The following is a 48,342-nucleotide window of genomic DNA, read 5'->3' as shown; positions in this document are numbered from 1 at the left end:
GCCAGACCGTCGTCATGGTCACCCACGACCCCGTCGCCGCCGCCTACGCCGACCGCGTCGTCTTCCTCGCCGACGGCCGCATCGTCGACGAACTCCACCAGCCCACCGCCGACACCGTCCTGGACCGCATGCGCCGCTTCGACGCCAAGGGCCGCACCAGCTGACGACCCGCCAGCCGACCGCCCCCCTCCCAGACCCAGGACACCCGGGACACCCCATGTATCGCACCGCACTGCGCAACGTGCTGGCCCACAAGGGCCGACTCCTGATGACGGCGCTCGCCGTCATGCTCGGCACGGCCTTCGTCGCCGGCACCATGGTCTTCTCCGACACCTTCGGCAAGGCCATGCGGGACAGCAACTCCAAGAGCTACTCGGACGTGTCGGTCCAGGTCGTCGACAACTCCGCCGGTGCCACCGCCAGCGCCCGGGAGAAGAGCGAGAAGAGCCCGGCCACCCTGACCGACACGACGGTCCAGCAGCTCACCGCGCTGCCCGGCACCGCCTCCGCCCGCGGCGTGGTCAGCGGCTTCACCGGCGTCGCCGACAAGGACGGCACCCTGATCGGCCAGGCCTGGTCGGCGAAGGGCGCCAACTTCGCGCCCGGCCCGGACGGCAAGGACGCCCGCTACCCGATGGTCGAGGGCCAGGGCCCGAAGACGGCCAAGGAGGTCGCCCTCGACCGGAAGACCGCCGACAAGGCCGGCTACAAGGTCGGCGACACCGTCCGGGTCGGCTCCAACGGCCCGGTCGTCGAGGCGAAGCTCACCGGCGTCTTCACCACCGACGACCCGGTGGTGAACACCGGCGGCACGCTCACCCTGTTCGACCGCGCCACCGCCCAGCAGCTCCTGCTGGAGCCCGGCCGGTACAGCAGCATCGTGCTCACCGCCAAGCCCGGCACCGCGCAGGACGCCCTGCTCTCCCAGGTCGACCAGCAGCTCAAGCCCGGACAGCAGATCGAGGTCCGCACCGGCGAGCAGCTCAAGGCCGAGGAGGAGCGGATGATCACCAGCGGCACCGAGAGCATGCGCACCATGCTGCTCGCGTTCGCCGCGATCTCGCTCTTCGTCGGCATCTTCATCATCGCCAACACCTTCACCATGCTGGTCGCCCAGCGCACCAAGGAACTGGCCCTGCTCCGTGCGATCGGCGCCAGCCGCAAGCAGGTCACCCGGTCCGTCCTGATCGAGGCCCTGGCGATCGGCACCGTGTCCGCGGTGGCCGGCCTGGTCGCCGGTGTCGGCATCGGCGCCGGCCTGCAGTCCCTGGTCGCCTCGCTGGGCGACGGCATGCCGACCGGTCCGCTGGTCGTCAAGCCGCTGACCGTGGCGGTCACCGTGGTCGTCGGCGTCCTGGTGACGGTGCTCTCCGCGCTCATGCCCGCCATGCGCGCCTCCCGGATCGCCCCGGTGGCCGCGATGAGCAGCGGCGACCAGCCCGCCACCCAGAAGTCGCTGATGGTCCGGAACGTGATCGGCTCGCTGCTGGCCGCCGCCGGCATCGCACTGGTCGCCTTCGGCGCGGCCAAGGGCAACTCCGACGGCCGGATGCCGGTCGCGGCCGGCGCCCTGCTCGCCGTCCTCGGCATCTTCATCCTGCTGCCGCTGCTCTCGCGCCCGGTGATCGCGCTGGTCGGCCCGGCCATCGGGAAGCTGTTCGGCATGCCCGGCAAGCTGGCCCGGCAGAACGCCGTGCGCAACCCGCGCCGCACCGCCGCCACCGCCGCCGCGCTGACCATCGGCCTGACCCTGGTCACCGGCCTGACGGTGATCGGCGCCTCGGTCTCCGACACGCTCGACAAGGCCGTCACCAGCTCGATGAAGGCCGACTTCCTGGTCTCGGCCGCCAACGGCATGAGCCTGTCCGACAAGGTCCCGGGCGAGATCGCCAAGGCCCCCGGGGTGACCGCGTCCTCGCCGCTGACCACCGTCTACTGGGAGCTCAACGGCACCACCAAGGCCATCACCGGTCTGAACGCGGACAGCTTCGACAAGCTGGTGTCGGTCGAGCTGAAGAGCGGCTCCGTCGCCGCCGTGGCCAAGGGCCAGCTGCTGGTCGACGAGGACGTGGCGAAGAAGTTCGGCGTCACCGCCGGGTCGACGCTGAACGTCACCTTCCCCGACGAGACCACCGGCGCCCTGACCGTCGGCGGCGTCTACACCAAGGGCGGCCTGCTCGGCCCGGTCATGCTGGCCAACAGCGAGATCGTCAAGCACGAGCCGCAGCCGTACCTCAACAACGTCCTGGTCAAGGGCGCCGACGGGGAGAGCGACGCGCTCAAGCAGGCGCTCAAGAGCGCCACCGGCGCCAACCCGGTGATCGAGGTCAAGTCCAAGCAGGACGTCCGCGACGACTTCAGCCAGACCATCACCTTCGCGCTGAACATGATGTACGGCCTGCTGGCGATGTCCGTGGTCGTCGCGATCCTCGGGGTGATCAACACCCTGGCGATGTCGGTCTTCGAGCGGAAGCGCGAGATCGGCATGCTGCGGGCGATCGGCCTGGACCGCGGCGGCATCAAGCGGATGGTCCGGCTGGAGTCCGTGGTGATCTCGGTCTTCGGCGCCGGCGTCGGCGTCCTGCTCGGCACCTTCATGGCCTGGGCGATCAACGGCACCCTGAAGTCCAGCCTGCAGGGCCTGACCACGGTCGTCCCGTTCGGCCAGCTGCTGCTCTTCCTGGTGCTGGCCGGCCTGGTCGGCCTGGTCGCCGCCTTCTGGCCCGCCCGCCGGGCGTCCAAGCTGGACATCCTGGACAGCATCAAGACCGACTGACCCGGGAGCGGGCACGGTCCCGACACGGAAAGGCCCCCGCCGGAGGGTTCGGCGGGGGCCTTCTCGTACTTCTCGTACTCCGCCCGACTCGCACAGCCGGCTGAGCACCACGGAGGTCGTGGTCCGGCAACGCTGCCGGGCGGAGGGCCTCCGACTCATACCCCGGTGCTCCCACACCGGGGTCCGTAGTCGCTTACTTGCTGCTGGCGAGCTCCTTGTCGGCGGCCGGGGCGGCAGCCGGCTTGGCGGCCTCGACCGGCTTCGGCGCGGGGGCCGCCGCCTCCTGGAACGCCTCGTACGGCTTCTCCATCTGCGACAGGCCGACGGCCTCGCGCTTCAGGAAGACGGCCAGGGTCCAGTCGGTGAAGACGCGCACCTTGCGGTTCATGGTGGGGACCATGGCGCCGTGGTACAGGCGGTGGAACCACCAGGCCGGACGGCCCTTCAGCTTGTACTTGCCGAAGAGGATCGCCACGCCCTTGTGCAGGCCGAGACCGGCGACCGCACCCAGGTTCTTGTGCTTGTACTCCTGCTGCGGGAAGCCACGCATGCCGGAGATGACGTTGTCACCGAGGACGGCGGCCTGACGCACGGCGTGCTGCGCGTTCGGCGGGCACCAGGCGCCCTCGCCGGCGGCGAGGTCCGGCACCTGGGCGTTGTCGCCGGCGGCCCAGACGTAGTCGAAGCCCTGGACCTGCAGGGTCGGCGCGGTGTCGACGTGACCACGGGGGCCCAGCGGCAGACCGAACTCCGACAGCACCGGGTTCGGCTTCACGCCGGCGGTCCACACGATGGTGGAGGCGTCCGCCTCGACACCGTTCTTCAGCACGACGTGCTGGTCGACGCAGGAGTCCATCGAGGTCTCGATGTAGATCTCGATCTGGCGCTCTTCGAGCTTCTCCTTGGTCCACAGACCGAGGTCCGGGCCCATCTCCGGGAGGATGCGGTTGGCCGCCTCCACCAGGATGAAGCGCATGTCGTCGCGGCTGACCGTCTTGTAGATCTTGGCGGCGTCGCGCGCCATGTCCTCGATCTCGGCGATCGTCTCGACGCCGGCGAAGCCGCCGCCGACGACGACGAAGGTCAGCGCCTTGCGGCGGATCGCCTCGTCCGTGGTGGACTCGGCCTTGTCCAGCTGCGCCATGACGTGGTTGCGGAGGCTGATGGCCTCCTCAACGGTCTTCATGCCGATGCCGTGCTCCGCGAGACCCGGGATCGGGAAGGTGCGGGAGACCGAGCCGGTCGCGACGACCAGGTACTCGAAGGGCAGCTCGTACGAGTCGCCGGCCGCGGGCTGGATGGTGGCGACCTTGCGGGCGTGGTCCACACCGGTGACAGCACCGGTGAGCACCTCCGCCTTCTTGAGGGCGCTGCGCAGCGGCGCGACGAGGTTTCGGGGCGCGACGTTGCCGCCGGCCGCCTCGGGGAGGAAAGGCAGGTACGTCATGTACGACCGCGGGTCGACGACCGTGACGGTCGCTTCGCCGTAACGCATCTTCTTGAGGATGCGCATCGCGGCATACAGGCCGACGTAACCACCGCCGACAATGAGGATGCGAGGACGCTCCGTGGTGCTCATATCCGAAAGTATCCAGCACCGTTCGGAGCAGCCTTCGTGAGCCCGCTCACAAGCTCCTGGACACCCCGTGCTACACTTCGCGCCCCCAAAACGACCCCCGGGTCGGCTCCTCACGGTCCGCCGGACCCCCCGGTGAGCACGGCCGTTCGAACGGCCCCGCTGAGCAGCAACGATCCGCGTGGGGCCCGGGTTCCCCTGCGGGATTTCGATTTTCAAACCTCCGGCCGGGCGGAACCTGCGATCCAGCGGTCACCACGCCCGGCAGGCCTTCGGTCCCACATATCGGACGGACCGGACCGCTCGACGCGGCGAAAGGGCGGATCCCCATGTGAAGAAATTCACGAACTTTTCCGCACGGCCCCGGGCGCGCCCCGGCCCCGGAGCCCGCGAGGGGGCTCCGGGGCCGGGGAAGCGGCAGGCCGCGGGCGGCGCGCGGTCAGGAGGCGATGCTCCAGGCGATGCCGTCCAGGATGTCGTGCTCGCTGACGACCACCTCGGCGGCGCCGGTCCGCTCCATGATCTCCAGCAGCTCCAGCGCGCCCGCCGCGATCACGTCCACCCGGCCCGGGTGCATCGACGGGATCGCCGCCCGCTCCGCGTGGGTGGCGTGCAGCAGCCGGTCCGCGATCGCGGCCACCTCCGCGCGGCTCATCCGCGAGTGGTGGATCGCCTCGGAGTCGTACCGGGGCAGGTCCTGGGCGATCGCCGAGATGGTGGTGACCGTCCCGGCCAGGCCCACCAGGGTGGCCGCGCCGGTCAGCGGCACGGCCTCCTCGGCCCGGTCGAGCTCCGCCCGGACGTGGGCCCGCGCCTGGGCGATCTGCTCGTCCGAGGGCAGCTCGGCACCGCCGAAGTGGCGCTCGGTCAGCCGGACGCAGCCGATGTCCACCGAACGCGCGGCCCGGACGTCCTCGTCACCGAGCACGAACTCGGTCGATCCGCCGCCCAGGTCGAAGACCAGGTACGGCGCGGGGAACTGACCGCCGGTGAACTCCTTGGTGGCCCCGACGAAGGAGAGGTGCGCCTCCTCCTCGCCGCTGACCACCTCGGGCTCGACGCCCAGGATGCCGCGCACGCCCTCGATGTACTCGGCGCTGTTCTCGGCGTCCCGGGAGGCGCTGGTGGCCACGAAGCGGATCCGCTCGGGGCCGACCCCGAAGCCGGAGACGACCTCCGCGTACTCCCGGCAGGCCGCGAAGGTCCGGGCCAGCGCGTCCGGGTGCAGCCGGCCGGTCCGGTCCACGCCCTGGCCGAGCCGGTTGATGACCATCCGCCGGTCGAGGTCGGTGATCTCCCCGGTCTCCGGGTCGAGGTCGGCGACCAGCAGCCGGATCGAGTTGGTGCCGCAGTCGATCGCGGCGACCCTGGTGACGGTCATTCCCCGGCCTCCCCGGCCTCCTGGGCGGCCCGCTTGGCGGCGCGCTCGGCGGCCTTCTGCTCCTTGGCCGCGATCACGGCCTCGTGGTCCTGCTCCTTGGCCCGGTTGCGGCTCACCCGCGCACCGGCCTCGGCGACCTCGGCGGCGGAGACGCAGGGGCCCTTGGCCCACCAGTCCTCCAGCATGCCGATCGCCTCGTCGCCGAGCGGGTTGACGCCCTCGCCGGCCGCCAGCGAGTGGCCGACCAGCACGTGCAGGCACTTGACCCGGTCCGGCATGCCGCCGGCGCTCGGGAAGCCCTCCAGCACCTCGATGGCGTCGCGGCGGGCGATGTAGTCCTCGTGCGCCTTCTGGTACGCGGCGGCCAGCTCCGGGTCCTCGGCCAGCCGGGCCGTCTGGTCCTTCATCACGCCGTCCGCCTCCAGGGTGCCGATCAGCGAGGCGGCCTTGGGGCAGGTCAGGTAGTACAGGGTCGGGAACGGCGTGCCGTCCGGCAGCCGGGGAGCCGTCTCGACGACGTCCGGGTTGCCGCAGGGGCAGCGGTGGGCCACGCCGCGCAGACCGCGCGGGACCCGGCCGAGCTGCGCGGCGATGGCCGCGACGTCCTCGTCGGAGACGGTGGGGTGGTTCTCAGTGGTCATGGGAGGAGCTGTCTCCAGCGGGGGCGGGGGCGGGTGGTGAGGGAGGGGCGGAGCCGGCGGCCCGGGCGGTGGCCGGGCCCTGGGCGGGGGCTGCTGCGACGGGGGCCGCGGCGGCGTCCACCGAGTCCCAGACGCTGGCGTACCAGGGCCTGGCGGCCTTGACCTGCCCGGCGGCCGGGCCCTGCGCGGGCGGCGGCGCGCCGAGCGACGACCTGGTCGCGTCCTGGGCGGCCGGGTCCACCGCGATGTACGGGGTCTCCCCCGGCATCGCGTAGTGCAGCCGGGCGCGGGCCTGCGCCTTGACGTACTCCGGGTCCTGCCAGCGGGCCTTCTCCCGGCGGAGCTGCTCGACCTGCTGCCGGGCGTGCTCGGCCTTGGCCCGCTGTGCGGAGATCTCGGAGCGCTGGGAGATGAACTGCCGCGTCGGGTACGCCAGGATCGCCACCAGCGAGCAGAGCACCAGGACGAGGACGGTCGCCCGGCTCGTGAACCGAGGCCGGGCCGCCAAGCCCGGGATCCTCCAGCCTGCCATCTCCGGTGTCCCCTCCTGGTCGCGACGGTGCCCCGCCGTCCACCCTACGGGGTGAACAGGCGGGGCACCGGCGGGAGCTGTGTGTGTCAGCCCTCGTACTTGAACCGCGGGAAGGCGCCGCGGCCGGCGTACTCGGCGGCGTCGTCGAGGATCTCCTCGATGCGCAGCAGCTGGTTGTACTTGGCGACGCGCTCGGAGCGGGCCGGGGCACCGGTCTTGATCTGGCCGCAGTTGGTCGCGACGGCCAGGTCGGCGATGGTGACGTCCTCGGTCTCGCCGGAGCGGTGCGACATCATGCAGCGGTAGCCGTTGCGCTGGGCCAGCTCGACGGCGTCCAGGGTCTCGGTCAGCGAGCCGATCTGGTTCACCTTCACCAGCAGCGCGTTGGCGGTGCCGGTCTCGATGCCGCGGGCCAGGCGGGACGGGTTGGTGACGAACAGGTCGTCGCCGACGATCTGGACCTTGTCGCCCAGCTTGTCGGTCATGGCCTTCCAGCCGTCCCAGTCGGACTCGTCCAGCGGGTCCTCGATGGAGACCAGCGGGTAGGCGGCGACCAGGCCGGCGTAGTACTCGATGAGCTCGGCGGAGGTGAGCGCCTTGCCCTCGAACTGGTAGGCGCCGTCCTCGTAGAACTCGGAGGAGGCGACGTCCAGCGCCAGGGCGACGTCCTTGCCCGGCACGTAGCCGGCCTTCTGGATGGCCTCGACGATGAGGTCCAGGGCCTCGCGGTTGGAGTCCAGGTTCGGGGCGAAGCCGCCCTCGTCGCCCAGGCCGGTGGAGAGGCCGCGCTCCTTCAGCACACCCTTGAGGGTGTGGTACACCTCGACGCCCCAGCGGACGGCCTCGGAGAAGGACTCCGCGCCGATCGGGGCGATCATGAACTCCTGGATGTCGACGTTGGAGTCCGCGTGCGAGCCGCCGTTGAGGATGTTCATCATCGGGACCGGCAGGACGTGCGCGTTCGGGCCGCCCAGGTAGCGGAACAGCGGCAGGTCGCTGGCCTCGGAGGCGGCGTGCGCGACGGCCAGCGAGACGCCCAGGATGGCGTTGGCGCCGAGCGAGGACTTGTCCGGGGTGGCGTCCAGGTCCAGCATGGCCTGGTCGATCAGGCGCTGCTCGGTGGCGTCGTAGCCCACCAGCTCCGGGCCGATCTGCTCGATGACGGCCAGGACGGCCTTCTCCACGCCCTTGCCGAAGTAGCGGTTCTTGTCGCCGTCGCGGAGCTCCAGCGCCTCGAAGGCACCGGTGGAGGCACCCGACGGGACAGCGGCACGGCCGGTGCTGCCGTCGTCGAGGCCGACCTCGACCTCGACCGTGGGGTTGCCACGCGAGTCGAGGATCTCACGGGCTACGACGACATCGATGGACGGCACGAGGCATCTCCTAGCGGAAGCAGGTTCGGCTGACGGTGGGTGCTGTCGGCCGGACGATTGCGGAGTCGTTACGACCAGAGCCTAACCGCACGGGCTCTCGGGGCCACGTCGGCCTCGGTCCCGTCTCAGCGTGTGGCACGGCTACCCACCGGTAGTTCACCTGGTTGCCCCACGGGAGGGGCCCGGATCCGGACGAAGGGGGACGAGCCCGGCCGGCCCCGCCCCCTCCGCCGGTCCGCCGGCCGAACCGGCGTCAGCCGAGGGTCAGCACCTGGCCGGGGACGATCAGGTCCGGGTCGGCGCCGACGGTGCCGCGGTTGCCGTCGTACAGCGCCTGCCAGCCACCGGAGACACCCTGGCCGGCGGCGATACCGGCGAGCGTGTCGCCGGCCTGGACGGTGTAGCCGTGGGCGGCGCGCTGCGGGGCGGCCGGGGCGCTCTGGGCGGCGGCCGGGCGGGCGTCCTGACCCGCGGCCTGGCCGGCGTACTGCTGGTAGACGCTCTGGTGGCTGGTCCAGTACCAGCCACCGTTGTTCTGGTACCAGAACACCTTCGCGTCGGCGTCCCAGCCGGACTTGCCGGAGAACGACGGGGCCTGGGCCTGCTGCTGCACCTGCGGCTGGGCCTGCTCGGCGGCGCGCTGCTGCACGTACTGCTGCGCCTGCTGCTTCGGCGCCTGCTGCTGCGGCTGGGCCTGCGGCTTCGGCGCGGCGTGCTTCGGGGCCTGCTGCGGCTGCTGGGCCGGCTTCGGCGTCTCGGGCTGCGGCGAGGCGTGCTTCGGCGCCGTCGGCTGCTGGGCCGCCGGCTTGGCGTCCGTCGAGGTGTCGACCGCCGCCGGGGCACCGCCCTTGCTCAGGCCCGCCTTCTTGGAGCAGACGGGCCAGGCGCCCGGGCCCTGCGAGGCGAGGACCTTCTCCGCCACCGAGATCTGCTGCGCCTTGGAGGCCTGGTTGGCCTGCGGCGCGTACGCGGTGCCGCCGAACGCCTTCCAGGTGCTGGAGGTGAACTGCAGGCCGCCGTAGAAGCCGTTGCCCGTGTTGATGCTCCAGTTGCCGCCGGCCTCGCACTGGGCGACCGCGTCCCAGGTGGAGACCGGGGCGGCGGAGGCGCCGGTGGCGCTCAGGATAGGCATCGCCAGGCCGACGCCGGCGACACCGGCAACGGCGATGGCCTTCTCGGTCTGGGTGCGACGACGGTGACGGCCGTTTCCAACGAACAGCATGAAGGGGTCCCTCTCCGCACGCCTGCGAGGTGAGCTGTCGGGTTCGGACCGGGAGGTGGCCCGGCCGCACGAGGCGGCTTCACCCCAAGCCGTGGGGACGGCAACAAACCTGGTTCCCCCGCCCCTGCCCAGGGTTCTGGTCGGTTTCCCGTAGCACGGCGGGCAGGACTCGGCGTTCCGTGCTCGGGGCTCGCAGCTGCGAACTCCAGGGAGAGTAGACAGATCTGCCGAGCAATCACAAGCTCATATCTTCGATATCACACGGAAATCACGCCGGGTGATCGATTGCCCACCAACGGAAGCGCTATGTCCGGGTTGATGGCGGTTCAGACCCCCGGCCGAGGCGGGTCGGAGGCCCTCCGTCAGCGTGTCGCGGTCCGCCTCAGCCACCGGAAGGGGCGTCGGCGGAAGGTCCGGAAGGGGCCTCCGTGGGCGCTTTCTCCGGAGTGAATTCCACCGGAAGTTCACGAAGTCCACGCATGATCAGACCACCTCGCCACCGCAGGTCCTCCGGGCCCGCGGCGAGCCGCAGATCGGGCAGCCGGGTGAGCAGGGTGGTCAGCGCGGCCCTCCCCTCCAGCCGCGCGAGCGGGGCGCCGATGCAGTAGTGGATGCCGTGCCCGAAGCCCAGGTGCGGATTGTCCGCACGGGCCAGGTCGAGGGTGTTCTCGTCGGCGAACCGCGCCGGATCCCGGTCCGCCGCCGCGAGCACCACCAGCACCGGGTCACCGACCGGGATCTCCACCCCGCCGATGGTCAGCGGGCTGGTCGCGAACCGCCAGGTCGCCAGCTCCACCGGCCCGTCGTAGCGGAGGAGCTCCTCGATCCCGGTCTCCAGCAGACCGCTCTCGCCCCGCGCGATCGACTCCTGGAGCAGGGCGCGCTGACCGGGGTTGCGCAGCAGGGCGTAGGTGCCGTTGCCGATCAGGTTGACCGTCGTCTCGAATCCGGCGAAGAGCAGGATGAAGGCCATCGCCGCGGCCTCGTTCTCGGTGAGGTGCTCGCCGTGGTCACTGGCCCGGATCAGCCCCGAGATCAGGTCGTCGCCGAGGTCCGCCCGCTTGCGGTGGATCAGCTCCGCGAGGTAGGCGCGCATCCTCTTCACCGCACGCCCCACGCCGCCGCGCTGGCCGCCGCCGTGCCGGATCATCATCCCGGCCCAGTCCCGGAAGTCGTCCTGGTCCTCGGCGGGCACCCCGAGCAGGTCGCAGATCGCATAGATGGGGAGCGGGAACGCGAACTCGTGGATCAGGTCGGCGCTCCCGCGCGCCGCGAAACCGTCGATCAGCCGGTCGGTCAGCTGCTGCACGCGCGGCTCGAACGCCGCCACCCGGCGCGGCGTGAACGCCTTCGACACCAGGCGGCGCAGCCGGGTGTGGTCCGGCGGGTCGATGTTCAGCAGGTGCGTCATCAGGTCGGCCTGGCGCTCGCCCGGGATGCCGACCCGGCCGGTGCGGTGCGCCTGCTCGCTGTGGTGCACCGGGTTCTTGGAGAGCCGGCCGTCCGCCAGCGCCTGCCGGGCGTCCGCGTACCGCGTCACCAGCCACGCCTCCACCCCGCTCGGCAGGGTGGTGCGGTGCACCGGCTCGTGCTCCCGCAGCCACGCGTACGCCGGGTACGGGTCTGCGGCGAACTCCCAGGTGAAGAGCGGAGGGCGGGCGGAGGCGGGCTGAACTGGCATGGGACGACGGTATCCCGGGCGTACGCCGGGCACGGCAGGCGTGAGTCTGGTCACCTGAGGGGTAATCCCTGTTGCGGAGGGTCAGGACGTGCCTACGATCCTCCGCAAGATGTCCGTGGGCGCCGGTGCGGAGCCGCCCACAGGGAGGAGCAACACCATGCGGGTCACCGGTTCGGTCGTCGTGATCGCAGTACTCAACGGCGGGTCGGGGGCCGACCTCGCCCGCAGGTTCACCGCCGCCGGAGCCGCCGGGGTCCTCATCGCCGACCAGCAGGTCGGCATCGCCGAGGACCTCGCCACCGAGCTCGACCGACCGGGCTGCCCGGTCGTCGGCGTCTGCGGCGACATCCGCCGCCCCAGCGACGTCGCCGCCCTCGTCGACACCGCCGAGAAGCACCTCGGCCCGATCGACCTGTTCTGCGTGGCCGGCCCGGACGGCGAGCGGATCGTCTCGCTCGCCGACCTGCCCGACCACCTCGACCTGGAGCGGCTCGCCGAACTGGTCGCGCTGGTCGGCGAGGCGATCGGCGAGGTCGTCATCCCGGCGCAGCGACGGCCGGTGGAGGACGTCGCTCGGGTCTGACCGCCCCTGGTGCCGACTGACGGCGCCCGGGTCGGACGGCGCCGGACGCGGGTCGGCGCCGTCCCGCGTCCGCGTCCGGTCGGTCGGTCGGTGCGCGGGCTGCACCGGTTGCAGCGACTGCACGGGCCGGGCGGGCTCCTCGGCGGGCAGGCTGCTCGGCGGGCAGTACTCGGCGGGCGGGCTACTCGGGCTGCTCGGGCTTGAGGCCCTCGGCCGCGCGGACGGCGTCCCGGTAGCCGCGCGCCGCCGCCCGCAGCGCGGCGTCCACGTCCACCCCCGCGTCGTGCGCGCGCTGGGCCACCGCGAGCAGCAGCCCGCCCGCCGACTCCGGCGTGAGCTCGACGGGCAGCTCGTACGGCTCGTCCGGCACCCCCGCGAACCCGGACCGGCGCACCCGCGACACCAGCTTCGCCGCGTACGCCAGCGACGGCAGCCCGGCCGGCACACCGTCCAGCACCGACTCGCGGTCCGACTTCTCGGCGGCCTTCAGCGTCTCCCAGTTCGCCTCCACCTCGGCCGAACCCGCCGCCTCGGTGTCCCCGAACACGTGCGGGTGCCGGTACATCAGCTTCTCGACGATGTCGCCCGCGACGTCGTCCACCGAGAAGGGGTCCGTGGGGTGCTCCTCGGCGATCCGGGAGTGGAAGAAGACCTGGAGCAGGACGTCGCCCAGCTCCTCGCGCAGCGTGTCGCGGTCGCCCTCCTCGATCGCCTCGACCAGCTCGTAGGCCTCCTCGACCAGGTACTTCACCAGGCTGGCGTGGGTCTGTTCGGCGTCCCACGGGCAGCCGCCCGGCGAGCGGAGGCGGTCCATCACGGAGACCAGGTCCAGCAGACGAGCGCCCGGCAGGTCGTACGAGCCGGGCAGCACCTCGATCTCCGGCACCTCACCCGCGTGCTCCACCGCGAGGCGCGCCAGTGCGTCGGTCAGCCCGGGGTCGCCGTCCGGGCCGCCCAGCCAGACCGTCGGCCCCGACTCGGCCGACTGCCCGGTCAGCAGCCTGGCCAGCGCCGGCGCGGAGCCCGGCGCCACGATCTCCACCTCGACGCCGGCCTGCCGCACGGCCGCGAGCTGCGGGTGCCCCGCGTCCCCCGCGAGCACCCGACCCGCCGACCGCAGTGCCTCCCAGGCGGGCCAGGACAGCAGGCCGGGGGCCACCCGGTGGGTGGTGGTGAGGAGGATCAGCTTCGCGCCCGGAGGATTCGTCGTCACCCCTCGAACCTACCCGGCGCCGCTGCCTCCCCGCTCCCGGGTTTCCTCCCCCTGGGCCCGGCCTCCCCGCACAGGAGGTCGGTCCCGCCGACTTCCCACGCCCCGCACCACGTGCCGAGCGGCCCCACCCGCTCCCGCCCACACACCACCGCTCCCCCCGCACGGGAAAACCGGTCCCGCCGACCACCCACACCCCGCACCGCGTGCCGAGCAGCCCCACCCCACCCACGCACCACCCCGCCCGCTCCCCCGCACGGGAAACCGGTCCCGCCGACTTCCCACGCCCCGCATCGACGGCCTCGGGCGTGGTGGTCAGTGTGTGAGCCAGGGGTGGGTGGTGGGGGCGAGGGTGACGTGCTCCGGGTCCCAGGTGCCGTAGCGGGGGTTGACCCTCAGGTGGAGGGAGACGGCGGCAGCGGCCAGCGCCCGGCGGACCACCCGGTCGCCCGCCGGAGTACCGGCGTCCTGGCCGGCCGCGGCGGCGAGCCGGCGGATGCCCAGCCGGCGGCGGACGTAGTCGTCGATCGCCCCGCCGGGCACGCCCAGCGCGGCCAGCGCCCCGGCCAGCGGCTTCGCGCCGCCGTACCGCTCCTCCTCCGCCGCACGGGCCGCCGCCACCTCGGCGGAGCCGACCGCCGGACCTCGTTCGGCCACCGCCCGGGCCACGACCGCGTCGAGCACCAGGTCGGTGACGGCCCGCCGGACCAGCCCGTCCGGCTCCTGCCGCGCGTCGGCCGAGGCGCCACCGGACCCGTGCCGGAGTTCGGCCACACGGGCCTCCACCGCCCCGACCGGGATCCGCCGGCCGTCCAGCACCGCCGCCGTGCCCGCCGTCAGCCCGGGGCTCCCGCACGCGGTCAGCCCCGTGGCGGCCAGCAGGACGCCGACGGCGACGGCGGTCCGACGACGGTGCATGGCGGGTCTCCGGTGGATTCCGGTGGATTCCGGGGGGCTTCCGGGCTGGCAGGGCGCAGCGGTACGACGGGGAAGGGCACGGATGGCGCGGCGTTGCCCCGAGCCTAGGCCGAGCCGGGAGGCCCTGCGCGGACCACGGCCCGAACGGGTCGCCCGCACGGAGCAGTGCGGGCGTCAACCCCGACGATCGTCAAGGTCGCCGCCTGCCTTTCGGGTCGGGTCGGGGCCCACCTGCTGCTCCTACCGTCCCGGTCATGGCGAAAACGGTCAGGGGTACCAGGCACACCAGGGACAACGGACACACCAGGGGCGACAGGGGTGACAGGGATGACGGGGACGGCACGGTCGGGAGCAGGCGGACGACGGGCGGGCGGGTGGCCCTCGCGGTCGCGCTGCCCTCGGCGGGGGTCGGCCTGGTCGGCTGGCTGGCGCCCGCGCGCGGTGGCGGGGACGAGCCGGTCCGGGTGGTCGCCGGCGCGTCCGCCACCGGCTACCGGCGGGTGGCGGAGGCCGTCGCCGACGCACCGCACCGGCTGGCCGGGCTGCTGGAGCCCGCGACCGAAGCGGGGCTGCTGGTGCTGGGCCTGCTGCTGGCGCTCTGCTGGTGGACGGCACGGCGGCGGCGGGACGCCCGGACGGTCGCGGGCGTGGCGCTCGCCGGCCTCGGCACGGTGCTCGCGTACGGGGCGAGCGAGGTGCTCAAGGTCGTGATCGACGAAGAACGGCCCTGCCGGGCGCTGTCCGGCCTGCCGGCCACCGCCCTCGCCGAGTGCCCGCCGCCCGGTGACTGGTCCTTCCCCAGCAACCACGCGACCCTGGCCGTGGCGCTGGCCACCGCTCTGGTGCTGCTGCGCCCGCGCTGGGCGTGGCTGGTCGTTCCGGTCGGCCTCGCGACGGCGGCGCTGCGGGTCGCGGCCGGCGTGCACTACCCGCACGACGTGGTCGCCGGTGCCGCCCTGGGCGGGACGGTCACGGCGGCGGTGGTCGTCGCCCTGCTGCCGTCGGCGACGGCGGCGGTCCGCTCACTGGGCGGCGTCCGGCTGCTCGGGCCGCTGCTGCAGGCCCCGGCCCCGGCGTCAGCCGCCGGGGCGCGCGGTCAGGCCGGCCTCGTGGGCGAGTACGGCGGCGGCCGCCCGGTTGGCCACCCCCAGCCTCGCCAGGACGGAGCTCACATGGGCCTTCACCGTGCCCTCCACCACACCGATCCGGCGGGCGATCTGGCCGTTGGACAACCCGGCCGCGACCAGCGCCAGCACGTCCCGTTCCCGGGTGGTGAGCCCGGCCACCTGTTCGCGGGCGGCGGTGCGCCGGTCGGCCGGCCCGCCGGCCCCGGCGGCGGCGAGGTGGGCCACCACCCGGGCGGCCACCCGGGGTGAGAGGTACGCTGCGCCGTCCGCCACCGCCCGTACGCCGGCGATCAGCTCCTCCGGCTCGCCCGACTTGATCAGGAACCCGTTGGCGCCGCCGCCCAGGGCCCGCAGGATGTAGTCGTCCTCGCCGAAGGTCGTCAGCATGACGATCCCGGTGGCGGCCCCGGTCCGGGTGGTGGCAGCCGTCCGGCGGATCTCGGCGGCAGCGGCGATGCCGTCCGTGCCGGGCATCCGGATGTCCAGCACGACGACGTCCGGGCGGTGCCGCCGCACCAGCTCGACCGCGTCCCGGCCGTCCCCGGTCTCGGCGACGATCTCGATCCCCGGGTCGGTCGTCAGCACGGCCCGGACACCGGCGCGCACCATCGGCTCGTCGTCCGCGATCACCACCCGGATCGGCACACCGGTGGTGGCCGGCCCCGGCGCCCCCGGCCGGTCGTCGGCGCTCATCCGGCGCTCACGAGACGAGGGCGTCCAGGGAGATCAGCACGTCCCCCTGGAAACAGAGCCGGTACGCGTCCCCGGAGCGGTCGTTGTTGAACGGCTCGGCCGTGATCGCGTAGTACTCGCACGTCACTCCTTCTCCCCGGGGCGGCGGATCGCCCACGGACGGATGGTACGGAAACTGACGCTCCGGCAGAAACCGCTGGACCGTCGCCCGGTCCTGGCCGACCCGCAGTGAGGCGTAGTCCGCCGGATCCAGCACGGCGCGGCCGGTGGAGTAGATCGTCCACCCCCGCAGGGCGGCGGTCAGCACCAGCGCGGTGGCCAGCGGTGCCAGGACGACCGCCGCCATCATCCGGCCCACCCGGCGACGCGCGTGCCTCAGTTCCCGGGCCGGCGACACGACGGCCGGACCGGGTGCGGGAGCCGCCGCTGCACCGGACCGAGGCAGGTACGCGGACACCTCGAACCCCCCGCCGGAGGCGCGCGGCCCGTGCTCGAAGGTGCCGCCCGCCAGCCGGACCCGCTCGGCCAGGCCGATCAGGCCCCGGCCGCCGCTGCCCGGTGCGGTCGCCGGGCCCGTCGGCGCCGCGCCGGGCGCCGCCGGGCCGTTGGCCACCAGGACGCGGGCACCGTCCGGCGAGTACGTCACCCGCACCGTGACCGGCGCCCCCGGTGCGTGCTTGGCCGCGTTGGTCAGCGCCTCCTGGACCACCCGGTACGCGGCGTGCTCGGCCGCGCGCGGCAGGCCGTCCGGTTCACCCGTGGCAGTGAACCAGACGTCCAGACCGGCGGCCGCCGCCTCGGCGACCAGCTGGGGGACGCCCGCGTCGGCGGGGCCCCTGACGGTGTGCTCGTCCGTCTCGTCCCGCAGGATCCCGATCACCTCGCCCAGGCGCTCGACGGCGGCCGCCGCACCCGCCCTGATGTCCTGGGCCGCCTCGCGGTGCGGGCCGGCCAGGTCGGGCGCCAGCTTCAACGCGCCGGCCCGCAGCGCGATCAGGCTCAGGTCGTGGCCGAGGGCGTCGTGCATGTCCTGGGCGATCCGGGCCCGCTCGCGCATCCGGGCCTGCTCGGCCACCAGCTGCTGCTCGCGCTCCAGCCGCTCCGCCCGTTCCCAGCCGGCCCGCACCAGTTCCTGCGACTGCCGCCAGAACCGGCCCACCATCCAGGGGGCCATCCCGGCGCAGACCAGCAGGGACACGAACGACGTCCCCTCCACCATCCACGCCGGTACCGCCACCGCCGCCAGCACCCCGCCGGTGACCAGGACGGTCAGCACCACCACCGCCGGACGCACCCGGTCCATCCGCAGGCCGGCCAGGAACGCCGCCCCGATCGCCGGCACCACCCACCAGATGGTCACCGGGCTCAGCCCGATCGCCGCCGCGGCCACCGCCAGCAGCCCCCGGTCCACCCACCGCGCACTCGTCCACATCCGCACGACCCTACGGAACACCTGCGGGCCGCGGATCTGTCGAAAGTCATACCGTGCAGACCGGAGCTGAGCCCCGCCGACTTCCCGCTCCGCCGGCCGCGGGCGCAGAGACGTGCACGGAGCCCGAAGGGCCCCGCGAGGGCCAGAGGCCGGGAGCCGGGGGGAGCAGCGGGCACACCCGGGGAAAGCCGGAATCCGAGGGAGGCCGCCCCCGCACAGGAAGTCGGTCCCGCCGACTTCCCGCTCCTCCTCGGCACGGCGGGTGTGGGCGCTGCCGCCAGTGGAAGCAGGCGCGGTGAGGCGCGGTGAGGTGCGGTCAGGTGCGGTGGGACGGCGGCCAGGGCGTGGCGCGGGGGTCGGGGGTGCCGGTGGCGCGGGCGGGCCGCAGGGAGTCGAGCGTCTGGCGGAGCCGCCGGACGGCCGGGTGGTGCGGGCCCTCCCGGCGCTCACGGTCGAAGAGCAGCTGGAGCAGCCACGACCACGCCGCCTCCGTCTCACCGAGCGCCGCGAGCAGCCCGCCGATCCGCTCGCGAAGATCCAGCACCCGCTCCTGGTCGGCGTCCGGCCAACCGGCGAGCAGGGCCCGGTACTCGGCGAGCGCCTCGGCACCCTGGCCGAGCTGCTCCAGGCATTCGGCGGCCCGGTACCGGTGTTCCAGGGCCGCCCGGCCGTGCGGCCCGCCCTCCGCGGTGGCGGCGAGCAGCCGGTACTCCGGCAGCGCCTCGTGGTGGCGCCGCTCCTGCAGGAGGGTGCGGGCGTAGATCGCCCGGACGGTGCGGGCCAGCCCCGCGCCGTCACCGAGCTCGGCCCGGACGCGGGGCAGCAGCCGGGCGGCGAGGTCGAGCACCTCGGCCCGCCGACCGGCGTCGACCAGGTCGGAGAGCCGGGCGCAGGCCGCCGCCAGGTCGCCCTCCGCCGGGGCGCCCTGGTACGGGACGGGACTCGGGGCCGGGGCCTGCACCGGAACCTGCGCAGACACCGGGACCGGGGCCGGGGCCGGGGCCGGGACCGGGGCCTGCGGCGTCGGCACGCCGGCCATCAGGAACGGCGGCGGCTCGGCGCGCGGCGGCCCGGGCGGCGCCTGCGGCCCGGCCGGCACCGGCTGCGCCGGACCCGCCGACGACGCGGGCTCCACCGGGCGGGGCTGCGGCTGGAGCGGGTGCCGGTAGGGCCGCACCGGGTCGGGCAGCGGTCCGTACCGGGGCTGCGGCACCGGCAGGGCGGCGGGCAGCAGGGGGAGCAGCCGCCCGTACACCTCCTGCGCGTCGGCCGGGCGGTCCTCGGGCCGCTTGGCGAGCAGGTCGAGGACCAGCCGCTCCAGCAGCGCCGGCACCTCGGGGCGCAGCTCGCGCAACGGCACCGGCGGGTCGTCGACGTGCCGCCGCAGCAGGCCCAGCGCGGTGGGCGCGCGGAACGGTCCCTCGCCGGCGAGCATCTCGTGCAGCAGGCAGCCGAGCGCGTACAGGTCGCTGCGCGGGTCGACGGTGGCGGCCAGCGCCTGTTCGGGCGCCATGTAGGACGGGCTGCCGATCGGGGCGCCGGTCAGGGTGAGGCGGGTGGCCTCGGGGTCGAGCGCGGTGGCGATGCCGAGGTCCAGCAGGACCGTCCGGCCGTCCTCACGGACCATCACGTTGCTGGGCTTCAGGTCGCGGTGGACGACCGGCACCGCGTGGACGGCGGCCAGCGCCGTGCAGAGCTGGGCGGCCACGGCGACCGCGCGCTCGACCGGGAACGGCGCGTCCTCGGCGATCAGGTCGGCCAGGCTGACGCCGGTGACGCGCTGCATGACGAGGTACAGCTCGCCGCCGTCCTCCCCGGCGTCGAAGACGGTGACCAGGCCGGGGTGGTCGAGGGCGGCGGTGGTCCGGCACTCGCGGAGGAAGCGGCGGCGCAGGTCGTCACCGGGGCGGCGGTGGTCGGCGGCGGTCCCGGCGGGGTCCGCCGCGGTGGCGAGGAGGCGGTCGGTGCGGAGCAGTTTGACGGCGACCGGGCGGGAGAGCCGGTCGTCGTGGCCCGCCCAGACCTGGCCCATGCCGCCGTGGCCGATCTTCTCGGTGAGGTGGTAGCGGCCGCCGATCACCCGGGCGACGGTCACGGTCGGCCCTCGCGGGCCTGACGGCGCAGCAGTTCGCCCAGCTCCCGCAGCTCGTCGGAGGTCGCGGGCCCGGACGGGCCCGGCCCGGGCGAGGCGGGCGGCGGGTAGGTCGCGGCGGCGTAGGGCTGGGCGGGGGTGCCGTAGGGCTGGCCCGGGGTGACGTACGGCTGGGCCGGGGTGCCGTAGGGCTCGACGGGCGTCCCGTACGGCTGGGCGGCGGCGGGGAACGGCTGGGACGGGGTGCCGTACGGCTGGCCGACGGGCGCCGGGTAGCCGTACGCCGGCTGGGCCGGGTGAGCCGGGTGGGGAGCGGTGGCGGCGGCCGGGGCGTAGTGGCCGGCCGGGGCCGGCGCCTGCGGGCGGCCCGCCGCCCAGACGGCGCCGCGGTCCATCACCAGGAAGTGCACCGGCGGGACGAACCACATCAGCACCATCGTCACCATGCCGACGGTGTCGGCGGTGGGGGCGCTGCCCTTGGGAGCGTCGCCGGCGACACCGATGCTGACGATGTAGGCGAGGAAGAGTCCGGCGAAGACGACCGCGCCGACGATGTCGTACGCCCGGCGCCGGCGGACCGCCAGCAGCAGGGACGGCACCATGCCGAGCAGGCCGATCGAGAGCAGCGGGGCGAGGACCACCAGCACCCGGCCGAGCACGCCGTACGGACCCGGGGGCCGGGCCTGCGCCGGCGCCGGGCCGGCCCAGGTCGGCGGTGCGGGGTACGGCGCGGCGCCCGGTGTGCCGCCGGCGGGCGCACCGCCCGGGAAGCCGCCGCCGGGCGGCGGGCCGAACTGCCCGGGGTACTGCCCTGACATGCGCGCTCCTGAGCGGGTGAGTTCGACAGCCGTCCGGGTCACGGAGCGACCCCGCACACCGTACCGCTACCACCCGACGCGCCGGGATCCCTTTCCACCGCCGCGGTCGCCGGGGCGCCGGCCGTCCCGCCTGCCCCGGTGCGCCGCGGGCGGGGCCGCCGGACGGCTCGTCAGGGGGTGTGCCGTCAGGGGGTGCGCGGCGGCTCCGCGGTACCGGTGGCGAGGGCGTCGGTGAGGGCCTGGGTGAGGGCGCGGCCGAGCGAGGCGGCCTGCTGGAGGGTGGAGTCGAACGCGGCGAGGCGGGCGAAGGCCTCGCCGAGGCGGCGCTGTTCGGCGATCGGGAGGCGGGGCAGCTCGACGCGGCGGATGTCGAGACGGGTCGTGGTGGAGGCGTGGCTGGCGGCCCGCCGGGTGGCCGCGGTGGACCGCAGGTGACCGGCCAGGAAGTGCGGGTCGAGGGCGGCCGGGTCGGGCCGGAGCAGGTGGAGCTGACGGCCCAGGGCGGCGCCGGGCGGCGGTCCGGCCGGGCCGACGACCCGGGCGACGCCGCCGCCGAGGGCCGGGACGACGACGTCGCCGGTCCTGGTCAGCGGCTCGCCGTGGGCGGTCGCGGCCGACCGGTCGAGGACGGCGCCGGGCCGGGTGCCGGTGGCGAGGTCCTGGTCGGTCAGCACGGGCGTGCCGGTCCGGTCGGCGCCGGCCGGGTCGGTGCCGGCCGGCAGGCTGGGTGCGCCGGCCCCGGAGGAGTGCACCTCCAGGACTCCGGCCCGGACCAGCTCCCCCAGTGTGACGACCGCTCCGGCCCCCGTACCCGCGCCGACACCCGCACCCGCCGTACCGGTGCCGGTGCCGGTGCCGGTGCCGGTGCCGGTGCCGAAGCCCGCGCCGGTCGGTTCGGGGAGCAGTGCGCCGGGAGCGCCCAGGCCGTCGAGCAGTTCGGTCAGCTGGCCGCTGAGGTGGGACAGTTCGGCCGCGCCGCCGAGCGGGGCGGCGGGCGGGACGTGGCGGGTGGGCGAGAGGTCGGTCTCGTCGTCGAGCAGGTCGATGGCCGCCATGGTCCGGTACTCGCCGGGGCGGTCCGGGGGCAGCTGCAGGCCCTCGCGGGCGGCGAGGTCGAAGGCGCGCCAGGTGTCCAGGACGGTCCGGTGCAGCTCGGGCCAGCGGACCTTGTCGCGGCCGCCTTCCGCGACCTCGGCCGAGGAGGGCGAGGCGGACGCCGCGTCCAGCAGCAGCACCTGGCGGAAGTCGTCCCCGGGGAGGGGCGCGCGCAGTACCCAGAGGTGCAGCGGCACGCCGTACGGGGGCGCGGCGCCGGCCGGGAGTGCGACGACGGCGCGCAGGGCGCCGGTGCGCAGCAGTTCGGCCCGGACCCGGCGGCCGGCCCGCCGGGTGGCGACGGTCGGCGGGAGGAGGAGGGCGGCGAGGCCGCCGGGGCGGGTGTGGGCGAGGCAGTGCAGCACCCAGGCGAGTTCGGACTCCCCGCGCGGCGGGAAGAGGCCGCCGGGCCACCGCTGGTCGAACTGCAGCTCGTCGTGCCCCCAGTCCCGCTCGTTGTAGGGGGGCTGGCAGAGCACCGCGTCGAAGGTGCGGCCGGGGTGGGCGTCGGAGCGCAGGGCGTCGCCGGCGCGAAGGTCCAGCGGGAGCGGTCCGGGGTCGGCGGCCGGCGCGTGCAGGGCGAGCCGGAGCCGGGCGAGCGCGGTGGTGACCGGGTCGGCGTCCTGGCCGTACCGGCCGGTGGTCGGTGGGAGGGCCAGCAGCAGGGCGCCGAGGCCGGTGGCCGGGTCGAGCACGGTGGCGGGGACCCCGGAGACGGCGGCGAGCAGGCCGGCGGCCTCCGGCGGGGTGGGGCTGAGCTGCCGGGTGTTGGCCTCGGCGTACCGGGTGAGCAACTGCTCGAAGGCGCCGGACGGGCCGGCGGCACCGGCGAGTTCGGCGAGGAGGCGGGCGAGGTCCAGCTGGGTGGAGCCGAGCAGCCCGGGCAGTCGGAGGCTCGCGGAGCCGTCGGGGCCGAGGGCGGTGCCGGCGGTGTCGGCCACCGCGCGGGGCAGGGCGAGGGCGAGCCGGGTCTCGGGCTGTCCGGCGAGGGCGGCCCAGCGGTCGGGTTCGCGGTGGTGCAGCAGGAGGACGGCGCCGGCCTGGACCAGCGGGGCGGCGGGGTGGCCCGCCGGGTCGCGGAGGGTCTCCACCAGCCGCCAGACGCGTTCGAGCAGCGGCAGTTCGGCGATCTTCCCCTGGGCGCGGAGCCAGGCCTCGACCTCGGCCAGCGCGAAGGCCGGGCTGCTGTCGGTGCCGCCCACCGGGCGCGGGAAGTCGGGGTGGCGGCGGCGCCAGTTGCTGACGGCGGCGCGCCCCACTCCGGCCAGCCGGGCGATCTCGACGGCGGTCACCTCGGGACGGTCCGGCATGGGGGCTCCTTCGGCGAGGACGACAGGTGCGGCTGCGGCTGCGACTGCGGCTGTGGCTGCGGCGCCGGGGGCTGCGACGCGAGGCCCGGCGAGCTGGTGTGACCACACAGCATAGCCAGCACCGATCGCCAGGACGTTCACACGTGAACGGAGACGTTTCATCAATCGCCGTTGACATCGTTCACAGCAGATGATGTGATCTCTCCTGTCGACGCCGCACCAGGCGGCACACCGGAAGACCAGGAGAGCCCCATGTCCAGCACCCGTCGCACCGCCGCCCTGCTGCTCGGCGCCGCGCTCGTCACCCTCACCGCGACCGCCTGCAACTCGACCGGCGGCCCCTCGGTCTCCACCGAGGCCAAGCAGACCGCCGCGGCGACGCCGGCCGCCGCCGACGGCAGCGCCGCCCCGGCCAAGCCGGCCGAGAGCAAGCCCGCCGAGACCAAGGCGGCCGACGCACCCAAGGCACCCGCCAAGATCGGCGACACCATCGGTCTCAAGGGCAGCCTGGACAAGGGCAACACCGCCGACGTCACCGCGGTGAAGGTGGTCGACCCGGCCGAGAGCACCAACGAGTACCTCAAGGCGGAGGACGGAAAGCACTACGTCGCCGTGCAGTTCCAGATCAAGCCGACCGGCTCGAAGGCCTACAGCGAAGCGCCGTGGAGCAGCGCCAAGGTGGTCGACGCCCAGGGCCAGGCGTACGGCCCGACGCTCGCCGACACCAAGGCCGGCCCGTCCTTCCAGACCTCGACCAACATCGCCGGCGGCGAGACGGGCAAGGGCTTCGTCGTCTTCGAGGTCCCGAACGGCACCAAGCTGGACAAGGTCCAGTTCTCCCTCGACAACGGCTTCGCCGAGCAGGTCGGCCAGTGGAAGATCGGCTGACGGCCCTGTTCACAGCCTCCTCCTCCCACTCCTCCCGCCCCTCCTCCGACAGCCCCGCCCCGGACCGCCCGGCGGTCACGGCGGTCACGGCGGTCACGGCGGCCGGAACGCAAACGGCGGCCTCGGGCGTCACCGCCCGAGACCGCCGCCCACCGGAGGACCCGGCTACTGCTTCTTCGCCCCCGCCAGGTCGTCGAACATGGCCGACAGGAACTCCCGGCACCACGCCAGCAGCTCCCGCCCGACCAGCGGCTTGCCGCCGATCCGGCCGGTGGTCGGCCGCGGCACCAGCAGCAGCTGGGTGGCCGCCTTCACCTGGCTGCGCGGGTAGAGCCGGTTCAGCCGCAGCTGCTGGGACTCCCGCAGCTCCACCGGACCGAACCGCACGTTGGAGCCCTGCAGCGTGATGTCCGAGATGCCGCAACGCCGCGCGTACAGCCGCAGCGCCGCCACCAGCAGCAGGTTCTCCACCGCCTCGGGCAGCTTGCCGTACCGGTCGACCAGCTCGTCCCGGACCTGCTTGATGTCCTCCTCCGAGTTGACCGCCGCGATCGAGCGGTACGCCTGGAGCCGCAGCCGCTCGCCGGGCGCGTAGTCGTGCGGCACGTGGGCGTCGACCGGCAGCTCGATCTTCACCTCCAGCGGCTCCTCCTCCGGCTCGCCGCCGTTGGCCAGCGACTCCCGGAACTCGGCCACCGCCTCGCCGACCATCCGCATGTAGAGGTCGAAGCCGACCCCCGCGATGTGCCCGGACTGCTCACCGCCGAGCAGGTTGCCCGCCCCGCGGATCTCCAGGTCCTTCATCGCGACGTACATGCCGGCGCCCATCTCGGTGTGCTGGGCGATGGTCGCCAGCCGCTCGTGGGCGGTCTCGGTCAGCGGCTTCTCCGGCGGGTACAGCATGTACGCGTACCCGCGCTCCCGTCCCCGGCCCACCCGGCCGCGCAGCTGGTGCAGCTGGGAGAGGCCGAAGGTGTCGCCGCGCTCGACGATCAGGGTGTTGGCGTTGGAGATGTCGATGCCCGACTCCACGATCGTGGTCGACACCAGGACGTCGAACTCCTTCTCCCAGAAGTCGACGACCACCTTCTCCAGCTGGGTCTCCCCCATCTGCCCGTGCGCGGTGGCGACCCGTGCCTCGGGGACGAGGTCCTTCAGCCGGGCCGCCGCCTTGTCGATCGACTCCACCCGGTTGTGGATGTAGAACACCTGGCCCTCGCGCAGGAGTTCACGCCGGATCGCGGCCGAGATCTGCTTCTCGTCGTACGGGCCGACGAAGGTCAGCACCGGGTGCCGCTCCTCCGGCGGGGTGGTGATGGTGGACATCTCGCGGATCCCGGTGACGGCCATCTCCAGGGTGCGCGGGATCGGGGTGGCGGACATGGTCAGCACGTCCACGTTGGCCCGCAGCTTCTTCAGCTGCTCCTTGTGCTCGACGCCGAACCGCTGCTCCTCGTCGACGATGACCAGCCCGAGGTCCTTGAAGCGGGTCTCCGAGGAGAACAGCCGGTGGGTGCCGATGACCACGTCCACCGAGCCCTCGAACAGCCCTTCCAGCACGGCCTTGGCCTCACTGTCGCTCTGGAACCGCGACAGCGCCTTCACCGTGACCGGGAAGTTGGCGTACCGCTCGGCGAAGGTCGAGAAGTGCTGCTGCACCAGCAGTGTGGTCGGCACCAGCACCGCCACCTGCTTGCCGTCCTGCACCGCCTTGAAGGCCGCCCGGACGGCGATCTCGGTCTTGCCGTAGCCGACGTCGCCGCAGATCAGCCGGTCCATCGGGACGGACTTCTCCATGTCCGCCTTGACCTCCGCGATGGTGGTCAGCTGGTCGGGCGTCTCCGCGTACGGGAAGGCGTCCTCCAGCTCGCGCTGCCACGGGGTGTCCGGCCCGAAGGTGTGGCCGGGCGCGGCCATCCGGGCCGAGTAGAGCTTGATCAGGTCGGCGGCGATCTCCTTGACCGCCTTCTTGGCGCGCTGCTTGGTCTTCGCCCAGTCCGCGCCGCCGAGCCGGTGCAGCGTCGGGGCCTCGCCGCCGACGTACTTGGTGACCTGGTCCAGCTGGTCGGTCGGCACGAAGAGCCGGTCGCCGGGGTGGCCCCGCTTGGCCGGCGCGTACTCCAGCACCAGGTACTCGCGGGTGGCGCCCTGGACGGTGCGCTGCACCATCTCGACGTACCGGCCGACGCCGTGCGCCTCGTGGACGACGTAGTCGCCGGCCGCCAGCGCCAGCGGGTCGATCGCGTTCCGGCGCCGGGACGGCATCCGCCGCATGTCCTTGGTGGAGGACTTCTGGCCGGACAGGTCGGTCTCGGTGATGACGGTCAGCTTGAGCGCCTCGTCGACGAAGCCGTGCTCGATCGAACCGCAGGAGACGTAGACGACGTCCCGGGTCGGCGCCTCGGCGAGGTCGGCGACCAGCCGGGCCGGGATGCCCTCGTTGCCGAGCACCTCGGCGAGGCGGCTCGCCGGCCCGTGCCCTTCCGTCACCATGACGACCCGCCAGTCGGCGGCCAGCCGCTCCTTGGCGTCGGCGATCGCCCGCGCGGTGTCGCCCCGGTACGCCTCGACCGCGTGCATGCCCAGCGTCAGGGTGTTGGCGTCGAACTCCAGCACCTCGTGCACCGAGGACTCGCTGGTGGCGAACGGGCTGACCGACCACCAGGGCAGGCCGATCTCGGCGGCGTGCTCGCGCACCTCGGCGAGCGAGCGCAGCGAGGCGGCCGAGACGTCGATCGCCTCCAGGTCGATCGGCCGGTCCCCGCCGGAGGCGGCCGCCACCCAGGAGGCGTGCAGGAACTCCTGACTGGTCGCCACCAGGTCGGCGGCCCGGGTGCGGACCCGCTCGGGGTCGCAGACCACGGCGACCGAGCCGAGCGGCAGCACGTCCACCAGCAGCTCCATGTCGTCCACCAGGACGGGTGCCAGCGACTCCATGCCCTCGACCGCGATGCCCTCGGCGATCTTGTCCAGGATCTCGGCCAGCCCCGGGTGGCCGGCCGCCAGCTCGGCGGCCCGGGCCCGCACCTCGTCGGTCAGCAGCAGCTCGCGGCAGGGCGGCGCCCAGAGGCCGTGCTCGGCGATCTCCAGCGACCGCTGGTCGGCCACCTTGAAGTAGCGGATCTCCTCGACGTCGTCGCCCCAGAACTCCACCCGCAGCGGGTGCTCCTCGGTCGGCGGGAAGACGTCCAGGATTCCGCCGCGCACCGCGAACTCGCCGCGCTTCTCGACCAGTTCGACCCGGGCGTAAGCGGCTGCGGCGAGCTTCCGGGCCACCTCCTCCAAGTCGTGCGACTCACCCCGCTGGACGGCCACCGGCTCCAGCTCGGCCAGCCCCTTCACCTGCGGCTGGAGCACCGAGCGGACCGGCGCCACGATCACCTGCACCGGGCCGGCCGCGGGGTCGACCGCGTGCGGGTGGACGATCCGGCGGAGCACCGCCAGCCGGCGGCCCACCGTGTCCGAACGCGGCGAGAGCCGCTCGTGCGGCAGCGTCTCCCAGGCCGGGTACTCGGCGACCGCGTCCGGCGGCAGCAGCGAGCGCAGCGAGGCGGCGAGGTCCTCGGCCTCCCGACCGGTGGCGGTGACGGCCAGCACGGGGCGGCCGCGCTCCCCCGCCGCCTGGCCGGCGAGCGCGCGGGCCAGCGCGGCGATCGCGAACGGCCGGGCGGCGGGCGGCCCGACCAGGTCGAGATGGCGGCGGCCGCCGGCCGCGGCACCGGTGGCGGTCGCGGCCTCGATCGCCTCGGCGAGCGCCGCGTCCCGCGCGACGACATCGAGCAGTCCGGTCAGGCTCATCTGGAGTCTCTTCTTCGTCCCGTGGCTGGTGCTGCCCCGGGGCCCCGAAGGCCCGCCCGGGCAACGCGAACGGCCCGGCACGCCGAGCGGCCGGGGGTCTCCAGCCTACGCCGCGGGGCTGACGCGCACGCGGCGCACGGCCGGGGGTCGGGGACGGCCCCGCACCGGGCCGTGTCGGGCCGGGAGCCGGACCGCGAGCCGCGGTGCGCGCCGGGCGAGGAGGGGGTGTGCTCGCGGTGCGGACGGGGCGAGGACCGACCGGGCGTCCGGACGGCGGCCCGGCCCCGGCCGGGCGCGGACGAACCACCGGCCGCACGCTGCCGCTCCGGCTGCTGCGCCGCACTGTTTCCGTGCCGTCGCGATCTGCCACGAACTGGACATACTCCTGTCACTGCCCGTCCATGGAGATCGCGCACCATAGTGACTGTGCCCGCCGCACCCAACCGTGGGGGATGGCTGCGGAAGGCACGGTCGCACACCCGATGGGGGTCGGGAGTGCGAGGCCGGGCGACCCTGGGTGGGGGCGCCCGCCCAAGCGCCGGGAACCGTGGCGCCCTTTCCTGGAGGGCGCCACGGGTCTCGGCCTCCATCGTTTCCGGGGCCGGTTCCGGCGGATGTCCACCCGGGTCGTTCCCGGAATCCGCTCCCGGCGAGCCCGCCCCTCCGCCGGTTTCCACCGGCCCTCCCGACCGGACCGACCCGACCGGACCGACTCGACCGGCCCTCCCGACCGGACCGACCCGACCGGACCGACTCGACCGGCCCTCCCGGCGCCCGCCGCCCGGCCGCGTTCCCGTGGACCTCCGCCCGGGGCCCCTGCCGCACCTTCCGCACCTTCCGCACCTTCCGGCGCAATCCCGGGAAAACCCGCGCCGCCAGGCCCTGCTCCCTACCCTGTTGTGAAGACCGTGTGGGGACGCCCGGAGGGGCCAGGGGGCGTCGCGATGGAGGGGGTTCTTCGTCATGCGCGTTGTCATCGCAGGCCAGGGCTACGTGGGGTTGCCGCTGGCGGTCCGCGCGGCCGAGGTCGGGCACCGGGTGGTCGGCTACGACGTGGACGAGCGCCGGATCAAACGGCTGGCCGTCGGCGAGTCGTACGTCGAGGACATCCCGGCCGAGCGACTGCGGCCGCTGCTGGAGAACGGAAGCTACCTGCCGTCCGCCGACCCGTCCGACGTGGCGGGCTTCGACGTCGCGGTGATCACCGTGCCGACGCCGCTGCGCGACGGCGTGCCGGACCTGTCGTACATCGAGGCCTCGGCCGCCCTGCTCGCCCAGCACCTGCGACCGGGGGCGACCGTCGTGCTGGAGTCGACCACCTACCCGGGCACCACCGAGGAGCTGCTCGCGCCGCTGCTGGAGGAGGGGTCCGGGCTGTCCGCCGGCCGGGACTTCCACCTCGGCTACAGCCCCGAGCGGATCGACCCGGGCAACCCGACCTGGCGGCTGGAGAACACCCCGAAGGTGGTCTCCGGGATCGACCCGGCGGCGCTGGCCGCCGTCGACGGCTTCTACGGCGAACTGGTCGAGCGCACCGTGCCGGTCTCCTCCTGCAAGGAGGCCGAGCTGACCAAGCTGCTGGAGAACACCTTCCGGCACGTGAACATCGCGCTCGTCAACGAGCTCGCGATGTTCGCGCACGACCTCGGGATCGACGTCTGGGAGGCCATCGACGCGGCCTCCACCAAGCCGTTCGGCTATCTGCGCTTCACCCCCGGGCCCGGTGTCGGCGGGCACTGCCTGCCGATCGACCCGTCGTACCTGTCCTGGCGGGTGGAACGGGCGCTCGGCCAGTCGTTCCGGTTCGTCGAACTGGCCAACGACGTCAACAGCCACATGCCCGACTACGTGGTCCGGCGGCTCGCGGAGGCGCTCAACGAACGGCAGCGCTCGGTCAAGGGCTCCCGGGTGCTGCTGCTCGGGCTCGCCTACAAGAAGAACACCGGCGACGCCCGCGAGACCCCGGCCGCCCGGGTCGCCGAGCTGCTGGTCAGGATGGGTGCCGAGGTCCGGGCCGCCGATCCGCACGTGGTGGTGGGAGTGCACGTGCCCGAGCCGGTGATCCCCGGCCAGCGCGCGGCCGAACACGACCGGCACGGCGACCCGTTCGCCGCCGTCCACCGGGTGGACGCGAGCCCCGAGGAGCTGGCGGCGGCGGACGCGGTGGTGCTGCTCGCCGACCACGACGAGTTCGACTACGAGGCGGTCACCACCCACGCCCGGTACGTGCTGGACTGCCGGCGCCGGCTCACCGGCGCCACGGTCGAGGTGCTCTGACCCTCCGGAGCACCGGGTCCTCAGGGCGGTCCGGCCCTCGGAGGCCGGCGGACCGCAACCCCGCCGGCCCCGGCGAGGACGGTGCCGGGCGCCCGCACCCGCCCGGCACCGGAGCCCGGGCGCCCGCTACCAGCGGGAGAGGTTGATGTCGTACATCATCACCTGGTGGCCGTGGTGGCCGTTGAAGTCGTACTGCTCCCAGTTGAAGACGGTCCACGACCCCAGGCCACTGTCGAGATAGGTGATGACCTTGTTGTTCCCGGCGTCGATCCGGTCGACGTTGTAGATGCGGACCGCCATCCACCCGTCGTTCGCGAAGCAGAGCGTGCCGCTGTAGCCGTAGTTGTAGACCTTCGCGAAATCGGTGCGGTTTCCACAGTCGATCCGGTTGACAGCCTGGGCGTCGGCCGCCGGAAGAAGTGTCGCAGCGGCGGTGGCGAGCACCGCCAGCGCACCGATCCGGCGACCGCGGACATTCCCGGAAGACCCTTCCGAACATTGTTCGGAACGACGGCCCGGAAGATTTGTGCGGCGAATCATGTGAACCCTCCGTGGGCGGCTGTTGGGACTCCAGAGGCTGACATGACGGTGCACTGCCGAACAGCTATTTTCCGGCCAAGCCGGAGAACGGACATGCCCGCCCAAACGCCTCGCACAGGCATGCGCTATGGTCCGAACACCCTTGCTGTGCCTGAGGATCGGAGCAGTCGATTGGTACGCCCACCACATTCCGGACGATTCGCCGCCATCACCCTGACGGTCGCTTTATCAGCCTTTTCCACCGGCTGCGCCGGTTCCTCCGGAGGCGGTTCCGCGGAATCCGCGCTGACGCCTCCGGCGATCGACTCGCCGAAAGCCCCGGACTCCGGCCGCGCGGGAATGACCGGACTTCCGCTCTCCGCTTATCAGGCCAATGACCAGACCTCCGTGAAAGAGATTCAGGTGCGGAATGCGCTGGTCGTTTCGTGCATGCGCCGGGCCGGGTACGCGGCCTTCAGCGGGGACGGCCTGCAGACCGCGCAGGCACCGGACAACGCCACCGCCCTGCCCGCCGGCGCCTGGGGGTACCTGGGCGCGGAGATCGCGGGCGTCCAGGGGTTCCACCCCCCGAAGCGGACGGTGCCCAGGCCCGTCACACCCCCCGCCGGCTCCGGGGAGGCCTACGACAGCACGCGGGTCGACTGCGACCGGCAGGCCACCGAGCAGCTGGGTTCGCCGCCCGGCCCCGGTGCGGAACTGCTCGGGCGACTGTTCGACGAGTCGATCGCGGCGACCGGCCGGGACGGCCGGGTGACGGCGGCGACCGGGGAGTGGTCCGCCTGCATGGCCTCCGCAGGCTTCCAGACCGACGACCCGGCCGCGCTGGCGGGCCGGTTCCGCAGCGGACCGGACCCCACCACCGCCGAACTGGCGACCGCCCGCGCGGACGCCGACTGCACCAGCCGGACCGGCCTGGCCGCGATCTGGTTCACCGTCCTGGCGGGCTACCAGCGCCAGCAGATCGACCGCAACGCCCAAGCCCTGAACGCCCACCGCGACGCCGTCCGGGCGCAGGACGCCAAGCTCACCCGGCTCCTCGCCGCCGGCGGCACCCCTCCCGGCCCCTGACGCCTGACGCCCGACGCCCGACGCCGGACCTCGGACGTGGACCGGTCGACACGTTCCGGCGCGGGCGGCCCGGGCCACCGGGAAGCCCGCAGGCCCTGAGCACCCGGTGGGGTGGTCAGGGCCTGCGGTTCGCCGGGACGGGCACCGCGCGCGGGCGGGCGGGCGGGCCGATCCGGCGGGGTCCGGCGGGGTCGGGCGGGGTCGGGCGGGGTCAGCGCCGGCGGTAGGAGACCGTGTTCGGAGTGGCGTAGCCGCTGCCGTCGTCGACGATCACGATCTTCGGGATGATCCGTGTCTCGTCCTCGACCGGCCGCCCGGCGGGGGCTTCCGCACCCGCCTCCGCACCCGCGGCCACCGCCGCGTCCGGGGGCGAGGCGGGCCTCGGCGGCACCGGACCGGTGGCCACCGGCGCCGCCGCTCCGACCCGCCCCGGGGCGACCCGGAGCATCGCCGTCGCCGCCTCACCGACGGCCGGTACGACCGGCGGGGCCGCCGCGGCCGACGCCTCCGGCACCGACGGGGCGTCCTCCTTGCGCAGGTTGGCGACCGGCAGCGGGATCTCACCGGTGTCCGCGTCCGGGTCCACGCCCGAACCGTCCGCCTGGGCGTCCAGCCGCGACTCGACCGGAGCGTCCACCAGGACATCCGCCGGCACATCGGCCGGGACGTCGGCCTGGACGTCAATCCGGGCGTCGGCCGGAGCGGCCGGCTGCGGGGCCCGCGCGGACACGCCGGCGGGATCGATCGCACCGACCGCCGCGCCGGTGAGCGAGGCCAGGGTGGCCTTGATGTGGTCGAGGTGCTGCTGCACCGTCTCCAGCCGGGTCGCGAACTCGCGCTGCTCCCGCTCGCTCGCCGCGTTGATCCGCTCGGCCTCGCGCCGGGCCTGCTCGATCAGCTGGTCCGCCCGGGCCTGGGCCTCGGTGTCGGCCTGCTTGATCTGGCCGAGCACGGTCTCCCGGTACTGCTCGGCCTCCTTGACCCGCCGCTCGGCGGTGGCCGAGACGGCGGAGTCCTCGGCGTCGGCCTTGGCCTGGGCCTCGGCGAACGTCTCGTCGGCCTTGCGGCGCAGCTCGGCCAGCTTGGCCTCGGCCCGCTCGGAGGCCTCGGCCGCCGCGACCCGCACCTTGGCCGCGTGGGCGGTGGCGGCGTCCCGTACGGAGCGGACCTCGCGGTCGGTGTCGGCCCGGATCGCCTCGGCCTCGGCCCGGGTGCGCTCGTCGGTGCGGCGGGCGGCGGCGTCGGCGTCGGTCCGGGTGGTGGTGGCGTACTCCTTGGCGGCGCGGTCGAGTGCCTGGCCCGCCTCGTAGACCTCGTCGCGGAGGTCCTCGGCGTGGCGCTCGGCCTTCTCGCGGACGGCGCGGGCCTCGTTGCCGGCCATCACGGCCAGTCCGGCGGCCTGGTCGCTGAGCACCTGGTAGTCCGGGTCCGGGGCGTCGTCGGCGGCCTGCTGGATCTCGGCCAGTCGGCGCTCCATCTCCCGGATCCCGGCCCCGAGCACGCTCAGCCGTTCCCACGACTCGTCTCGCTGGGCGGTGAGTGCGGTCAGGGTTCGGTCGACCTGCTCGGGCGCGTAACCGCGCCGGGCAACGGTGAAGCCGTACTGGGGGACGGCATCGCTCATGGGCTCTTCCCCTCGTGTCGCGGGCTGCGGAGCCCATGATCGGACGGATCGGTCTGCTCCGGAACCGGGTCGGGAAACCCGGTCGGGAATCGGGCATCGAACGGATCGAAACGTACCGAGGGTGGTCGATTGCGACCATCCTCTTGACCTATTTTGCGCAGATCGTGGCGAAACCCCAACGAGGCAGAGCCGCGGAGGCACGTCGAAGGGGCCGTTCCGGACACCGGAACGACCCCCTGCCACCTGCGCGGATCCGCGACGGCTGCTAGAGCAGGCCGTCCCAGAACTGCTCCAGCAACACGGCCCACCAGGTGTCCGCGGACTGGAGCGCAGCCGGGTCGATCGCGGCGAGCTGAGCCTGGAAGTCGGTCGTCCAGCGACCGGCCTGATCCGGGGTCAGCCCGTACCGCAGCCGCCACATCCGGCCCAGCAGGGCCATCGCGCGGACGAACTCCGGTACACCCGTGTTGACGAACCGGGGCGGCTCCCCGGTTCCTTCGAGATCCACCGCGACCACGTGCGCTGTGCCGTACTGCACACAGAGCTGGCGGCCGTAGTCGTTGCCGAGCACCAGGTAGCCGCCGAAGTCCGGGCCGCCCGGCAGACCGCGTTCGGCGGCCAGCTCGGAGAGCGTCGGGATCGGGCGGCCCTCCTGGGCCTGGGCCCAGAAGAACGGACCGAACTCGCGCGGCAGGCCCGCCCACATCAGGGTCTGCGCCACCGGCTCGGGGACGCCCTGGCGGGCCACCGCACGCTGCTCGAAGTGGAACACGTTCGGGCCGAAGGCCTGACCGAGCTCCTGGCCGAGCTGCTGTGGCGCGAGCGGCGGAAGCGGCGGGACGGTGCCCGGGGCGGGCAGCGGCACCCGGAACGGCCGGACCCGCTGCGGGCCGGAGGCCAGCTGGTGCAGCTCGTCCAGGTGGTCCAGCAGCTGGGCCATGCCCGCCTGCCGGGAGTGGTGGTCGCGGCCGTAGTCGGCGGTGTGGGTGAGCCGGACGTTCGGCCAGGAGGCCGCGATCATCCGGTTGCAGTACCCGCCGGGCAGGTCGCACGACTCCAGCTCGGTGTAGAGCTCCAGCACCTGCTCCGGGGGCACGTTCAGCCGCCGCAGGTCCTGGAGGATCTTCCACTCGGGGTGCGGGGTGCCGGGCTCGCTGCGGTGCAGCAGCTTCTGCTCGGAGCCGTCCGGGCCCCGGTAGCTGAGCGCGGCGAAGTAGCCGGGTCCGACGGCGGGCACGCCGGGCGGGACCGGGGAGCCCGGCGGCGGTCCGGGGACGGCCGCGGGCGGGACGGCCGCCTGCGGCACCGGCGGCCCGGCCGGAGCCGGTGCGGGTGCCTGGGCGGCGGGCGCGGGGGCGGGCACGCCGGGGTAGCCGTAGCCGGCCGCGGGCGCGGCAGGGCCGGGCGGCGGGACGGCCGGACCGCCCGACGGCGGGGTGCCCGGGTCGGCGGGGACGCCGCCCAGCAGCGCCGGGTCGACCGCTCCCGCCAGCTGGGTGCGCTCGTACGCCACGCCGCCGGCCGGCTGGGCGGGCGCGCCGGGCGGCGCGTCCGGGGCGTCGCCACCGCGCAGGGCCGCCGGGGGCGGGGGCGGCGGGGTACCGGCCGCGCCGCGGCCGCCGGGGCTCGCACCGGGACCGGACGCTGCCTGGCCCGTACCGCCGCGCAGTCCGGCGGGCGGGGGCGGCGGCGGGGCCGACGCCGGGTTGCGGCCGAGACCGCCGGGCGCGGGGGCACCCGGCGCGGGGGCGCCGGGACCGGCCGGACCGCCGCGCAGCCCGGCGGGCGGCGGCGGGGGCGGGGTCGAGGCGGGGTTGCGGCCGCGGGCCCCCTGCGGCCCGTCGGCCCCGGGGTCGGAGGGCGGCGGCACGGGGGCGCCGGGGGCCGGGGCTCCGGGCAGGCCGGCCAGCCCCGGCAGACCGTCCGGGGACGCCAGCATGGTCGGGGCGTGTTCGACGGTCGCGCCGGTCCCCGGCCCGGGCGGCGGGGGCACCGGGGCACCGGGGACGGGGGCACCGGGCGCGCCGGGCAGGCCCGCCAGCCCCGGCAGACCGTCCGGCGGGGCGAGCACCGTCGGCGCCGGCTCCACAGCCGGACCGGCCGACAGACCGTACGGCGGGGCGGCGGGCGCACCGGCCGGTGACGGTCCGGCCGGCGGCGGCACCACCGGCAGACCGCCGTCGGGCAGCAGCACGGTGGCCGCCTCCGAGCCGGCCCGCGGCGCGCCGGGCAGGCCCGCTCCGTTGGTGCGCAGCCCCTCGGGCAGCAGCACGGTGGCCGCCTCGGCCCCTGCGGCGGGCGCGGACCGGTCGTCCGGCTCGTCCCAGTCGGGCGGCGGGGCGAGCATGGTCGGAGCGTCCCCGGCGGGCCGCTCGGAGACCGGCGGCGTGGTCAGTACGGCGGGGGCCGGTCCGTCCGCGGCACCCACCGGCGCCGGCGGCCCGGGCGGCCCGACGGGTGCGGCCGGCGCGACGGGCGGCCCGGGCGGCACCGGGGCAGCGGGCGGCACCGGGGCGGCGGGAGCGGCAGCCGGGGCAGCGGGCGCGCCCAGCCGCTCCGACTCCGCGGCGAGCGCCGCCTCCCCCGCCTCCTGGAGCCACTGCGGCGGGCTGAGCAGGAAGGACGTCGCCTCGACCGGCCCCGGCGTGGGCCGGGCCGCTCCGGCCGGGTTGGCCGCGACCGGCCGCCCGTAGGCCTCCTCGTACTGCCGGACCACCTCGTTGACCGGCAGCGCGGGCCAGAGCGTGCTGGCGCCGGAGTCCCGGGCGATCACCAGCCGCGCCGCGCCCTCGGAGCCGGCCCCGCCGGAGCCGGGGCCGCCTGCGGCGTCCGCGCCCTCGGCGGGCTGGACCGCCCAGCAGACGAAGCCCAGGTCGAACTCCCGGACCCGCACCTCGCGCTGCCGCTCCTGCGGCACCCCGCCGTTGATCCACTCCTCGGCGAGCTCCTGCGCCTGCGCGTACGTCACCACGCCCGGTTCACCCCTGTCCCCTTCGTCCCCGCTCGTTGCGCACCCTGGACCACCGGCTCCGGTACGGGCACCGGAGCCACCGCCGTCACTGCCACCGCCACCGGCACCGGCACGGTGACCGGCGCCGCCCACACCACCGCCGCCATGTCAGCCCACCGGTACGGCGCGTGCGAACCCGCCGTCCACCATCAGCTCGGCGACCGTCTCCAGCTCCGGCGGGCTTCCGGCCAGCCTCAGCAGGAAGGCGTCGAAGTCGTCGCCGCAGGGCAGCAGCAGCCGGGCGGTCCGCTCCTCGGGGGCCTCGGGGCCGCCGGAGTCGCGGGCGTCGTCGTAGAGGCAGAACCAGACCGATCCGGTCCGCTCGCCGCGCACCTTGAGCGCCACGATGCCGCCCTGGGCGTAGGCGATGCCCAGGTAGTCCTTGGTGAGGTGGTCGCGCAGGCACTTGTTGGCGTAGACGACGTCCTCGGTGCCGTACTCCTCGCTGAGCGTCAGGAACGGCTGGTCGAGCAGGAGCCCCAGCTCCGGGTCGAGCGCCACCCCGACCGGGGCGTGGCCGCCGCCGAGCTTGAGGAACGTCCGGTAGTCGCCGGGCAGCCGGTACCCGAGGCGTTCCTCGGCGCGCTGCACCAGGTCCTCGGTGACGCCGATCGGGTCGCCGCCGTCCTTGGCCAGCGAGAAGTGCACGGGCCGCTTCTCCTGGAGCGGCCGGGTGCCGCGCCGCGAGTGGTCGGCGGAGGAGGTGGCCAGGCCGCCGTGGTGCCGCAGCAGTGCCTTGACCTCGACCGGGACCAGTTCCATCCGCCGCCAGCCGGGGGCCGCCCGGCCCACGGCGTGGTGCCAGGTCCAGCCGGGCGGGGTGGCGACGGCGGTCTCCAGGTCGGCCCAGAGCGGGTGGCCCTGGGTGAACAGCGCGGCGTTCGCCGAGACGTAGTCGGTCAGCCTCAGCTCGTCGACGCCGAAGCCGACCGGCGGGTCGGCGACCTCGGCCGCGGCGGCGGCGTACGGGCCGAAGTCCGGGTAGCCGTGCTCGTCCACCCTGACCCCGGCGGGGTGCCGCTCCGCGCGGACCGGATCCGGGAACTGCACCACCTGACCTGCGTACGCCGCGTTCGGTGCGGCGGCGACGCCGGGCCGACCTGTCGTCATCTGGGAGCCCCCACTGGCTGCTGCAAATTCTCGGTGCGCTTGTTGGACACCAGGGTAGGGGGTGCGCCCCGGCCTCGGTCCCCCACCCGGGGAGACCGGGACGGGACCGGGACGGAACGGCGGACGCGAAGGGGACGGGACCGCTGACGGGGCCAGGAGCGGAGCCGGGAGCGGACCGGGGCTCAGGCCGCCAGTGCCTTGGCCAGCACCTCCACCACGCGCTCCTGCTGCGTCTCGCCGATCTGCGGGTAGAGCGGCAGGGTCAGCAGCTCGCGCGCGGCCCGCTCGGCGACCGGGAAGGCCCCCTCGCCGTGGCCGAGGTGCCGGAACGCGGGCTGGAGGTGGACCGGGACGGGGTAGTGGACGCCGGCCCCGATGCCGGCCGCGGTCAGGGCGGCGAGCACCGCGTCGCGGTCCCGTCCGGCGCCGACCCGCACCGCGTACAGGTGCCGGACGTGCTCGTTGCCGGGGGCGGTGCGCGGCGGGGTGACCCCGTCCAGGCCGGCCAGCAGCCGGTCGTACCGGTCGGCGGCGGCCCGGCGGGCCTCGTTCCAGGCGGGCAGCCGGCGCAGCTTGGCCCGGAGCACGACGGCCTGCAACGCGTCCATCCGGGAGTTGAAGCCGAAGCGCTCGTGGACGTACTTGCGCTCGGAGCCGTGGTCGCCGATCAGGCGGACGGCGGCGGCCAGGTCGTCGTCGTCGGTGACGACGGCACCCGCGTCGCCGTACGCGCCGAGGTTCTTGCCGGGGTAGAAGCTGGTGGCGGAGATCCGGCCGTGGAAGGCCCGGCCGTGCTGCCGGGCGCCCTGGGACTGCGCGGCGTCCTCCACGACCGGCCGGTCGCCGGCGAGGTCAAGCAGCGGCGCCATCGGGGCGAGCTGGCCGTTGAGGTGGACGGGCAGCAGCGCGACCGCCTCCGGCAGGACGTCGGCGACGCGCGCCGGGTCGATCAGCAGGTGCTCGGGGTCGGCGTCGACCAGCACCGGGCGCAGGCCTGCCCGCTGGACGGCCTCGGCGGTGGCGACGAAGGTGTTGGCGGGCAGCACCACGCCGCCGCCGGGCGGCAGGTCGAGGGCGCGCAGGGCCAGTTCGAGGGCGTCGGTGCCGTTGGCGGCGCCGACGCAGTGGCGGGTGCCGGAGAAGGCCGCGTACTCCTCCTCGAAGCCGGTCACCTCGGGTCCCTTGACGTAGCCGCCGTCGGCGAGCACCCGGTCGAAGCCGGCCCGGACCTCCGCCTCGATCTCGGCGTGCGCGGCCTTGAGGTCGACGAGCGGTACGGGCTGGTCGGTGGTCATCGTGGTCTCCCTGGGCCGGTCGGACGTGGCAGCGGTCGGATGTGGGGACAGCGGACGCGGGAACGCCGGACGCGTCGAGGCCCGGACGCGTCAAGGGCCCGGACGCGTCGAGCCCGGACGCGGGAACGCCGGACGCGCGGACGCGCGCCCCCGGCGGCGGCGCCGCTCAGCCGAGCGCGGCGCGCAGGGCGGCGACCACCCGGTCCTGCTGCTCCTCGGTCAGCGCGTGGTACAGCGGCAGGATCAGCGAGCGCCGGGTGAGCAGCTCGGTGGCGGGCAGCGGCACCCGGGCGACGCCCTTGTACGGGGCCTCCAGGTGGGCCGCCATGATGCCGCGCCGGGCGGAGACGCCGGCCTCGGCGAGCCGGGCGAGCAGTTCGGCCCGGTCGGGGGCGCCGTCCGGCGGCAGCACCCAGCAGGACTGGTAGTTGGTGGTGCCGTGCGGCGGGTCGTCGACCAGCCGGAGCCCGGTGCCGGCCAGCAGCTCGCGGTAGCGCCCGGCGAGTTCGCGCCGCCGGGCGACCATGGCCGGCAGTTTGCGCAGCTGCACCAGGCCGACGGCGGCCTGGATGTCGGTCATCCGGTAGTTGAAGCCGATCTCGTCGTAGGTCTCCAGCAGGCTCGCCCCGCCGGCCGCCGCGTGCCGGTCGGCGGCCGAGACGCTCATCCCGTGCTCGCGCAGCCGCCGCAGCCGGGCGGCCAGTTCGCCGTCCTGACAGGTGACCATGCCGCCCTCGCCGGTGGTGAGCAGCTTGCGCGGGTGGAAGGAGTACGCGGCGATCGCGGCGGTGCTGCCGACCGGCCGGTCCCGGTACACCGAGCCGGCTCCGCAGGCGGCGTCCTCGACCACGGTGACGCCGCGCGGTTCGACGGCGGCCCGGACGGCGTCCAGGTCGACCGGGACGCCGCCCTGGTCGACCACCACCACCGCCCGGGTGCGCTCGGTGAGCAGCGGTCCGACGGTGGCGGCGGTGAGGTTGCCGGTGGCCGGGTCGACGTCGGCGAAGACCGGCACCGCGCCGACGTAGGTGACGGCGTTGGCGGTGGCGACGAAGGAGAGCGAGGGGACGACCACCTCGTCCCCCGGTCCCACGCCGGCGCCGATCAGCGCCAGGTGGAGGGCGGTGGTGCAGGAGGAGACCGCGACGGCGTGCTCGACCCCGAGGTACTCGGCGAAGGCCCGCTCGAACTCGGCGACCCGGGGGCCCTGGGCCACCCAGCCGGAGCGGACGGCCTCGGCGGCGGCCTCGGCCTCCTCCTCGCCGAGCCAGGGGATCATGACGGGGATGGTGGACACAGGTGTACTCCGAACTGCCGTGCGGTCGGGGCGGGAGGAACGGGCCCGGCGGAGGACGTCGACGGACGGCGGGCACCGGCGCCGGTGAGCACCGGCCGGCACGCGGGCACGGCGGCCGGCGGCTGGCACCGGCGACCGGCGACGCCGCGGCGGAGCGCTACTGCTCGCGCCACCAGGCGACCAGCCGGCGCAGGCCCTCGTCGAGGCCCAGTTCGGGCTTCCACCCGAGGTCGCGTTCGGCGGCGCCGATGTCGGCCAGCCGCCGGACCACGCCGCCGGCGGTGTCCCGGGCCGGACCGTGCTCGACGCCCAGGTCGGTCCGGTCCATCGCGGCGAGGAGCGCGTCGGCGAGGCCGCGCAGCGAGACCTCCGAGGCGCTGGCGATGTTGTAGACCCGGTCGGTGACGGGCGCGGAGGCGGCCAGCAGGTTGGCCCGGGCGATGTCCTCGGTGTAGACGAAGTCCATGGTCTGGGCCCCGTCGCCGAAGATCAGCGGCTGCTGACCGGAGGCGATCCGCTCCATCCAGCGGATGAACACCTCGGTGTACCGGCCGTGCACGTCCATCCGGGGGCCGTACACGTTGAAGTAGCGCAGCGCCACGTAGTCCAGGCCGTACATGGCGTGGAAGGAGCGGAGCAGGCCCTCGTTGAAGACCTTGGCGGCCCCGTACAGGGTGTCGTTGTTGTAGGGGTGCTGGGTCTCCGGCGTCGGGAAGACGTCGGCGAGGCCGTAGACGGAGGCGGTGGAGGAGGCGACGACCTTCCCGACGCCCACCTCGGCGGCGGCCTCGACCACGTCGAAGGCGCCGTCCACCATGATCTCCAGGGCCAGCCGGGGTTCGGTGGCGCACTGGGTGATCCGGATCGCGGCCAGGTGGAAGAGCAGGTCGGTGCCGGGGCGGAGCAGCTCGCGCAGCAGGGCGCGGTCGCGGATGTCGCCGTCCACCACCCGCAGCCGGCCGGGGGCGGCGACCTCCCGGGCGTGCGCGAGGTTGGCCTTCCGGCCGCGGGAGAAGTCGTCGAGCACGACGACCTCGCGGGCGCCCGCCTCGATGAGCTGGTCGACCACGGTGGAGCCGATGGTGCCGGCCCCGCCCGTGACCAGGCAGCGGGAGCCCTCGATCTCTACAGCGTTCACCGCGTGGCGGCCCTTTCCTGAGCTTCGGACAGTGCGTCGACGCCGGCCGGTACGTCGTCCTCGGAGAGTGCGTCGTCCTCGGTCGGTACGTCGTCCTCGGAGAGTGCGTCGTCGAGGCCGGCGCCGACCGGGACGGTGGCGCCGCCGAGTTCGAGGCTGAGCGAGGCCGCCTCCAGCAGCTGGAGCACCCGCAGGCCGGACCGGCCGTCGGTGAGCGGGGCGCGGCCCTCGGTGACGGCGGCGGCGAACTCGGCCATCACGTTGCGCAGCGCCTCCTGTTCGACCAGCGCGGGGGCGACCATCGAGCCGACCCGGTAGGAGATGCGCGCCCGGTGCCGGATCGCGTCGGTCAGCTCCTCGGGCGGGGTGAGGTCCACGCCGCGGTCGTGCACCGCCAGGCGGGCCTGCGGGTTGAGGTCGTCCCAGACCAGGGTGCGCCGCGAGCCGCCGATCAGCGTGGTGCGGACCTTGGTCGGCGAGAGCCAGTTGACGTGGCAGTGCGCCAGCGCGCCGTTGCTCAGCCGGACCGTCAGGTACGCGACGCAGGCCCGGCCGGCGCCGATCGGGTCGGCGCCCTGGGCGGAGACGCCGACGGGTTCGACGCCCGGCGGCAGGACGAAGTCGAGGATGGACAGGTCGTGCGGGGCGAGGTCCCAGAGCACGTCGACGTCCGGCTGGACCAGCCCGAGGTTGATCCGCACCGAGTCGAAGAACTGGACCTCGCCGATCTCCCCGCCGTGCACCAGTTCGCGGATCCGGCGCACCACGGGCGTGTAGCAGAAGGTGTGGTCGCACATCAGCACCAGTCCGCGTTCCTCGGCGAGCGCCACCAGTTCGGCCGCCTCGGCCGCGGAGGTGGTGATCGGCTTCTCGACGAGGACGTGCTTCCCGGCCTCCAGTGCGGCCCGCACCAGCCGGTAGTGGGCGGCGGCCGGGGTGGCCACCGCCACCGCGGCGACCCGTTCGTCGGCCAGCACCTCGTCGAACGAGGTGGTGGTCCGGACGGTGCTGTACTCGCCCAGCACCCGGCGGGACTTCGCCTCGTCCAGGTCGCAGAGCCAGTGCAGGCGCAGTGCCGGCGTCTGCTGTGCGTTGCGGACCAGGTTCGGGCCCCAGTAGCCGGCCCCCACCACGGCGATCCCGATCCGGTGCACCGGCTCGCTCTCCGGCGGTGCGCCCGGTGTGGGCACGTGCTCGCCGGGCGCCTCGTTGGCGGACTCCGTCTCCGTCATCGCAGGACCCCCCTTGCTCGGCGCCGCGACTCCCCCGTCCCGACGCCCTCAGCGGTCATGGCAGGCAAAGGAGTTGCCAGTACCCCCCCCCGGACGTCCCCACCGGCCGGCCGACCCCTTGGCTCGCTGCTGGAACGCTACCCGCCGCCACCACCGCCCGGGGGTGGATTCGGGAAACCGGGGGACGAGTCGTGACGATGCCGTGCGGATCCGGCCAACGCGGCGTGCCCACCCGTCCGGTGGCCGGACCGGACCGTCCGGCCACCGGGGTCTCCGGCCAAGTGCGCCGCACCCCGGTTGTGCGGTTGTCGGTGCCATTTGACAGGCTTGCCCCGGGCTGGCCCCGCCAGCCCCACTGGTACCGGCAGCACCGGGGAGCGAGAAGGAGGACGACGCCATGACCACCGGGGAACCGGCCGGCCCGCCGCTGCTGCGGCACCACCGCGACAGCCTGCTGCCCGCCGTCGCCGCCGCCCTGTCGCTGAAGGGCGGCGAGGTGCACACCCTGGCCGGCGACAAGTCCGACCGCCGGCCGCTGCTCCATCCGCTGGTCGGCGGCTTCCTGGACGGGCTGCCACCGGAGCACCGGGAGCGGTTCACCGGCCGCTGCCCGGAGGCGGTCCTGCTCTCCCGGTACCTGACCGAGGTGGACGGCCGGCGCTCCAAGCGCGCCTCCCGGAAGCCGATGAGCCTGCAGGAGGCCCGCAAGGCCCTCAAGGGTGCCCGGCTGACCACCGTACGGATCCGCGAGGAGCACGACCCGGCGCACGGCACCCACGCCCCGCCGTGCCGCTCCTGCGCACCGCTGCTCGAACACTTCACCGTGCAGAGCGTCGCCGTCGGCCCGGCCGCCGCGCACTGACCGGCCGTCGACCGCCGGCCGCCCGGCCGCAGGCCGACCGCACGCCCGGACCGTCCCCCGTCCCCGACCCACCGGAGCCCGTCCTGAATCCGCCCAGCCCGCCCCCGCCCCCGCCCCCGCCGTCCACGCTCGCCGGGCCCGCCGTGCGGACCCGCCCGCGCTTCCCGGCCGACGTCGCCGCCGAGCTGAAGGCGGCCGGCTGGCACCCCGGCCGCTGGCAGATCCGGCAGGCCGAGGAGTGGGCCGACACCCTCGTCGGGTACGGCAGCCCGGCCGGCGTCCAGCACTCGGTGTTCCCGGCGGCCGTGGAGGCCTGGGCCGAGTTCGGCGGCCTCGCCTTCGACCTGTCCGGCCCCGGACGACAGCTGGCCCGCACCCCTTTCCTGGTCGACCCGCTGCGCGGGCTGCACCAGCCGCGCACCCTGGCCGACCTGGGCCGCGCACTGGACACCCGGCTCGCGCCGCTCGGCGAGGAGGCGTACGGGCAGGCGCTGCTGGCGGTCGACGAGGAGGGCCGGGTCTACAGCCTGGACCACACCGGGGAGTGGTTCCTGGGCCACGGCGTCGACCAGGCGATCACCGCACTGGTGCTGGGCACCGCCCCCGAGCGGCTGCGCACCCCCGACGAGCCGTAGCCCGCAGCCCGTGGTCCGGGTTCCGGCACTGCCCGGCCCGGCACAGAACGGCCCGGCCCGGCCCGGCCCGGTGGGAGGCTCCCCGGGCCGGCACCGATCCGGGGAGCCTCCCGGGGAGCAGCGGGGAACACCCCGCGCAGCGGGCACCCCCGCGACCGGGCTCAGACCAGCCGGTCCGTCCGGACCGCCAGCCGCGACGGCAGCACCGCCTCCACCCGGAACCCGCCGTCCCGCTCCGGCCCCGCCGAGAAGGTGCCACCCAGCGCGACCACCCGCTCCCGCATCCCGACCAGCCCGTTGCCGCCGCTGGGCAGCGCGGCCGCGGCCCGCTCGCCGCCCGGGCAGGCGTTCACCACGCTGACCCGCACCCCGTTCGGCGCGTACGCGAGCAGCACCGAGACCTGCGCCCCGCCGGCGTGCTTGTGCGCGTTGGTCAGCCCCTCCTGGACCACGCGGTACGCGGTCTGCTCGGCCTCGCCCGTGAACTCCTGCCGGCTGCCGCTGACCGTGAGGGTGACGGCCATCCCGGCCGCCCGCGACTGGTCGACCAGCCGCGGCAGGGCGGTCAGCGAGTCCGGCTCGACCGCCGCCTCGTCGGACATCCGCAGCACCCCGAGGATCTCGCGCAGCTCGTTGAGCGCCTGCCGGCCGACCTCGCCCATCAGCTTGGCGCTCTGCGCCGCCCGGTCCGGGTCCTTGGCCACGATCCGCTCCAGCGCACCGGCGTGCACCACCATCAGCGAGACGCGGTGCGCCACCACGTCGTGCATCTCGCGGGCGATCCGGGTCCGCTCCTCCAGCCGCGCCCGGCGGGCGCGCTCGCGGGCCTGCTCGGCCAGCAGGTCCAGTTCGGTCTCCAGGCCGTGCGCGCGGTCCTTGAGCGACTCGATCAGCCGGCGGCGCGCCCCCACGTACAGGCCGGTCACCACGGGGGCCACGGTCACGCCGACGGACACCAGCATCGCCAGCACCAGCTGGCCCCAGAACGGCGGCTGCTCGACGCCGGAGTCGCCGGGGGTGAGCATCGACAGCAGGATCACCCCGGCCACCTCGGCGTAGGCGAGCGCGGAGAGCGCCACCACCCGCCGTCGGCGCGAGGGCCACTCCCAGGTCTCGGCCAGCGTGTACAGCGCCACCAGCAGCAGCACCATCCCGGGGATCCCGGGCATCACCATCAGCGCGACCAGCACCGGTACGGCCGGCCAGCGGCGGCGCAGCACCAGGGTGCCGCCGGCCAGCGCGCCGAACAGCGCGACCCCGAACATCGCCACGGTCCCGAGGTGGATCCGGGCGCCCAGGAAGGCGACCGAGCTGGCCGCGCACTCCAGCGCCGCGAGGGCGGCCAGGCCGGCGTCCAGGAGGGCGCTGCGCCGTCGCCGCCACCACAAGAACGACCGGTCGTGCGCGCGCTCCCCAGGCGACTTGCTCATGGCTCACAGACTACGGCGCATCACCCGCCCTTCCCCACCCGGTTCCGCCCCGACACCTCGGCGGACCTCAAGTGGTCCAGACCACATACGGGGCCGGGGCATCATGTCCGCCATCCGGCCACCTCTCGGACAGCGACCCTCCCGACGCCTATGCTGATCGCGTCGGACAGCGCGGTCCGCACGCGTCACACCCGCCACACGCGGGCGGACCTGTGACGATGAGCCGTTGCCGAACACCCCACCACCCCGAGGGAGCCAGCCGTGACCGCTCCGGTCCCCACCCCGGCGGACAGCCAAACCGCAGTCGGCTCAGCCGGCCCGGTCGCCGACAACTCAGCCCTGCGCGCGGACATCCGCCGCCTCGGCGACCTGCTCGGCGAGACGCTGGTCCGCCAGGAGGGCCCCCAGCTGCTGGGCCTGGTCGAACAGGTCCGCCTGCTGAGCCGCACCAACGGCGAGGCCACCGCCGAACTGCTCTCCGACATCGACCTGGAGACCGCCGCCAAGCTGGTGCGCGCCTTCTCCACCTACTTCCACCTCGCCAACGTGACCGAGCAGGTGCACCGCGGCCGCGAGCTCGCCACCCGGCGCGCCCGCGAGGGCTCCCTGCTCGAACAGACCGCCGACCAGCTCGCCGAGGCGGACCCCAAGCACCTCCAGGACACCCTCGCCCACCTCGCGGTCCGCCCGGTCTTCACCGCGCACCCCACCGAGGCGGCCCGCCGCAGCGTCCTCAACAAGCTCCGCCGGATCGGCGAACTGCTCGACCGCATCCACCGCGAGGAGATCGCCGCCGGCCTCTCCCACGCCGACCCGGCCCGCACCTCCTCGGCCCGGCGCCAGGCCGACCGCCGCCTCGCCGAGGTCATCGACCTGCTCTGGCAGACCGACGAGCTGCGGATCGCCCGGCCCGAACCCACCGACGAGGCCCGCAACGCCGTCTACTACCTGGACGAGCTGTACCGCGAGGCCGTCCCCGCCGTCCTGGAGGAGCTGCACGAGGAGCTGGCCCGGGTCGGCCTCGCCCTCCCCGACGGCGTCCGCCCGCTGACCTTCGGCACCTGGATCGGCGGCGACCGCGACGGCAACCCCAACGTCACCCCGCAGGTCACCTGGGACGTCCTCAACCTCCAGCACGAGTACGGCATCAAGGACGCCCTCGCCGCCGTCGACGACCTGCGCAACTCGCTCTCCACCTCGGAGCGGCTGGCCGGCGCCTCGGTCGAGCTGCTCGCCTCGCTCAACTCCGACCTCCACCTGCTGCCCGAGCTGAGCCCGCGCTACAAGCGGATGAACGCCGAGGAGCCGTACCGGCTCAAGGCCACCTGCGTCCGGCTCAAGCTGGAGAACACCCGCGAGCGGCTCGCCAACGGCACCCCGCACATCGAGGGCCGCGACTACCTCGGCACCCGCGAGCTGATCGCCGACCTGCGGCTGATCCAGGACTCGCTGCGCGCCCACCGCGGCGAGCTGATCGCCGACGGCCGGCTCGCCCGCGCCATCCGCACCGTCGAGGCGTTCGGCCTCCAGCTCGCCACCATGGACGTCCGCGAGCACGCCGAGGCCCACCACCACGCGCTCGGCCAGCTCTTCGACCGCCTCGGCGAGGAGGCCTGGCGCTACGCCGACATGCCGCGCGAGTACCGGCAGCGGCTGCTCGCCAAGGAGCTGCGCTCGCGCCGCCCGCTCGCCCCGACCCCGGCCCCGCTGGACCCGGCCGGCGCCAAGACCCTGGGCGTCTTCACCACCATCCGCGAGGGCTTCGAGCGGTTCGGCGACGAGATCGTCGAGTCCTACATCATCTCCATGTGCCAGGGCGCCGACGACGTCTTCGCCGCCACCGTGCTGGCCCGCGAGGCCGGTCTGATCGACCTGCACGCCGGGATCGCCAAGATCGGCATCGTGCCGCTCCTGGAGACCACCGACGAGCTCCAGCAGGCCGACCGGATCCTCGACGAGATGCTCTCCGACCCCTCCTACCGGCTGCTCGTCTCGCTGCGCGGCGACATCCAGGAGGTCATGCTCGGCTACTCCGACTCCTCGAAGTTCGGCGGCATCACCACCTCCCAGTGGGAGATCCACCGCGCCCAGCGCCGGCTGCGCGACGTCGCCCACCGGTACGGCATCCGGCTGCGGCTCTTCCACGGCCGCGGCGGCACCGTCGGCCGCGGCGGCGGCCCCTCGCACGAGGCGATCCTCGCCCAGCCCTGGGGCACCCTGGAGGGCGAGATCAAGGTCACCGAGCAGGGCGAGGTCATCTCCGACAAGTACCTCCTGCCCTCGCTGGCCCGGGAGAACCTGGAACTGACCATCTCCGCCACCCTGGCCGCCTCCGCGCTGCACACCGCCCCGCGCCAGGCCCCCGAGGAGCTGGCCCGCTGGGACGCCGCCATGGACCGCGTCTCCGAGGCCGCGCACAACGCCTACCGGGCCCTGGTCGAGCAGGAGGACCTGCCGAAGTACTTCTTCGCCGCGACCCCGGTCGACCAGCTCGCCTCGCTGCACCTGGGCTCGCGCCCCTCCCGCCGCCCCGACTCGGGCGCCGGCCTCGACGGCCTGCGCGCCATCCCGTGGGTGTTCGGCTGGACCCAGTCCCGCCAGATCGTCCCCGGCTGGTACGGCGTCGGCGCCGGCCTCGCCGCCGCCCGCGAGGCCGGCCTCGGCGACGTCCTGGACGAGATGTACGGCCAGTGGCACTTCTTCCGCAACTTCCTCTCCAACGTCGCCATGACGCTGGCCAAGACCGACCTGCGGATCGCCCGCCACTACGTCGAGCAGCTGGTCCCGGCCGAGCTCCACCACGTCTTCGACCAGATCGTGGCCGAGCACGACGTGACCCTGCGCGAGGTCCTCCGGCTCACCGGCGAGAGCGAGCTGCTGGAGCACAACCCGGTGCTCAAGCAGACCTTCACCGTCCGCGACGCCTACCTGGACCCGATCTCCTACCTGCAGGTCGCGCTGCTGCGCCGGCAGCGCGAGGAGGTCTCCACCGGCCGCAACGAGGACCCGCTGCGCGCCCGCGCGCTGCTGCTGACCGTCAACGGCATCGCCGCCGGCCTGCGCAACACCGGCTGACCGGGGCCCGAAGGGCCCCGCGGCACCCGCCGCGGGGCCCTTCGCCGTTCCCGGACCGCGTCAGTCGCGCGGCCGGACCTCGATCACCAGGCTTCCGTACCGGGCCAGGACCTCGGCCCGGGCGGTCGCGGCCTGCTGGGTGACGACCACCACCCCGGCACCGTCCTCCGAGATCCACACGCTGTCGATCACCACGTTCCGCTCCGCCCAGTAGGCGGCGTCCTCCCCCTTGATCCGGTCCGCCAGTCCCCGGAAGTACTTCCGGGAGCCGGGCACGTCCACGAAGGTCACGCCCACACCGAGGTGCGGGACGGTGTCCAGGACGACCTGGTCGAGGCCGCTCCCGGTCGCCCTCATCACGTACACCCGCCCGACGTTCAGGTCCATGCAGACGCCGAACCAGTGCTCCTGGTAGTCCCGGGCGCCGAGCCGCCTGATGTCGGCGGCCACGTCGACCGCGTGGCGGTTGACCTGCCCCCCGCTCGTGCTCGCGCCGGGGAGCGGCGACGCGGGCGGCGTCTGCGGCGAGGAGGAGCCCGGCGGGGTGATGGGCGCCGTCGACGGCGCGTGCGCCTCCTCCCAGGTGGGCAGCCGCATCGAGGC

32 protein-coding genes, 3 pseudogenes and 1 riboswitch (1 of these 36 cut by a window edge) are annotated in these 48,342 nt (G+C 74.6%); of the genes and pseudogenes, 10 read left to right on the top strand and 25 right to left on the bottom strand.

Translation table 11 applies throughout. The features are described from left to right. Both AC067J_RS22465 and AC067J_RS22460 read left to right on the top strand, forming a co-directional pair. A pseudogene (locus AC067J_RS22465) lies at positions 1–164 on the top strand (ABC transporter ATP-binding protein); the annotation flags it as partial. Positions 165–217: 53 nt separating this feature from the next. Continuing rightward, the gene (locus AC067J_RS22460) at positions 218–2,776 is read left to right on the top strand and encodes an ABC transporter permease (RefSeq protein ID WP_478301799.1); all 2,559 of its coding nucleotides are present in this window, start codon (positions 218–220) and stop codon (positions 2,774–2,776) included. Positions 2,777–2,969: 193 nt separating this feature from the next. Here AC067J_RS22460 and AC067J_RS22455 read toward each other — a convergent pair whose 3' ends face one another. The 7 genes and pseudogenes from AC067J_RS22455 to AC067J_RS22425 all read right to left on the bottom strand — a co-directional run bounded on the left by AC067J_RS22455 (position 2,970) and on the right by AC067J_RS22425 (position 11,182). Further along, positions 2,970–4,355: an NAD(P)/FAD-dependent oxidoreductase gene (locus AC067J_RS22455; protein WP_478301797.1), complete on the bottom strand. Its 1,386-nt coding sequence runs from the start codon at positions 4,353–4,355 to the stop codon at positions 2,970–2,972. A 436-nt stretch (positions 4,356–4,791) separates the two neighbouring features. Next, the gene (locus AC067J_RS22450) at positions 4,792–5,733 is read right to left on the bottom strand and encodes a Ppx/GppA phosphatase family protein (protein WP_478301795.1); all 942 of its coding nucleotides are present in this window, start codon (positions 5,731–5,733) and stop codon (positions 4,792–4,794) included. A 131-nt stretch (positions 5,734–5,864) separates the two neighbouring features. Next, positions 5,865–6,392, bottom strand: a pseudogene (locus AC067J_RS22445) (DUF501 domain-containing protein); the annotation flags it as partial. Then, positions 6,364–6,882 (bottom strand): FtsB family cell division protein, encoded by a 519-nt coding sequence (locus AC067J_RS22440; RefSeq protein ID WP_478301793.1) that lies wholly within the window; start codon positions 6,880–6,882, stop codon positions 6,364–6,366. The gene AC067J_RS22440 and the pseudogene AC067J_RS22445, both read right to left, overlap by 29 nt. 110 nt (positions 6,883–6,992) lie before the next feature. Next, positions 6,993–8,279 carry a phosphopyruvate hydratase gene (gene eno / locus AC067J_RS22435; RefSeq protein WP_478301791.1) on the bottom strand — a complete coding sequence of 429 codons (1,287 nt, stop codon included), beginning with the start codon at positions 8,277–8,279 and terminating at the stop codon, positions 6,993–6,995. Between the two features lie 253 nt (positions 8,280–8,532). Then, positions 8,533–9,501, bottom strand: coding sequence for a LysM peptidoglycan-binding domain-containing protein (locus AC067J_RS22430; protein ID WP_478301790.1), 969 nt, complete (start codon positions 9,499–9,501; stop codon positions 8,533–8,535). 5 nt (positions 9,502–9,506) lie between these two features. After that, positions 9,507–9,654: riboswitch (cyclic di-AMP (ydaO/yuaA leader) on the bottom strand. A gap of 229 nt (positions 9,655–9,883) precedes the next feature. Further along, entirely contained in the window at positions 9,884–11,182 is a 1,299-nt protein-coding gene (locus AC067J_RS22425; RefSeq protein ID WP_478301788.1) for a cytochrome P450 family protein, read from the bottom strand. An 88-nt stretch (positions 11,183–11,270) separates the two neighbouring features. Here AC067J_RS22425 and AC067J_RS22420 point away from each other — a divergent pair, with 88 nt between their 5' ends. Next, positions 11,271–11,765 (top strand): SDR family NAD(P)-dependent oxidoreductase, encoded by a 495-nt coding sequence (locus AC067J_RS22420; protein ID WP_478301786.1) that lies wholly within the window; start codon positions 11,271–11,273, stop codon positions 11,763–11,765. A gap of 181 nt (positions 11,766–11,946) precedes the next feature. Here AC067J_RS22420 and AC067J_RS22415 read toward each other — a convergent pair whose 3' ends face one another. Together AC067J_RS22415 and AC067J_RS22410 are read right to left on the bottom strand one after the other, a co-directional pair. Next, positions 11,947–12,978: a nucleoside triphosphate pyrophosphohydrolase gene (locus AC067J_RS22415; RefSeq protein WP_478301784.1), complete on the bottom strand. Its 1,032-nt coding sequence runs from the start codon at positions 12,976–12,978 to the stop codon at positions 11,947–11,949. Positions 12,979–13,290: 312 nt separating this feature from the next. Continuing rightward, positions 13,291–13,893 (bottom strand): SurA N-terminal domain-containing protein, encoded by a 603-nt coding sequence (locus AC067J_RS22410; RefSeq protein WP_478301783.1) that lies wholly within the window; start codon positions 13,891–13,893, stop codon positions 13,291–13,293. Positions 13,894–14,147: 254 nt separating this feature from the next. On the opposite strand from AC067J_RS22410, the pseudogene AC067J_RS22405 reads away from it, so the two are divergent. Then, positions 14,148–14,822 (top strand): annotated as a pseudogene (locus AC067J_RS22405) (phosphatase PAP2 family protein); the annotation flags it as partial. 147 nt (positions 14,823–14,969) lie between these two features. Here the strand turns inward: AC067J_RS22405 and AC067J_RS22400 are convergent. The 5 genes from AC067J_RS22400 to AC067J_RS22380 all read right to left on the bottom strand — a co-directional run bounded on the left by AC067J_RS22400 (position 14,970) and on the right by AC067J_RS22380 (position 22,460). Continuing rightward, entirely contained in the window at positions 14,970–15,713 is a 744-nt protein-coding gene (locus AC067J_RS22400; protein ID WP_478301781.1) for a response regulator, read from the bottom strand. A 7-nt stretch (positions 15,714–15,720) separates the two neighbouring features. Beyond that, on the bottom strand, positions 15,721–17,145 hold the full coding sequence (locus AC067J_RS22395) for a sensor histidine kinase (RefSeq protein ID WP_478301779.1): 1,425 nt from the start codon (positions 17,143–17,145) through the stop codon (positions 15,721–15,723). Positions 17,146–17,461: 316 nt separating this feature from the next. After that, entirely contained in the window at positions 17,462–19,240 is a 1,779-nt protein-coding gene (locus AC067J_RS22390) for a protein kinase domain-containing protein (protein WP_478301777.1), read from the bottom strand. Next, positions 19,237–20,055 (bottom strand): hypothetical protein, encoded by an 819-nt coding sequence (locus AC067J_RS22385; RefSeq protein ID WP_478301775.1) that lies wholly within the window; start codon positions 20,053–20,055, stop codon positions 19,237–19,239. The genes AC067J_RS22390 and AC067J_RS22385 overlap by 4 nt, the downstream gene beginning before the upstream one ends. A 185-nt stretch (positions 20,056–20,240) precedes the next feature. Beyond that, complete coding sequence (locus AC067J_RS22380; RefSeq protein ID WP_478301773.1) at positions 20,241–22,460, bottom strand: N-6 DNA methylase; 2,220 nt, start codon at positions 22,458–22,460, stop codon at positions 20,241–20,243. A gap of 252 nt (positions 22,461–22,712) precedes the next feature. On the opposite strand from AC067J_RS22380, the gene AC067J_RS22375 reads away from it, so the two are divergent. Further along, positions 22,713–23,348, top strand: coding sequence for a DUF4352 domain-containing protein (locus AC067J_RS22375; protein ID WP_478301771.1), 636 nt, complete (start codon positions 22,713–22,715; stop codon positions 23,346–23,348). Between the two features lie 165 nt (positions 23,349–23,513). Here the strand turns inward: AC067J_RS22375 and mfd are convergent, their stop codons facing one another. Next, complete coding sequence (gene mfd, locus AC067J_RS22370; RefSeq protein ID WP_478301769.1) at positions 23,514–27,146, bottom strand: transcription-repair coupling factor; 3,633 nt, start codon at positions 27,144–27,146, stop codon at positions 23,514–23,516. A 963-nt stretch (positions 27,147–28,109) separates the two neighbouring features. Here mfd and AC067J_RS22365 point away from each other — a divergent pair. After that, positions 28,110–29,423 (top strand): nucleotide sugar dehydrogenase, encoded by a 1,314-nt coding sequence (locus tag AC067J_RS22365; protein WP_478301767.1) that lies wholly within the window; start codon positions 28,110–28,112, stop codon positions 29,421–29,423. A 126-nt stretch (positions 29,424–29,549) separates the two neighbouring features. Here the strand turns inward: AC067J_RS22365 and AC067J_RS22360 are convergent, their stop codons facing one another. Next, positions 29,550–29,867, bottom strand: a complete 318-nt coding sequence (locus tag AC067J_RS22360) for a beta/gamma crystallin domain-containing protein (RefSeq protein WP_478301765.1) — start codon at positions 29,865–29,867, stop codon at positions 29,550–29,552. A gap of 498 nt (positions 29,868–30,365) precedes the next feature. Between AC067J_RS22360 and AC067J_RS22355 the strand changes: the two genes are divergently transcribed. Continuing rightward, the gene (locus AC067J_RS22355) at positions 30,366–31,031 is read left to right on the top strand and encodes a hypothetical protein (protein WP_478301764.1); all 666 of its coding nucleotides are present in this window, start codon (positions 30,366–30,368) and stop codon (positions 31,029–31,031) included. 211 nt (positions 31,032–31,242) lie between these two features. Here the strand turns inward: AC067J_RS22355 and AC067J_RS22350 are convergent, their stop codons facing one another. The 7 genes from AC067J_RS22350 to AC067J_RS22320 form a co-directional block, all read right to left on the bottom strand. Next, complete coding sequence (locus tag AC067J_RS22350) at positions 31,243–32,655, bottom strand: hypothetical protein (protein WP_478301762.1); 1,413 nt, start codon at positions 32,653–32,655, stop codon at positions 31,243–31,245. Between the two features lie 265 nt (positions 32,656–32,920). After that, positions 32,921–35,626 carry an SUKH-4 family immunity protein gene (locus AC067J_RS22345; protein ID WP_478301761.1) on the bottom strand — a complete coding sequence of 902 codons (2,706 nt, stop codon included), beginning with the start codon at positions 35,624–35,626 and terminating at the stop codon, positions 32,921–32,923. Between the two features lie 147 nt (positions 35,627–35,773). Next, positions 35,774–36,775 (bottom strand): SMI1/KNR4 family protein, encoded by a 1,002-nt coding sequence (locus tag AC067J_RS22340; protein WP_478301759.1) that lies wholly within the window; start codon positions 36,773–36,775, stop codon positions 35,774–35,776. A 182-nt stretch (positions 36,776–36,957) separates the two neighbouring features. Next, a complete protein-coding gene (locus tag AC067J_RS22335; RefSeq protein ID WP_478301758.1) occupies positions 36,958–38,070 on the bottom strand; it encodes a DegT/DnrJ/EryC1/StrS family aminotransferase in 1,113 nt (370 codons plus the stop codon). Between the two features lie 166 nt (positions 38,071–38,236). Beyond that, positions 38,237–39,349: a DegT/DnrJ/EryC1/StrS family aminotransferase gene (locus AC067J_RS22330; RefSeq protein ID WP_478301756.1), complete on the bottom strand. Its 1,113-nt coding sequence runs from the start codon at positions 39,347–39,349 to the stop codon at positions 38,237–38,239. Positions 39,350–39,524: 175 nt separating this feature from the next. Next, on the bottom strand, positions 39,525–40,505 hold the full coding sequence (locus AC067J_RS22325) for an NAD-dependent epimerase/dehydratase family protein (RefSeq protein WP_478301754.1): 981 nt from the start codon (positions 40,503–40,505) through the stop codon (positions 39,525–39,527). Further along, entirely contained in the window at positions 40,502–41,737 is a 1,236-nt protein-coding gene (locus AC067J_RS22320) for a Gfo/Idh/MocA family protein (protein ID WP_478301751.1), read from the bottom strand. The genes AC067J_RS22325 and AC067J_RS22320 overlap by 4 nt, the downstream gene beginning before the upstream one ends. A gap of 397 nt (positions 41,738–42,134) precedes the next feature. Between AC067J_RS22320 and AC067J_RS22315 the strand changes: the two genes are divergently transcribed. After that, the gene (locus tag AC067J_RS22315) at positions 42,135–42,599 is read left to right on the top strand and encodes a YwqJ-related putative deaminase (protein ID WP_478301750.1); all 465 of its coding nucleotides are present in this window, start codon (positions 42,135–42,137) and stop codon (positions 42,597–42,599) included. Between the two features lie 143 nt (positions 42,600–42,742). Next, positions 42,743–43,234, top strand: coding sequence for an SUKH-3 domain-containing protein (locus AC067J_RS22310; RefSeq protein ID WP_478301748.1), 492 nt, complete (start codon positions 42,743–42,745; stop codon positions 43,232–43,234). A gap of 161 nt (positions 43,235–43,395) precedes the next feature. Here the strand turns inward: AC067J_RS22310 and AC067J_RS22305 are convergent, their stop codons facing one another. After that, positions 43,396–44,664 carry a sensor histidine kinase gene (locus AC067J_RS22305; protein ID WP_478301746.1) on the bottom strand — a complete coding sequence of 423 codons (1,269 nt, stop codon included), beginning with the start codon at positions 44,662–44,664 and terminating at the stop codon, positions 43,396–43,398. A 261-nt stretch (positions 44,665–44,925) separates the two neighbouring features. Between AC067J_RS22305 and ppc the strand changes: the two genes are divergently transcribed. After that, positions 44,926–47,739 (top strand): phosphoenolpyruvate carboxylase, encoded by a 2,814-nt coding sequence (gene ppc, locus AC067J_RS22300; protein ID WP_478301744.1) that lies wholly within the window; start codon positions 44,926–44,928, stop codon positions 47,737–47,739. Between the two features lie 60 nt (positions 47,740–47,799). Here ppc and AC067J_RS22295 read toward each other — a convergent pair whose 3' ends face one another. Then, on the bottom strand, positions 47,800–48,342 hold the 3' portion of the coding sequence (locus AC067J_RS22295; protein WP_478301742.1) for a hypothetical protein. The gene runs 408 nt beyond the window's last position; the window shows 543 of its 951 coding nt (coding positions 409–951); its start codon lies beyond the right edge, outside the window — the gene reads right to left on this strand; it ends in the stop codon at positions 47,800–47,802.

Source organism: Kitasatospora sp. NPDC042419, from assembly GCF_056437345.1.
The sequence above is the reverse complement of the archived record's forward strand: the minus strand, read 5'-3'. Positions and strand labels throughout refer to the sequence as shown.

Excerpts from the sequence above, each read along its gene's own strand:
- AC067J_RS22460 (WP_478301799.1), top strand. The coding sequence starts at position 218 with ATGTATCGCACCGCACTGCGCAACGTGCTGGCCCACAAGGGCCGACTC.
- AC067J_RS22455 (WP_478301797.1), bottom strand. The coding sequence starts at position 4,355 with ATGAGCACCACGGAGCGTCCTCGCATCCTCATTGTCGGCGGTGGTTAC.
- AC067J_RS22450 (WP_478301795.1), bottom strand. The coding sequence starts at position 5,733 with ATGACCGTCACCAGGGTCGCCGCGATCGACTGCGGCACCAACTCGATC.
- AC067J_RS22430 (WP_478301790.1), bottom strand. The coding sequence starts at position 9,501 with ATGCTGTTCGTTGGAAACGGCCGTCACCGTCGTCGCACCCAGACCGAG.
- AC067J_RS22425 (WP_478301788.1), bottom strand. The coding sequence starts at position 11,182 with ATGCCAGTTCAGCCCGCCTCCGCCCGCCCTCCGCTCTTCACCTGGGAG.
- AC067J_RS22410 (WP_478301783.1), bottom strand. The coding sequence starts at position 13,893 with ATGCACCGTCGTCGGACCGCCGTCGCCGTCGGCGTCCTGCTGGCCGCC.
- AC067J_RS22400 (WP_478301781.1), bottom strand. The coding sequence starts at position 15,713 with ATGAGCGCCGACGACCGGCCGGGGGCGCCGGGGCCGGCCACCACCGGT.
- AC067J_RS22395 (WP_478301779.1), bottom strand. The coding sequence starts at position 17,145 with ATGTGGACGAGTGCGCGGTGGGTGGACCGGGGGCTGCTGGCGGTGGCC.
- AC067J_RS22385 (WP_478301775.1), bottom strand. The coding sequence starts at position 20,055 with ATGTCAGGGCAGTACCCCGGGCAGTTCGGCCCGCCGCCCGGCGGCGGC.
- AC067J_RS22380 (WP_478301773.1), bottom strand. The coding sequence starts at position 22,460 with ATGCCGGACCGTCCCGAGGTGACCGCCGTCGAGATCGCCCGGCTGGCC.
- AC067J_RS22375 (WP_478301771.1), top strand. The coding sequence starts at position 22,713 with ATGTCCAGCACCCGTCGCACCGCCGCCCTGCTGCTCGGCGCCGCGCTC.
- mfd (WP_478301769.1), bottom strand. The coding sequence starts at position 27,146 with ATGAGCCTGACCGGACTGCTCGATGTCGTCGCGCGGGACGCGGCGCTC.
- AC067J_RS22365 (WP_478301767.1), top strand. The coding sequence starts at position 28,110 with ATGCGCGTTGTCATCGCAGGCCAGGGCTACGTGGGGTTGCCGCTGGCG.
- AC067J_RS22350 (WP_478301762.1), bottom strand. The coding sequence starts at position 32,655 with ATGAGCGATGCCGTCCCCCAGTACGGCTTCACCGTTGCCCGGCGCGGT.
- AC067J_RS22340 (WP_478301759.1), bottom strand. The coding sequence starts at position 36,775 with ATGACGACAGGTCGGCCCGGCGTCGCCGCCGCACCGAACGCGGCGTAC.
- AC067J_RS22335 (WP_478301758.1), bottom strand. The coding sequence starts at position 38,070 with ATGACCACCGACCAGCCCGTACCGCTCGTCGACCTCAAGGCCGCGCAC.
- AC067J_RS22330 (WP_478301756.1), bottom strand. The coding sequence starts at position 39,349 with ATGATCCCCTGGCTCGGCGAGGAGGAGGCCGAGGCCGCCGCCGAGGCC.
- AC067J_RS22320 (WP_478301751.1), bottom strand. The coding sequence starts at position 41,737 with ATGACGGAGACGGAGTCCGCCAACGAGGCGCCCGGCGAGCACGTGCCC.
- AC067J_RS22315 (WP_478301750.1), top strand. The coding sequence starts at position 42,135 with ATGACCACCGGGGAACCGGCCGGCCCGCCGCTGCTGCGGCACCACCGC.
- AC067J_RS22305 (WP_478301746.1), bottom strand. The coding sequence starts at position 44,664 with ATGAGCAAGTCGCCTGGGGAGCGCGCGCACGACCGGTCGTTCTTGTGG.